General features: G+C 69.0%; 47 protein-coding genes (1 of these 47 running past the window's edge). 33 read left to right on the plus strand and 14 right to left on the minus strand.

Annotation, left to right across the window (positions count from 1 at the left end):
- From HL658_RS22870 to HL658_RS22895, 6 genes are all read right to left on the minus strand, one after another.
- On the minus strand, window positions 1-1,172 hold a 1,172-nt coding region (locus HL658_RS22870; RefSeq protein ID WP_281378854.1), incomplete at its 3' end, for a carbohydrate-binding domain-containing protein.
- 227 nt (window positions 1,173-1,399) lie between these two features.
- Window positions 1,400-2,317 carry a methyltransferase domain-containing protein gene (locus HL658_RS22875; RefSeq protein ID WP_180284197.1) on the minus strand — a complete coding sequence of 306 codons (918 nt, stop codon included), beginning with the start codon at window positions 2,315-2,317 and terminating at the stop codon, window positions 1,400-1,402.
- A gap of 146 nt (window positions 2,318-2,463) precedes the next feature.
- Window positions 2,464-3,696 carry an endo-1,4-beta-xylanase gene (locus HL658_RS22880; RefSeq protein WP_180284198.1) on the minus strand — a complete coding sequence of 411 codons (1,233 nt, stop codon included), beginning with the start codon at window positions 3,694-3,696 and terminating at the stop codon, window positions 2,464-2,466.
- A 28-nt stretch (window positions 3,697-3,724) separates the two neighbouring features.
- Window positions 3,725-5,002, minus strand: coding sequence for a lipopolysaccharide biosynthesis protein (locus tag HL658_RS22885; RefSeq protein WP_180284199.1), 1,278 nt, complete (start codon window positions 5,000-5,002; stop codon window positions 3,725-3,727).
- Window positions 5,003-5,078: 76 nt separating this feature from the next.
- Window positions 5,079-7,436, minus strand: coding sequence for a Wzz/FepE/Etk N-terminal domain-containing protein (locus tag HL658_RS22890; RefSeq protein WP_180284200.1), 2,358 nt, complete (start codon window positions 7,434-7,436; stop codon window positions 5,079-5,081).
- 3 nt (window positions 7,437-7,439) lie between these two features.
- Complete coding sequence (locus tag HL658_RS22895) at window positions 7,440-8,213, minus strand: WecB/TagA/CpsF family glycosyltransferase (protein WP_211109818.1); 774 nt, start codon at window positions 8,211-8,213, stop codon at window positions 7,440-7,442.
- Between the two features lie 351 nt (window positions 8,214-8,564).
- Between HL658_RS22895 and HL658_RS22900 the strand changes: the two genes are divergently transcribed.
- From HL658_RS22900 to HL658_RS22915, 4 genes are all read left to right on the plus strand, one after another.
- Window positions 8,565-9,236, plus strand: coding sequence for a TetR/AcrR family transcriptional regulator C-terminal domain-containing protein (locus HL658_RS22900; RefSeq protein WP_180284201.1), 672 nt, complete (start codon window positions 8,565-8,567; stop codon window positions 9,234-9,236).
- A 135-nt stretch (window positions 9,237-9,371) separates the two neighbouring features.
- Window positions 9,372-11,576 carry a helicase-related protein gene (locus HL658_RS22905; RefSeq protein WP_180284202.1) on the plus strand — a complete coding sequence of 735 codons (2,205 nt, stop codon included), beginning with the start codon at window positions 9,372-9,374 and terminating at the stop codon, window positions 11,574-11,576.
- Between the two features lie 88 nt (window positions 11,577-11,664).
- Window positions 11,665-12,033 (plus strand): antitoxin Xre/MbcA/ParS toxin-binding domain-containing protein, encoded by a 369-nt coding sequence (locus HL658_RS22910; RefSeq protein ID WP_180284203.1) that lies wholly within the window; start codon window positions 11,665-11,667, stop codon window positions 12,031-12,033.
- Complete coding sequence (locus HL658_RS22915) at window positions 12,030-12,548, plus strand: RES family NAD+ phosphorylase (protein ID WP_180284204.1); 519 nt, start codon at window positions 12,030-12,032, stop codon at window positions 12,546-12,548. Before HL658_RS22910 ends, HL658_RS22915 begins: the two co-directional genes overlap by 4 nt.
- Window positions 12,549-12,558: 10 nt before the next feature.
- On the opposite strand, the gene gpmA is transcribed toward HL658_RS22915, so the two are convergent.
- Entirely contained in the window at window positions 12,559-13,287 is a 729-nt protein-coding gene (gpmA, locus tag HL658_RS22920) for a 2,3-diphosphoglycerate-dependent phosphoglycerate mutase (protein ID WP_180284205.1), read from the minus strand.
- A 320-nt stretch (window positions 13,288-13,607) separates the two neighbouring features.
- Between gpmA and HL658_RS22925 the strand changes: the two genes are divergently transcribed.
- Together HL658_RS22925 and HL658_RS22930 are read left to right on the plus strand one after the other, a co-directional pair.
- Window positions 13,608-13,883 (plus strand): MarR family transcriptional regulator, encoded by a 276-nt coding sequence (locus HL658_RS22925; RefSeq protein ID WP_246337806.1) that lies wholly within the window; start codon window positions 13,608-13,610, stop codon window positions 13,881-13,883.
- Window positions 13,884-13,895: 12 nt separating this feature from the next.
- Window positions 13,896-14,240, plus strand: a complete 345-nt coding sequence (locus HL658_RS22930; RefSeq protein ID WP_180284207.1) for a hypothetical protein — start codon at window positions 13,896-13,898, stop codon at window positions 14,238-14,240.
- Between the two features lie 178 nt (window positions 14,241-14,418).
- Here the strand turns inward: HL658_RS22930 and HL658_RS22935 are convergent, their stop codons facing one another.
- The 4 genes from HL658_RS22935 to glgX form a co-directional block, all read right to left on the minus strand.
- Entirely contained in the window at window positions 14,419-15,792 is a 1,374-nt protein-coding gene (locus tag HL658_RS22935) for a hypothetical protein (protein WP_180284208.1), read from the minus strand.
- Window positions 15,789-16,895 carry a hypothetical protein gene (locus tag HL658_RS22940; protein WP_180284209.1) on the minus strand — a complete coding sequence of 369 codons (1,107 nt, stop codon included), beginning with the start codon at window positions 16,893-16,895 and terminating at the stop codon, window positions 15,789-15,791. Before HL658_RS22940 ends, HL658_RS22935 begins: the two co-directional genes overlap by 4 nt.
- A gap of 93 nt (window positions 16,896-16,988) precedes the next feature.
- Window positions 16,989-17,192, minus strand: coding sequence for a Nif11 family protein (locus HL658_RS22945; RefSeq protein WP_180284210.1), 204 nt, complete (start codon window positions 17,190-17,192; stop codon window positions 16,989-16,991).
- A 113-nt stretch (window positions 17,193-17,305) separates the two neighbouring features.
- Window positions 17,306-19,474 (minus strand): glycogen debranching protein GlgX, encoded by a 2,169-nt coding sequence (glgX, locus tag HL658_RS22950; protein WP_180284211.1) that lies wholly within the window; start codon window positions 19,472-19,474, stop codon window positions 17,306-17,308.
- 10 nt (window positions 19,475-19,484) lie between these two features.
- Between glgX and HL658_RS22955 the strand changes: the two genes are divergently transcribed.
- From HL658_RS22955 to HL658_RS22990, 8 genes are all read left to right on the plus strand, one after another.
- Entirely contained in the window at window positions 19,485-20,672 is a 1,188-nt protein-coding gene (locus HL658_RS22955; RefSeq protein WP_246337807.1) for an FkbM family methyltransferase, read from the plus strand.
- 358 nt (window positions 20,673-21,030) lie between these two features.
- Complete coding sequence (locus tag HL658_RS22960; RefSeq protein WP_180284213.1) at window positions 21,031-22,776, plus strand: cation:proton antiporter domain-containing protein; 1,746 nt, start codon at window positions 21,031-21,033, stop codon at window positions 22,774-22,776.
- 169 nt (window positions 22,777-22,945) lie between these two features.
- On the plus strand, window positions 22,946-23,791 hold the full coding sequence (locus tag HL658_RS22965; RefSeq protein ID WP_180284214.1) for a P-loop NTPase family protein: 846 nt from the start codon (window positions 22,946-22,948) through the stop codon (window positions 23,789-23,791).
- 16 nt (window positions 23,792-23,807) lie between these two features.
- Window positions 23,808-24,722 carry a hypothetical protein gene (locus HL658_RS22970; protein ID WP_180284215.1) on the plus strand — a complete coding sequence of 305 codons (915 nt, stop codon included), beginning with the start codon at window positions 23,808-23,810 and terminating at the stop codon, window positions 24,720-24,722.
- 33 nt (window positions 24,723-24,755) lie between these two features.
- On the plus strand, window positions 24,756-26,927 hold the full coding sequence (locus HL658_RS22975; protein WP_211109819.1) for a peptidase domain-containing ABC transporter: 2,172 nt from the start codon (window positions 24,756-24,758) through the stop codon (window positions 26,925-26,927).
- Window positions 26,924-28,285, plus strand: coding sequence for an HlyD family type I secretion periplasmic adaptor subunit (locus tag HL658_RS22980; RefSeq protein ID WP_180284216.1), 1,362 nt, complete (start codon window positions 26,924-26,926; stop codon window positions 28,283-28,285). The genes HL658_RS22975 and HL658_RS22980 overlap by 4 nt, the downstream gene beginning before the upstream one ends.
- Window positions 28,286-28,460: 175 nt before the next feature.
- On the plus strand, window positions 28,461-28,967 hold the full coding sequence (locus tag HL658_RS22985; RefSeq protein ID WP_180287667.1) for a hypothetical protein: 507 nt from the start codon (window positions 28,461-28,463) through the stop codon (window positions 28,965-28,967).
- A 30-nt stretch (window positions 28,968-28,997) separates the two neighbouring features.
- Window positions 28,998-32,528 (plus strand): M10 family metallopeptidase C-terminal domain-containing protein, encoded by a 3,531-nt coding sequence (locus HL658_RS22990; RefSeq protein ID WP_180287668.1) that lies wholly within the window; start codon window positions 28,998-29,000, stop codon window positions 32,526-32,528.
- Here HL658_RS22990 and HL658_RS22995 read toward each other — a convergent pair.
- Window positions 32,518-33,225 carry an MT-A70 family methyltransferase gene (locus HL658_RS22995; RefSeq protein ID WP_180284223.1) on the minus strand — a complete coding sequence of 236 codons (708 nt, stop codon included), beginning with the start codon at window positions 33,223-33,225 and terminating at the stop codon, window positions 32,518-32,520. The two genes, HL658_RS22990 and HL658_RS22995, sit on opposite strands and share 11 nt — an antisense overlap.
- Before the next feature lie 106 nt (window positions 33,226-33,331).
- Here HL658_RS22995 and HL658_RS23000 point away from each other — a divergent pair, with 106 nt between their 5' ends.
- The 5 genes from HL658_RS23000 to HL658_RS23025 all read left to right on the plus strand — a co-directional run bounded on the left by HL658_RS23000 (window position 33,332) and on the right by HL658_RS23025 (window position 43,392).
- Complete coding sequence (locus tag HL658_RS23000; protein WP_180284224.1) at window positions 33,332-34,624, plus strand: pentapeptide repeat-containing protein; 1,293 nt, start codon at window positions 33,332-33,334, stop codon at window positions 34,622-34,624.
- Window positions 34,625-34,631: 7 nt separating this feature from the next.
- Complete coding sequence (locus HL658_RS37300) at window positions 34,632-38,714, plus strand: tetratricopeptide repeat protein (protein ID WP_246337808.1); 4,083 nt, start codon at window positions 34,632-34,634, stop codon at window positions 38,712-38,714.
- Window positions 38,711-40,939, plus strand: coding sequence for a tetratricopeptide repeat protein (locus HL658_RS23015; RefSeq protein WP_180284225.1), 2,229 nt, complete (start codon window positions 38,711-38,713; stop codon window positions 40,937-40,939). Before HL658_RS37300 ends, HL658_RS23015 begins: the two co-directional genes overlap by 4 nt.
- 64 nt (window positions 40,940-41,003) lie before the next feature.
- A complete protein-coding gene (locus HL658_RS23020; protein WP_180284226.1) occupies window positions 41,004-41,702 on the plus strand; it encodes a hypothetical protein in 699 nt (232 codons plus the stop codon).
- Between the two features lie 523 nt (window positions 41,703-42,225).
- On the plus strand, window positions 42,226-43,392 hold the full coding sequence (locus HL658_RS23025; RefSeq protein WP_180284227.1) for a methyltransferase domain-containing protein: 1,167 nt from the start codon (window positions 42,226-42,228) through the stop codon (window positions 43,390-43,392).
- Here HL658_RS23025 and HL658_RS23030 read toward each other — a convergent pair.
- Window positions 43,379-44,149 (minus strand): SDR family NAD(P)-dependent oxidoreductase, encoded by a 771-nt coding sequence (locus HL658_RS23030; protein ID WP_180284228.1) that lies wholly within the window; start codon window positions 44,147-44,149, stop codon window positions 43,379-43,381. The two genes, HL658_RS23025 and HL658_RS23030, sit on opposite strands and share 14 nt — an antisense overlap.
- Entirely contained in the window at window positions 44,149-45,231 is a 1,083-nt protein-coding gene (locus HL658_RS23035) for a ketoacyl-ACP synthase III (protein WP_180284229.1), read from the minus strand. The genes HL658_RS23030 and HL658_RS23035 overlap by 1 nt, the downstream gene beginning before the upstream one ends.
- A gap of 125 nt (window positions 45,232-45,356) precedes the next feature.
- Here HL658_RS23035 and HL658_RS23040 point away from each other — a divergent pair, with 125 nt between their 5' ends.
- The 14 genes from HL658_RS23040 to HL658_RS23105 all read left to right on the plus strand — a co-directional run.
- Complete coding sequence (locus HL658_RS23040; protein WP_180284230.1) at window positions 45,357-46,469, plus strand: aromatic ring-hydroxylating oxygenase subunit alpha; 1,113 nt, start codon at window positions 45,357-45,359, stop codon at window positions 46,467-46,469.
- Window positions 46,466-47,230 carry an SDR family NAD(P)-dependent oxidoreductase gene (locus tag HL658_RS23045; protein ID WP_180284231.1) on the plus strand — a complete coding sequence of 255 codons (765 nt, stop codon included), beginning with the start codon at window positions 46,466-46,468 and terminating at the stop codon, window positions 47,228-47,230. Before HL658_RS23040 ends, HL658_RS23045 begins: the two co-directional genes overlap by 4 nt.
- A gap of 2 nt (window positions 47,231-47,232) precedes the next feature.
- A complete protein-coding gene (locus HL658_RS23050; RefSeq protein WP_180284232.1) occupies window positions 47,233-47,973 on the plus strand; it encodes a nucleotidyltransferase family protein in 741 nt (246 codons plus the stop codon).
- Window positions 47,970-49,031: a UDP-2,4-diacetamido-2,4,6-trideoxy-beta-L-altropyranose hydrolase gene (gene pseG, locus HL658_RS23055; protein ID WP_180284233.1), complete on the plus strand. Its 1,062-nt coding sequence runs from the start codon at window positions 47,970-47,972 to the stop codon at window positions 49,029-49,031. Before HL658_RS23050 ends, pseG begins: the two co-directional genes overlap by 4 nt.
- Window positions 49,032-49,039: 8 nt before the next feature.
- The gene (locus tag HL658_RS23060; RefSeq protein WP_180284234.1) at window positions 49,040-49,594 is read left to right on the plus strand and encodes a GNAT family N-acetyltransferase; all 555 of its coding nucleotides are present in this window, start codon (window positions 49,040-49,042) and stop codon (window positions 49,592-49,594) included.
- A 105-nt stretch (window positions 49,595-49,699) separates the two neighbouring features.
- On the plus strand, window positions 49,700-50,758 hold the full coding sequence (gene pseI / locus HL658_RS23065) for a pseudaminic acid synthase (RefSeq protein ID WP_180284235.1): 1,059 nt from the start codon (window positions 49,700-49,702) through the stop codon (window positions 50,756-50,758).
- Window positions 50,755-51,510: a cytidylyltransferase domain-containing protein gene (locus HL658_RS23070; protein ID WP_180284236.1), complete on the plus strand. Its 756-nt coding sequence runs from the start codon at window positions 50,755-50,757 to the stop codon at window positions 51,508-51,510. Before pseI ends, HL658_RS23070 begins: the two co-directional genes overlap by 4 nt.
- A gap of 33 nt (window positions 51,511-51,543) precedes the next feature.
- Window positions 51,544-51,777: a phosphopantetheine-binding protein gene (locus HL658_RS23075; RefSeq protein WP_180284237.1), complete on the plus strand. Its 234-nt coding sequence runs from the start codon at window positions 51,544-51,546 to the stop codon at window positions 51,775-51,777.
- A 17-nt stretch (window positions 51,778-51,794) separates the two neighbouring features.
- Window positions 51,795-52,037, plus strand: a complete 243-nt coding sequence (locus tag HL658_RS23080; protein ID WP_180284238.1) for an acyl carrier protein — start codon at window positions 51,795-51,797, stop codon at window positions 52,035-52,037.
- A 10-nt stretch (window positions 52,038-52,047) separates the two neighbouring features.
- On the plus strand, window positions 52,048-53,214 hold the full coding sequence (locus HL658_RS23085) for an ANL family adenylate-forming protein (protein ID WP_343055292.1): 1,167 nt from the start codon (window positions 52,048-52,050) through the stop codon (window positions 53,212-53,214).
- Window positions 53,211-53,975 (plus strand): SDR family NAD(P)-dependent oxidoreductase, encoded by a 765-nt coding sequence (locus HL658_RS23090; RefSeq protein WP_343055293.1) that lies wholly within the window; start codon window positions 53,211-53,213, stop codon window positions 53,973-53,975. The genes HL658_RS23085 and HL658_RS23090 overlap by 4 nt, the downstream gene beginning before the upstream one ends.
- A gap of 134 nt (window positions 53,976-54,109) precedes the next feature.
- Window positions 54,110-55,210 carry a ketoacyl-ACP synthase III gene (locus HL658_RS23095; protein ID WP_180284239.1) on the plus strand — a complete coding sequence of 367 codons (1,101 nt, stop codon included), beginning with the start codon at window positions 54,110-54,112 and terminating at the stop codon, window positions 55,208-55,210.
- Window positions 55,211-55,357: 147 nt separating this feature from the next.
- A complete protein-coding gene (locus HL658_RS23100) occupies window positions 55,358-57,220 on the plus strand; it encodes a flagellin N-terminal helical domain-containing protein (protein WP_180284240.1) in 1,863 nt (620 codons plus the stop codon).
- 132 nt (window positions 57,221-57,352) lie between these two features.
- Window positions 57,353-57,671: the 5' portion of a flagellar biosynthesis repressor FlbT gene (locus HL658_RS23105; protein WP_180284241.1), read on the plus strand. Its footprint extends 95 nt past the window's final position; only the first 319 of its 414 coding nucleotides appear in the window; it begins with the start codon at window positions 57,353-57,355; its stop codon lies beyond the right edge, outside the window.

Here is a 57,671-nt window from a genome sequence, read left to right on the forward strand (position 1 = left end):
TCGGAGTAGGGCAGGCGGATCAGGTTGAAGCCCAGATCCTTCATCTTGTCCATGTGACCCTGGTAGCTGTCGGCCCACAGACCGTTCGGCACGAAGGCGTAGCCCTCGCCGCCGAACCAGTTGACGCCGGTCAGCTTCACCGCCTTGCCCGACGAGTCGATGATCTGGTTGCCGCGGGTGGACAGCGGGCCGTCGGCGATGCCGCCCGCCACGGTGCGGCTTGCCGGCTCGGCGATGGCGGCGTCGGCGATCGTCACGGTCGGGTTGGCCCCGGTGGACGGGGCCGACGGTGCGGGCGGATTGGCGGGGGTGGGCGGGGTGTCGGGGGTGCCGCCCTTGCCGTTCAGGTCGAAGGCCAGCGTGCCGTTCCAGTACATGGCGCCGGTGGCGTCGGCCATGTCCTTGCCGTCCAGCTCGTACCGGTCGTAGCTGGCGGTACCGGCGGTCGGGGTGATGACCTTGCCGTCCACTTCGACGGAGCGGACATACAGGTTGCGGTCGGTGCCGTTGCCGACCTCGTCGTTGTCGAACTGGATCTGCAGCTTGGCGGGATCGGCCGCGGCACCGTCGGCGGTGAAGCTGTAAGCCTTGGCCGTGGTGGAGGCGGTCGCCTCGCCGATCGTCTTGCCGTCCAGCAGGACCTTGAAGTGCGCGCCTTCGCCGTTCAGCAGGTCGGCGGTGGCGTTGACCTTGACGGTCAGGCCATCGGTGCCCGGCACCGGGCCGGAGGGCGGGTTGGCGGGCGCGGACGGCGCCGGAGGGGCGGTTGAGCCGGGGAAGTCGGACGCCGGCACGTCGAAGCTCAGCGCGCCGTTCCACCACAGGCCTTCACGGCCGGGCAGGGTGCCCTGCCCCTCGGTCTCGTAGCTCGCCAGGGAACTGGTGGAGGCGATGGTCTTGCCACCGACCTCGATGGATCTGACGAACAGGTCGCGGCCGGCGCCGCCGACCGTTCCGTCGTTGTCGTAGACCACCTCGACCTTGTGCGCCTCGCCGGCCGCCACCTTGGCTTTGAAGGTGAAGCGCGACTGGTCCGCCGAGGCGACGGTCGCCTGACCGATGTCCTTGCCATCCACCCGCAGGGTGAACCGCGGCGCCACGCCTCCGGCCGAATTGCCCCAGGCGTTGACGGCGAAGGTGACCTCGGTCAGGGCCGTGTCGGTCGTTGCCATTGGTCGATCCTCAATTCCGGTTTCGGGTGCCGGAAGGGTGGTCGGCCATGGTTAACGAGATATTACCAAATCCCCGCAAACATGAGTCAAAACCCGGCCATGGTGTGATGTTAATGAGGTCAGTTCCTGATGATCCCTGATGTCCTACCCCATACGCATAGATGATCTATGACATCGGTAACTCTCATTGGGAAAGCATCGGCGATTATTGGCCAAAGTGGCACCCATTATGCTTTGTGAGCCACCATCAAAATCTCTGGGCGGAAGAAAGCGAGTTGACCGAGTTTGGTGATCCGCTGTCGCGACCGATCCGGCAACAGGCCGAGCGCACGCTCCATCACGCGCACATAGCCGAGATAGAGCCCGCTGGAGAAGCTCACCGGCAGCCGGCGGCGCACCGCCCGCGGCACGACGTAGGCGGCCTCGACACGGGCGAAGCCGGCGTCCTTCATTGCCGTCACCAGCTCGCTCCACGTGTATTCCTTCAGGTGCATGCAGATGGGCTTGGGCAGCCCGAACACCTCGGACAGGTCCATCGGGCCGGCGTGGGCGTGCGGGGTGGCCATGACGTAGCGGCCGCCCGGCTTCAGGATGGCGTGCACATTCTCCAGATGCGCGCCCAGATCCTCCGGGTGCATGTGCTCGATCACATGGGTGGAGATGACCGTGTCGTAGCGGTCGGCGGGCTCGAAGTTGCGCAGGTTGATGCCGTCGGACGTGCGCCAGGTCACCGCGGCGTCGCGGTCCAGCCAGCGCTCGCCGCGCTCGCGGGTGATCTCGGTGGCGACGCAGCGGAAGCCGTGGCGGGCCAGATAGCCGAGCAGCCGCGCCTTGCCGGAGCCGACCTCGTAGACGTCCTGCGGCTCGCCCAGCAGGCGACGGATGTGGCCGAACTCCAGCTCGTCATCCTGTTTGGCCGTGTCCACCCCCTCGTTCAGCCAGGGGCACTCGCTGTACAGGGTGGTGTAGGCCTTCTCGAACACCTCCCAGCGGTCCTCGCGCGGGGTGGAGAGCAGGTCGCGCGCGAGCTGGCGCTCCAGCTCCCAATGGCCCATCACCATGCTCTCGTCGAGCGGACAGGACGGGGAAAGGCCGAATTTACGGCGATATCGCTCGACGAGCGGGGAGGCGGTCGCTGCGGTCACGGTCGTTCTCCTGCGTGGATGGGTCGGGCGCCGATCAGTCTAGCGTCGGTACCTCCGTCAGGCGGCGGTGCGGTGGGGGTGGCGGGCGACGCGATCGAAGGTGGTGGTCCCGGCGGATGGGGTAACCAGCGGCCGGGCGGACGGGGTCAGCCGCTCCGCCCTTCCCCCAGCGCCTCCACCGCCGCCTGATAGAGCGGCAGGCGTTGCGAGCGCGCGTCGTAGGGCGACGGCTGCGGCCGGGCCTGCGGGTCGCGCCGCGCGATGTAGTTGAGGTCGGAGCGCAGATGCCACCACGTCACCTCCGCCAGCCGGGAATGCTGCACGAGGTCGCGCAGATATTGGGCGGCGGTCCAGGCGATGGCGCCGTCCTTCTGGGCGCGGCTCCAGGAGGCGGGCAGGTGCTGCTCATCGACGTCGAGCTCGGTGACGTGCACCGGCAGCCCCAGCCGGTCGACCGCCTTCAGGAAACGGACCATGCCCTGATGGTCATAGGGCTTGCCGGCCATCAGATGGCTTTGCAACCCCAAGCCGTCGACCGGCACGCCGCGCGCGACGGCACCCTCCAGCCAGCGCAGCATGTAGGCGCGCTTGCGCTGCTGCCAGCCCTCCGCGATCTCCAGGCCGAAATCGTTGATCACCAGCTTGGCGGACGGAAAGACGGTGCGGACATGGCGGAAGAAGGGGTCGAGCCATTCCGGCCCCTTCGCCCCGCCCGCCACCTGCCACCACATGCCCTTGCGGAAGCCGTGCTCGTCCTGTTCGTGCGGGTGGCTGGACGGGGTCTCCCAGAAGAAGGCCTCGTTCATCACGTCGATGCGGTAGAAGCGGTCGCCGTAGCGGCGCTTCACCGCGTCCACCAGCCCGGTGAAGCGGGCCCAGTGGTTCTCCGCCGACAGGGTGCCCCGCGGTGAGAAATATTCCGTCTCGGTGACGCCCAGCTCCGCTTGGCGGCGGGCCGGCAGCTTCATGTAGTCGGGCATGCCCATGTGCTGCCACAGCACGCAGTGCCAGACCGGCCGCGCGCCGATGCGCTCGGCCTCCGCCACCGCGGCGTCGAAGCGGCGCCAGTCGAAACGCCCCTCCTGCGGCTGGAAGACGGCCCATTTGCCGCCGTTCTCCGGCACCAGCAGGTCGCATTCGGCGGCCATCAGCCGGTCGAGCGCCGGGTCCTCCGGATCGACGATGTGGTCGCGGGCGGCGCCGTGCAGGATGCCGCGGCGGCGGCACGCCTCGCGCAGGCTGCCGGCAGCCGGTCGCGCCGCGGATCCGCCGGCCGCCGCGGGGCGCACCGCCGGATCGAGGGTGGCCCCGCAGCCGGCGAGCGCCGCGGCGGCGGCCGTGCGCAGCAGCACGGCCCGGCGGGTGATCGGGTTCGTCATCGCATGCCCTTTCGCGGTTTTCCGGCGGTCAGTCGCGCAAGGACCCGAGCGCGCCGTGGAAGGCGGCGGCGATCAGGATCAGGTTCAGCGTCTCGCCCGCCAGCACGCCGGCCAGCGCCCAGGTCCAGCCGAAGGCGACGGTGCAGGCGACGGTGGCGCCGAAGCTGACGCCGGCGCATAGCAGAGTGAGCTGCCCCAGGCTCTTGAAGCGGTGGAAGGCCTGGAGCGCGTAGTTCAGCGCGCCCCGCCACGCCTGCACCGCGGTGATGGCGCCGACCAGCGCGAAGGGGATGGCGATGTCCGGGTACTTGCCGGCGAAGACGACGTTCTCGATCAGCGACCAGCCGAACCATGCCGCCAGGAACAGCGACGCCAGCAGCGTCGTCATCACCAGCTCCACGCCCCAAACCAGCCGGACGATGCGGGCGCGGTCGCGGCGCGCCACGAGGCGGGCCAGCTCCGGCCGCAGCACCAGCCCGATCGCCATGATCGCCAGCCGCACCGGCCCGAGCAGCGTGTCGGCGGCGGCCAGGGTGGCGTAGGCGGCGGGTGACATCATGGTCGGCACGACTGCCGTGTGGCTCTGCCGCTGCGCCAGCACCGACCCGACGCCCAGCAGCGACCAGCGCACCTCCGGCCAGAAGGCGCGGAAGCGGTGCAGAACGCCGGGCGCCGGCCGCACCAGGGCACCCGACGTGAAGCCGGACAACAGGAGCGGCAGCAGGTTGGCGGCCGCCAGCGCCAGCAGCAGCACGTCCAGCCGGGTGACGTGGAAGACCTGCGCCGCCACCAGCGCCAGCGCGGCGAGCGCCAGGAAGGGCGCGTCCAGCGCCAGCGCGTCGATCTCCCGCTGCCGGGCGTAGGCGACGGAGCGGACGTAGCTGCGCAGCGTGAACGAGGCGACGAAGCACGCCGCCGCCCCTCCCAGCATCCAGTCGCCGTCGTCGAGCAGCGTGACGCTGCCGGCCACCACCAGCCACAGCCCGATGGTGTAGGCGTAGGTGACGTTGCCGAGCACCGTCAGCAGCCAGCGCCGCCGCTCCTCATGCCCGTAGGTGGTGTAGCGGATGCTCAGCGGTGTCGAGCTCAGCGCCTCCTGGAAACCGACGGCGGCGTGGCTCACCGCCATCAGGATGGTGAAGACGCCGAAGGTGGTCTGGTCCAGGAGCCGCAGCAGCCAGATCGCCACGCCGAAGTTGAAGACGCTGAGGATCGCCTGATCGGCGATCGCCACCACATACTTCCCGTGCGAGGTCCAGCCCACGCCACGCGCGGCGGCGAAGGATCCCAGAATGAGCGTTCTCATCGGTGTCCGCTCTTGCGGTGTCGGGGTCGGCGGAAACGCGGGGGGAGGGTGCGCGGCACCCTCCCCCGGCTGCCGGTCAGCGGGCGGCCCAGGCGCGCGGCGGCTCGTTGTAGTACTTCTTGGTCGCGACGTAGTTGCGGTAGGGGCCGCTGTAGCCGCGGGCGGCCGCCTTCTTCAGATCCACGTCGGTCATCACGCAGACGAACTTCGAATGGTCGATGGGGCCGAGGTCGGCGATGCCCTGCAGGTCGCCGGCCGTGGTGTGGCCCCAGCGGGTGACGAACAGCACCTTGGAGGCGGCGGCGCAGACGATCCGCGCGTCCGACACCGCCAGCGCCGGGGCGGTGTCGAACACCACCAGATCGTAGCGGGTGGACAGCCCGGCCATGAGCTGCTGCATCGCGTCGAGGTTGAAGCGGTCCAGCGTCTCCGGGCTCAGCGTGCCGGCGGGGACCAGGGCGAAGGGCACCTCGTCGGCACCGTAGACGATCTCGTCCAGCGTCGCCTTGCCGGCCAGCCAGTCGGCCAACCCGGCCTGACCCGACAGGTTGAACAGGTGGTCGACCCGCGAGCGGCGGAAGTCGGTGTCCACCACCACCACCCGGCGGCCGGCCTGGCTCGCCACCTGCGCCACGGCGAGGCTGAGCGAGGTCTTGCCGTCCTGCGGCCGGGCCGAGGTGACGGCGATCGCGCCGACCGGGCCCAGGTCGGTGAAGTAATTGCGGAACAGCGCCCGCATGGACTCGGCGAACAGCGAGAAGGGATGGCGCTGGAACACGTCGTAGAGACGGCCGGTGCGGCGCTTGACCGCGTGGTGCGGCACGATGTGCACGGCGCCGACGCCCAGGATGCGGCGGATCGTGTCGGGCGCCCGCACCCGGCGCTGCAGCAGCTCCAGCGCGAAGACCAGGAACACCGAAACGCAGATCGACGCGATGAAGCCGGCCGCGATCAGCAGGATCCGCTGCGGGCCGGACGGCTCGAACGGCACCTGCGCGCCCGACACCATCTTCACGCCGGCCGGGGCGTTGTGGTCGTCCTGCACGGCCTGCACCTCGTGCAGTCGGCGCAGCAGCCCTTCCATCAGCGTGCGCTTGGCCTGGGCGTCGGCCTCCAGCGTGCGCAGCTTCACGCCCTCGTCGCTGAGATTGCTGGCGTAGCTGCCCTCCAGCCGGGTGATCTGCTCCTTCAGGGCCTTCTCCTGATCCACGGCGACGTTGGCCGCCTCGCGGATGCCGGCGATCTCGCGCTGGATCTCGCTGTTCAGCGCGGCGTTGGCTTGGTCGATGCGGGCGCGCTGTTCGACCACCCGCGGGTGCAGGTTGCCGTACTGCTTGTTGAATTGCGCCATCTCCGACTGGAGCGTGGCGAGGTTGGCGCGGAGCTGGCCAACCACGGGCGAGGTGATGGAGCCACCGATGGTGGCCCAGTTGCCGCCGCGCAGGGCGCGTTCCAGCGCTTCGGCCTGGGCGACCAGACGGGCGCGGCCAGCCGACGCCTCGCTCATGCGCTGGCGGGCCTGCTCCAGCTCCTGCGCGGCCAGCGGGCCGACGATGCCGCGGGTCAGGCCGGAGCGGAAGCGCACCTGCTCGACCTCCTGCTCGGCGGCGACGACCTCCTGGCGGAGCTGGTCGCTGCGCTGGCGCAGCAGTTCGATGGCCTTGTCGGCCATCTCGCGGTCCATCTGGTGGCGCATGTCCATGTAGCGCCCGACGATCGCGCCGACGATGCCGGCGGCCAGCTCCGGGCTCTTTGCGGTGTAGCGCACCTGGATGACCCGCGAGCGCCCGGCGACGCCGACGGTCAGCCCGCGGTGCATCTTCTTCAGGATGGCCTCGCGTTCCGGCGGCTTGCGCTCGGCGGCGGTGCGGGCGTCGGCGGCGATGCGGTCGCCCTCGGTCAGCAGCGTGCCGACGAAGGCCGGCGGCGAGTCGCCCCAGATGCTCCTGGAGAGGTCGCGGCCGAGGCCGACGGCCTGCGCCACCAGCGGTTCGGAGGTTCCGGCCTCGTCCTCGGTGCGGGCGAATTCGGGGTTTTCGGCGAGCTTCAGGTCGGCGATGACCTGGGTCAGCACCTCGTTCGACTTGATGATCTCGACCTCGCTCAACAGCTCGCTGTCGTCGCCCGGCATGCGCGGGGCGACCGGGTCGGGATCACGCACGATGCTGATGCGCTTGTCGTCCACCAGCAGCAGCGCCTCGGAGGTGAACTTGTCGCTGAGCATCGACACGCCGACCGCCGACAGTGCCGTGATCGTCACGACCATGAAACCGATCAGCCACTTGCGGCCGGCGAGCACCCGCAGGAAGTAACCGAGATCGGCACCGGCGGCGGGACCCGCCTGTTCGAAGTCGGTGCGCGAGACGTGGCCGGGATGCGGTGGCTGTGCCGGCGGCCGGTGCCCGCCGTGTGGGACCTGCGGCAGATGTTCCACGTCTCAAAGCTCCTTGTAAGCGTGGGCGGCGGTGGCGCCGGGGCGGGGGGCGATTCGGCGGAGGGTGAGGATGGTGTGGGCGAACAGGACGCCGCCGATCACGTAGCGGCCGAACAGCCGGCGCGGCTCTCGCGCCAGCCGGTACAGCCATTCCAGTCCGATCCGCTGGATCGGCAGGGGCGCGCGTTCCACCCGCCCGGCGAGGAAATCGACGATGGCCCCGCCATTGATGATCAGGGCCGGCCGCTCGATGGCGGTCTTCAGCGTGTTGGCGACCACTTCCTGGCGCGGCATGCCCATGGCCAGAAGGATCACGTCCGGGCGGCAGCGCCGGGCGCTCTCCACATAGGCGTCGATCGGCTGGAAGCCGTCCATCCGCTCCACGACGGTGTGTCCGCCGGCCAGCGCGATGCGCTCGGCGCCCCGCGACAGCCAGGGTTCGGAGGTGCCGAACACCGCAACGCGCTTCGGCGCCATCGCCGTCAGCAGCGCCGGTATGAAGTCGGTGCCGTTCATGTTCCAACCCGGTTCGCGGCCCAGTGCCGTGAACGCCGCCTTCACGCCGATGCCGTCGCGCAGGATCACGTCGGCACCCCGGAAGGCCGTCAGCACCTCGTCCGAACCCGAGCAGAGGTTGACGGCGTGCGCGTTCACGAAGGACAGAATGCTGGTCCTTTCGATCGATACCAACGAGTCGACCAGCGAATTGCGCTCTTCTTCAGTCGTAATACACCGTATCCTATCCAGCAGCGACAGGATGTCAGGTGGATTTGGCATGAATATCCCCCAGTCAGCCGCGCAGGCCGGCAGCGAATTTGGCGGTCTGGTAAGGAATGATGGCGCAGCGTCGCTTGCTTTTTTAGACGAAATTGGTCGCTAACACCTCCGATGGGAGGTGTAAGGGGAAAAGCGCAGAAAGTATACTACCACGGTTCGGTATCTATGACCGGTACCGACCGCGGTAGCAAGAACGCTACGGTCATTCATCCGTTCGGGTGGATGCGGGCTTAATGGTTGGTGAGACAAACATTTCTATCCGCAATTGTGTTGCAAACTTAGCTTGCGATCGCCTGTCCAGCCGCCTTATAAATGTATCAACACTGATAATTATATTTCAAAGGAATTGGGGTGAGCGACAAGGAGACCGGGGGGGACGTGCCGGCCGGGCACGTTCGGCACGAACAGACCTCGCCAGGCTCCGCGCAGCGGCGGGAGGAGATCCTGGCCGCCGCCTTCCAGGTGCTCGAGGAGCACGGATACCGCGGTGCCAGCACACTGGCCATTGCGCGCCGCGCCCGAACATCGAAGGAAACCCTGTACAACTGGTTCGGCTCCAAGCACGGGCTGTTCACGGCGCTGGTGTCATCCTGCGCGGAATCGATGGACGCCGAACTGGCGCGGGCGGCCGGGCGCCCCGATCTGCCACCTTACGAGGTGCTGCAAGGGCTGGCCACGGCGCTGCTTCACGCCGCCACGGGCGGACGCGCTGTCACCGTCACCCAGGTGGCGATCAGCGAATCGTGCAGTTCGCCGGAATTCGGCCGTATCCTGTTCGACGAGACACGGTGCAAACTGTGGCAGCGCTTCGCCGGGCACCTGGAGCGCTGGCAGGATGCCGGGCTGGTGGCGGTGGACGACACCGACGCCGCCAGCGAGACCTTCTTCGGGCTGGTCGTCGGCGACCTGTTGTTGCGCCGTCTGCTGGGGATCGAGCAGCCGACCACGCCGGACGAGATCGAGCGGCGCGCGCAACGTGCCTCCACCCAGTTCCTGACGCTGTTCGCGCCCGCGTCGCGGTGAATTCCGGAACCCCGTTGTCGCAAGGGGGTTGTCGGGGAGCCGCACTCCGCCGATTGTTGCGGCGTCTGTGGGCTGCGGGCCGGCCCTGCGACGGCTGGAGCGTGGTGCCGGAAGAGTGGGGCCGGGAGAGTCGCGATGGACGATGCGGAGCGGAACAAGCCGTTGACCGGCATGGCGGACGAGCTGGACCGGCGCGAGGCGTTGCGCCAGCTCGCCGCCGCCGTGCGTGGCGACGGCATCGACATCGACACCGAGTCGACTCCGGCCCGCTTCTCCGTGGCGGTCGAGCATCCGGTGGTGGTGCCCGGCACCGACCGCCGTGTGAAGCTGCGCTTCCGCGTCGCCGTCGGGGTGCTGCCCGACGTCGAGGCGGACATCTGGGGCGCCATCACATCGCCGGACGGCTTCAGCCGGGCGCAGGCCCGCGCGCTCGGCAAGCGGGTGAAGGCCGCCTGTCTGGGTTCGCCGGCCATCGCCAAGGCGCGCGACCGGGTGGATGGTTGGCTGTCCTCCATGGCCGGACGCGCGGGCTCCTTCGGCGATTCGTGGCGGCCAAAGGCGTTCGCCGACGAGCTGGTGCGGGCCGCCGCCTTCGGTGGCCGCATCCCGCGCCTGCAGACGCTGCTGGACGCGCTGGAGGAGGCCTTCTCCACCGCCGCCGCGCGTGCCGGGCTGAAGGTGCGGCGGGAGCGGCTGGAGACGGCGTCCGGCCTGGGCGTCTATCTGGATGGCTTCGCCTCCGCCCGCGCCATGGTGCGCAAGCTGCGGCTGTTCGTCGGCCCCACCAACTCCGGCAAGACGCATGCCGCCATGGACCGGCTGGCCGAGGCAGACAGCGGCTGCTACCTCGCCCCGCTGCGCCTGCTCGCCCTGGAAGGGCAGGAGGCGTTGGAAACCCGCGGGCGGCCGTGCAGCCTCGTCACCGGTGAGGAGCGGGACGTGCGGCCGGGGGCGGCGCATGTCTCCTCCACCATCGAGATGGTGAACACCAACCGCGTCTGGGGCGCCTGCGTCATCGACGAGATCCAGATGATCGGCGACGCCGACCGCGGCTGGGCCTGGACCCAGGCGGTGGCCGGGGTGGCGGCGCCCGAGATCATCATGACGGGCTCCGCCGACGCCATCCCCTACGTCAAGCGGCTGGTCGAGGCCACCGGCGAGGATCTGGAGATCGTCGAGTTCACCCGCAAATCGCCGCTGCGCGTGCAGGAGGAGAAGGTCCCGCTGTCCGAGGTGCGCCGCGGCGATGCGGTGGTGGCCTTTTCGCGCAAGGACGTGATGGCCCTGCGGCGCGAGCTGCTGGGACGCGACCACACGGTGTCGGTCATCTACGGCGCCCTGTCGCCGGAGGTGCGGCGGGCGGAGGCGCGGCGCTTCCGCGAGGGCACGGCCGATGTGCTGGTGGCCACCGACGCCATCGGCATGGGGTTGAACCTGCCGATCGCCCGCGTCGTGCTGTCCACCACCCGCAAGTTCGACGGCCGCGAGGAGCGCGAGCTGACCGCGTCGGAGATCCGCCAGATCGGCGGCCGGGCCGGGCGCTACGGCATGCACGAGGATGGGCGGGTGGCGGTGCTGGACGGGGAGAGCATCAACCCCGTGCGCCGGGCGCTCACCTCGCCCCCAGTGCCGCCAGAGGATCCGCGCCCCTGGATTTCCCCCAACCTGACCCATGTCGAGGCCATCGCGCAGGAGCTGGACACCGACAGCCTCGTCCGCGTGCTCCGCACGGCGGGGCAGGAGCTGCTGCGCGCGCATCAGACGTTCCGCATGACCGACCTGGAAGGGCGCATCCAGGCGGCGACGGCCGTCGACCGGGCCAAGCTGCCGCTGTCCGTCCGCGACCTTCTCGCCCGCTGCCCCATCGACGTGCGTGACCAGAACCAGCTCCGCCTGCTCGGTGGCTGGGCGCTGAACCAGGGGCGCGGCATCCCCAACGCCGCCCCGGTCGGCGCCGAGCGCTTCCGGCACCATGTCGGCACCGATGTGGAGCTGGAGGCCGCCGAACGCGCGGTGAAGGAGCTGACCGCCTACGCCTGGCTCGCCTACCGCTTCCCGGAGGCGTACCCGGAAATGGACCTGTGCCAGGAACGGCGCGCCACGCTCAACGCCTTCATCGAGCGCACGCTGGCCGAGCGCTCGCTGGCCCGCGCCTGCCCGGTCTGCGGCACGCGGCTGAAGGCCAACCACCGTTTCCGGGTCTGCGATTCCTGCTACGCGTCGCGCGTCGAGCAGCGGGTGCGCCGGCCGGGCGAGTCGGCCGGGGAGGAGCGCCCCCACCACCGCCGCGTCCACCACCCCCTGCCGGGGGGGCGCGGGCGGAGCCGGGCGGGGCGGTAATCAGGATGGCTTTGGCGCCGGTTCTTGTCATCCATCCGGCCCGGTCTCATAATCTGCACGTGGTTACTGCCAAAATGTGGGGCATGCGATGCCGACCGCCCGGGATTTTCTGAGCGATGTGGTTGCCGCCGATGGCTTCATCGCCACGGATCGTCTGACGGGCGAACTGCGCATCACGAAGATCGAACTGGCGAACGCGGCCGGGCTGTCGCGGGAAGCCGTGTCGAAGTCGGCCCGTCTGAAGGCGCCGTCAACCCAGGCACGCCTGCGCGATGTGGTGGAGATCGTCAACCGCATTCTGCCCTGGGCCGGGTCCGTTCAGCAGGCCTTCGCGTGGTACCGCGCCCAGCCGATTCCCTCTTTCGGCGACCAGACGGCCGAGGATCTCGTCAAGGAAGGGCGTGCCGAAGCGGTGAAACGGTATCTCAGCCGCATCGCGGTCGGCGGCTACGCATGAGGCTGATCGGTCAGGCCTTCCGCGCCCATCATCCGCGCTGGGCGTTTTTGCCGACCTCCGGCCAAGGGGCGGCGTTGCACGGAGGGCGTTTCAATCCGCCGGGCGTGCCGGCCCTGTACACCGCCTTAAGGTTGGAGACGGCCTGGCTGGAGGCGCAGCAAGCCTTTCCCTTCAAGGCGCAGCCCATGACGATCGTCGCTTACGCGGTGGATTGCGACCCGATGGCCGATCTGACCGACGCGACGACTCTTCAACGCTTGGGAGTGCTGCCGGCAGACCTCGCCTGCGGCTGGGAGGATCTTGCCGACCGGGGAATCGACCCGCCGAGCTGGGGTGTGGCCCGCCGGCTCTTCGCGGTCGGATATGCCGGTATCCTCGTTCCGAGCTTCGCCCATGGCGCCACCGTTGATGATGTGAACCTCGTCTTCTGGCGCTGGTCCGATGCACCCCCGCATCAGGTTCGCGTTATCGACGACCAGGGCCGGCTGCCCAAGGACGACCGGTCCTGGACGTGAATCCGGTTCCCTATTCCCGTCGCCACTCCGCCGGTTCCGCCGCCCCGCCGGGGTGCAGGAAGTAGCGGCGGAGCGGGGCCAGGCCGGTGTCCAGCTCGTAGACGAGCGGGCGGCCGGTGGGGATCTCGACCTGGGGGATGACGTCGTCGGGCACGCCGTCCAGATGCTTGACGAGCCCGCGCAGGCTGTTGCCATGCGCCGCCACGATGGCCCGGGCGCCGAGCCGCAGGGCCGGCACGATCGATTCCGTCCAATAGGGCAGGACCCGCTCCATCGTGTCCTTCAGGCTCTCGCCGCGCGGGCGCTGGCTGGCCGCGAGGCCGGCGTAGCGGCGGTCGTCGAGCGCGGAGCGCGGGTCCGCCGGGTCGATGGGGGGCGGCGGCACGTCCCAGCTCCGCCGCCACAGGGCGACCATGGCGTCGCCGTGCCGCTCGGCGGTCCGGTGCTTGTCGAGCCCCTGGAGGGCGCCGTAATGCCGTTCGTTGAGGCGCCAGTGCTTGTGCACCGGCAGCCACAGCCGGTCCAGTTCGCCCAGCACGGTGTGCAGCGTGACGATGGCGCGGGTCAGCACCGAGGTGAAGGCCACATCCAGGTCGAAGCCGGCGGCTTTCAGCGCCGCCGCGGCCGACCGGCTCTCCGCCAGTCCCGCCTCCGTCAACGGAACATCCGTCCATCCGGTAAACAGATTCCTCCGGTTCCAATCGCTCTGGCCATGGCGGATCAGGACAAGCCTATGCATCGTCGCACCCCCGGCCACCCGCAGCGTGGCAATACACTTCCATCGATTAGAACGCTATCATTCCTTCGGCTGTTCCAATTCTTCCAATCCAGCATCAACAAATGCACAACTGTGACAGGGCCGAAATAAGCGCGACATACTCGGATAACAATGGCTGGTTACCGTTCTTTCCACAGCCGGTGCAAGGAAACGGTTGGAATTCCGAGGGTTGGAGCGCGGCACGGTCGCGGTGGTCTCCCGGTGGGAGACAGGTCCGGACGAAGTCGCAGGGCGTTCTCCTCGGGAGATATGTCAATTTCGACTTGCTCAACGAGGCCGCCATGCAGCATCATGACCACCTCTCCAGGGCCGTCTCCACCGATCGGGACATCACGCTGGAGGCGTTGCGTGTCTTCACCTACCTGAGCCGGCGGCTCTATTTCGATCATCCGGTTCCGGTGCTGCAGTCTGAACTGGCGGATGCGCTGGGTATGCAACGGCCCAACGTCAATCGCGCCATCAAGCTGCTGGAGATGAAGCAGATCCTGCTTCGTGACTCCAAGCTCGGCCGGGCGATCACGTTCCGCCTCAACCCGGAACTGGGCAGCCGGGCCTGAACTGGCCCTTGCATGATCTTCGAAACACGTCAGCTCGTCTTTTCCAACACCGCGCTCCGCAACGCCTTCGCCTGGTACCAGACGGTACCAAACCAGACCGAGCTGCCGCATGGGATCATCACATCGGTGGTCCCGCGCGCCGGCGGCGGTGTGACGGTGTTTGTCCAGCAGAGCGGCGCATCGAAGATGCGCGACGTGACGTTCCTGGCCAGCAAGACACTGGCCGTCCTGCTGTATTTCTGCCGCAAGCAACGCATCCCCATACCGCGCGACGCGGGCAAGGACATCGCGGCGGCGGACGACAGCATCATCCTAACCATCGACAACCGCATCAAGACGGCCGGTCCGACCGGCTGACGTTCCTTGTACCAAGTACCATTGTTCGTGACCGATCAATGGTCCCTCACACGCCGGGCGGCCCGCATCCGCGGGCCTTGGCCCCCCATCCATCTGGGCGGGCATGAGCCCGCGGGGCCTCAACGGCCCAACCAAGTCCCGATGAGTTGCACTCATCGGGACTTGGTATTACCCGGCGTCAGCCGGCCGTCGGTCCGTCCAGCGTCTCCATGGTCCGGCGCAGCAGCTCGTCCGCGTGGCCGGAGCCGGCGACCAGCTCCATCAGGCGGACGGCGTAGAACAGCGACTGCTCGACCGTGTCGCGCTCCTCGCCGCCGACGCCCGTGCGGCCGAGGGAATCGAGCACCCGTCCGACCTGCTTCTCGACGCCCTTGCCGATGGTGGCGAGCGTCTCGCTCACCGCGTGGTCGAGGCCGATGGCCCCGGCGAAGCGCTGGCAGCGCCGCAGCGCGCGCGCGTGGTCCTCCGCCTGGAGCTGCGCGCCGTCGTCGGGCGGCAGCATCGGCACGGCATCCGTGGCCGGAACCGGCAGGCTGCCGAGGATGCTGCCGGCGGCGGGGGTGAGCACGGCCTGTTCGACCATGCGGCCGACCGCGCTGCGCACGCCGCCCAGCCGCTCGTCGTATTTGGTCTCGTTGACCAGCGACATGACGGAGTGGGTGGATTCCAGGCTTTCCACCAGCTGTTCGGCCATGGTGACGGCGGCGTTGGGATCGGGCGGCGCCCGGTCGGCGCTTCCGGCCCGCTCCTCCAACCCGTCGACGACGATGCCGGACAGGGCGGCGAACACCGCCGCCTTCTCCCGCCGGGCCTTGCCGAACTCCATGCCGCCGAGGGCTGCCAGCAGCTCCGCCGGTTCGCGCAGCCGCGCGGCGGCCACGGCCAGCAGACAGGCGGGCTTGTTGGTGCCGGCCTTCGCCACCTCCACCACATGCTCCTCGATGAAGGCGACGTGTTCGGGCAGCAGTTCCAGGAAGGGCTTGGGGGACAGGACCCGCTTCACCTCGGCGATGGCGTGGCCGATCTCCAGATACTCCACCGCCTGCCGCGCCTCGGCCAGAAGTTCCTCCCCGCCACCGAGCAACGCGCGACGCTGGCGCGGGTTCTGCTCCGCCTCCTTGAGCGCCTGCCGCAGCGTGGTCGCGGCGACGTACCAGAGGCGGCAGCCCAGCGTGTGGCGCGCGTGCCCGTCCGTGGCGGCGATGCCGCGCACCTGCTGCTGCATCGCCTGCATGTGGCGCGCGTCGGCGCGCTCCTCCACCACCCGCCACAGCGGGTCGATGATGGCGCGGCTGATGTGGCCGTGCGTGGCGTCGCCCGGCGGGGCGGTGTCCAGCACATCCTCGAACGGGTCGCAGAACACGCGCTTCAGCGTCAGCCGGCGCATCGGGCGCACCCGCGCCAGCCGCGGGCGGATCGTCTCGAAGGTCTCGCGCACGCGCGGATGCTCGCCGATCTGCTCCAGCAGCCGCACGATCTCCACGAACTTGGCTTCCGGGATTTCGTTGAGGCGCCTCTCCAGCCCGGCGAGCAAATCCGGCTCCCGGCTCATGCTGCCGCCTTCGCCTTGATGGCCTCGATGCGGTGGATGAGCTCCATGTCCATCCGTCCTGTACGCCAGTCCTCGTACGCGCGTACGGACCGGCGGTGCTGGACGAGTACGCGCTTGGCGTCGTCGGCGTGGTCGTGGCGGCTTTCCGATGCCGGGATCAGCGGCAGGATGCGGAAGGCCTCGTTCACCGTCATCCGCTGTTCCTGCCGCTCGCGCTCCAACGCCTCGCGCCAGGACGCGATGACGAAGTCCCAGCCATCGACCAGCCAGGACAGACGCCACGCCAGCCGGCGGATCGGCACCATCTGGCGGTTCCAGTCGCGGATCATGCCGCCGAGCTGGCGCAGCCGCCCGTCGAAATCCACCAGAACCTTCTCGCCGATCTCCAGCGTGTGGGTGGCGACGTCGGCGCAGAAGGCGGCCACGGGGGCGGTGTCGGAGGCGTCCTCGTCCGCCCAGCTGCGGATCGAGTCCCGGAACTCCGCCAGCTCGCGCATCCGCTTGCGCAACCGCCCCGGTTCCGGCGCGTGCACCAGCCCGACCGGGCCCGCCACGTCGGCCAGATCGGCGACGCGGCGGTACAGCTCGTTCGGCTCGATCTCCAGCACGCCGGCCGCACGGTTCATGTATTCCCGTGTGATGTCCTCGCCGCGGTCGCTGCGCAGCCCTTCACGCAGCACCTCCAGCGATTCCAGCCCGGCGACCTTCAGGATTTCGACGATCAGCAGCAGGTTGGTGACGGTGCGGCATTCCTCGTCGACGGCGATCGCCTCGCGCGCGGCTTTCACCGCCTGCGGCCCGGCCAACCCGCAACGCGCCGCGCGCAACGAGGCCGACCGGATGTCCTGCGGTGAGCAGCCGGACCCCTTGACGATCTGGTCGTGCAGATAGCGGTCGTGGACGGTCATGCTGACCATCTCCGGCACCACCTTCCACGGCACCACGTAGATGCCCTTGCCCTCGGAAAAGCTGGGGATCAGCACTTCCAGCCGCTGCCGGTCGTCCATACGGACACGGGTCTGCGACAGCAGGGGCGTGGTGAAGGATACGGCGGCACCTCGCTCCTCGAAGGTCGATGGTGCGTAGATGACCGTGCCCTGCATGGCGTTCAACCGTTTGGCGTTACGGCGGACGCGCCGTTCCGATCACAATGCTAATACCGATGGGGCATTGGTCAATGCCGCTGCCCCGCTTCATCACGCCGCACGTTGCGGGCGTTGTGGAGTTTGGAGCTGACCCAGCGGAACATCCTGCGCGGTGAAGCGGAACCCGTGCTGGCTGGCGAAACGGGCGATGTCGGCCCCGGTCGTCAGCCAGGGAGCGTTCGCCATGAGCTGCGCCATGACCACCGGATTTTCCTGCGTTTCAACCAGGAACCGGATGAACTCCCCATGCGCCATAACGCCCTCCCGATCGGATGACCCCGATGGAGGTAGAGTGCTGCACCGCCGTTGAGGCATCAATTTTCAATTTGAGAGAAAATGTATCGAAAAGGGCACCTCCGACCGGGCGGTCAGCCCGTCGCGGGGTCCGCCGTTGGCGCGGCCGGGTCGCGAAGGCTGCGGCCCGTCCGCTGGGCGGCCGTCTCGGCACGGCGGTCGGGGATCAGCTCGAACAGCAGCAGCGAACGCCCGCCGACCGGAAGCTCGTCGCCGCTGCGCGCGGTGGACACCTCGATGCGGGCGTCCCCCTCCGTATCGACGAGGCGCAGCCACTGGGTGCCGCCGGCGACCTTGGGCAACCGGAACGGCACCACTTCGTGATGGGCGTTGACGATCAGCAACAGGGTGCTGTCGGTTCCCGCCTTCTTGATGCCCGTCGCCTGGGCCCGCCCGTCCAGCAGCATGCCGAGGCAGCGGGCGAAGGGGTCCCCCCACTGCTCGGTCTTCTTTTCGATGCCGGCCGGGGTGATCCAGGTGACGTCCTTGACGTCCAGCTCGGCGTTGTAGGCGCCGGTCAGGAAACGGCCCCGGCGCAGCAGACGGTGGCTGCGACGCAATGCGATCAGCCGGCGCACGAAGTCGGTCAGCGCCCGTCCGTCGTCGTCGATCGCCTCCCAGTCGAACCAGGACACGGGGTTGTCCTGGCAATAGGCGTTGTTGTTGCCGTTCTGGCTGCGCGCGAACTCGTCGCCGGCCAGCAGCATGGGCGTCCCCTGCGACAGCAGAAGCGTCGCCAGCAGGTTGCGCATCTGGCGCTGCCGCAGCGCCGCCACCTCCGGATCGTCGGTCGGCCCCTCCGCACCATGGTTCCAGGACAGGTTGTGGGAGTGGCCGTCGTTGTTGCCTTCCCCGTTCGCCTCGTTGTGCTTGTGGTTGTAGGAGACGAGGTCGGCCAGGGTGAAGCCGTCATGGGCGGTGATGAAATTCACCGAGGCCCAGGGCTTGCGGCCCCGGCGGTTGAACAGGTCGGCGGACCCGGTCAGCCGTGCCGCCAGATCCGGCAGCTTGCCCTCGTCGCCCTTCCAATAGGAGCGCACGGTGTCGCGGTAGCGGTCGTTCCACTCCGCCCAACCCGGCGGGAAGCCGCCCACCTGATAGCCGCCGGGGCCGCAGTCCCACGGTTCGGCGATCAGCTTGACCTGCGACAGCACCGGATCCTGCCGGCAGGAATGGAGGAAGCCGCCGCCCTGGTCGAAGCCGTGCGGCTCCCTCCCGAGGATGGTGGCGAGGTCGAAGCGGAACCCGTCCACATGCATCTCGGTGACCCAGTAGCGCAGGCTGTCGTTGACCATCTGCAGCACGCGCGAATGGGACAGGTTCAGCGTGTTGCCGGTGCCGGTGTCGTTGATGTAGTAGCGCGGGTCGGGCGCCAGCCGGTAGTAGGATGCGTTGTCGATGCCCTTGAACGACAGCGTCGGCCCCATCTCGTTGCCTTCGGCCGTGTGGTTGTAGACCACATCCAGGATCACCTCGATCCCGGCGTCGTGGAAGCGCGCCACCATCTCCTTGAACTCGTTGACGAAGGTGGTCGCCATGTAGCGCGGGTCGGGAGCGAAGAAACCCATGGAGTTGTAGCCCCAGTAGTTCTTCAGCCCCTTCGCCACCAGATGGCGGTCGTCGGCGAAAGCGTGGATCGGCAGCAGTTCCACCGCGGTGACGCCCAGCGAGCGGATGTAATCCACGACCGCGGCGTGCCCCAGCCCGGAGAAGGTGCCGCGTACCCGCTGCGGCACCTCCGGATGCCGCATGGTGTAGCCGCGCACATGCGTCTCGTACAGGATGGTGCTGTCCCACGGCGTGCCCAGCCGGCGGTCGGAGCCCCAGGTGAAGGCCGGGTCCACGACCATGCATTTCGGCATGCCGGCCGCGCTGTCGCGACGGTCGAAGGAGAGATCGCCGCGGGCGGCGCCAACGCGGTAGCCGAAATGCGCGTCCGACCAGCGCAGCGCCCCTACGAGCTGCTTGGCGTAGGGGTCGAGCAGCAGCTTGTTGGGGTTGAAGCGGTGGCCGGCCGCCGGATCATAAGGGCCGTGCACCCGGTAGCCGTAGACGGTGCCCGGTCGCGCGTCCGGCAGATAGCCGTGCCAAACCTCGTCGGTGTATTCCGGCAGCTCGATCCGCTCCAACTCCCGCCGGCCTTCCTGGTCGAAGAGGCACAGCTCCACCTTGGTGGCGTTGGCGGAAAACAGCGCGAAGTTGCTGCCCAGCCCGTCCCAATTGGCCCCAAGCGGATAGGGCATCCCCTCACGGATGCGCGAACGGCGGAGGATCCGCGGCGCGGACGGCGGCTTCTTCACGGACGACCTCGGCGGTGGCGGCGGCGGTGGTTGCGGCGGGGCGGTAGGAGAACGCCGCGGCCGGTGCGAATGGTCCGCCGCACTATCGGGGCTTGTGAACCGCCGCCATGTCCGCAAACCTCGCCGAAGACCGTTCTGGAGCGGCGCGAACCCTGCCACATCGCGGCCGGGGAGTCGAACGGCTCCTGGGCGCCGGCCGTTCTGCGACCGCCGTACGGTTGCCGATCCACCGCAGCGGCGCTATGAGTTGCCTGCGCAGTCGTGGCAACCTGATGTTTGGACGGATTTCCCTATGCCCGTCATTCCCATCAATTTGGATATCGGCAATAGAAATCTCCAGATCGCTCTCGATCTCGATGAATGCTACAGCAATGAAAAGATCATTATTTCCTATCTCTGCAACGGCCACTTCTACGAGCCTGATGTCTCTCTGGCCCTGACACGGCTGGTCGGGGAAGGCGATGCGGTGGTGGACGTCGGGGCGAACGCGGGATTCTTCACCACCGTCATGGGCGTGCTCGCCGGGCCGTCGGGACGGGTGCTCAGCATCGAACCGGATGCCCACAACCTGTCGCGCCTGCGCAACAACATCTCCCTCAATCAGTTCGGCCATGTGACGGTTTTCGAGCGGCCGGTCACCGACAAGGAGGGCGAGGTCACCTTCTTCATCAACAGCGACAACAGCGGCGGCAACGCCCTGTGGGATCCCGCCCGCTTTCCGGGCAATCAGAAATCCCAGGCCAACCCCATCGCCCGAACGATGGGGGCGACGACGCTGGAGCGTGCGGTGGCCGACACCGGGCTCGCACCGCCCAAGCTGATCAAGATCGACACCGAAGGGGCCGAGCAGCGGATCCTGGAGGGAGCCGGCAGCCTGATCCGGAACCGTGCGGTTCCCTTCGTGATCGCCGAGCTGCACGAATTCGGTCTGCACCAGATGGGCTGTTCGCAGGCGAGCCTGCGCGCACTGATGGAAGCGAACGGCTATTCGACCTTCCTGCTCTACCCGAACGGAGCCCTGCCCAAGCTGATCCCGCCCGGCACCATGATCCGCACGCCTTGCTTCGTGAACCTGCTGTTCAGCACGGTCGAGAAGGTCGGCGCTCATTGGCCCGAAGAACCGTACGAACTGAAGCTGTAGGCCGCAAGGTCACGCGCCCGGCGCCTACAAACACAATGCCGGCCGCCGGCACCGTATCCCGAAAGTTCGCTACACGGTGACGATCCGACCGACTTATGAGGCCGGGACGCTGGCGGTTGCCCCTCGTGCCGACGCGCTCCACGGCCGGGCCCAGCCCTTCGGCCAGAACCCATCCAACACAGCGCGGCCGGATGGGCCGGCAGCGCGCCTCGGGCTACAACGCCAGAGCCGGGGCGTAAGGAGCGATGAGCCGAGAAATAGGAAGGGCGCGGCCTTTCCGTTTTTCCTGCGAGCTTGCGGAATGCGATAGTTCGGCGCGCCCGCCCGAAGCTCCACTGCCCCGAACACGGATTCCCTGATGCCGCACGATGTTCCGCTGATCGCCACCGTCGCCGTCGCCTTTGTTCTCGCCTTCGCCTTCGGTTATGCGGCGGACCGGCTGCGGATGCCGCCGCTGGTCGGCTATCTGCTGGCGGGGGTCGCGGTCGGCCCCTTCACGCCGGGGTTCGAGGCGGACATGGCGCTCGCCGGCCAGTTGGCGGAGATGGGTGTCATCCTGCTGATGTTCGGTGTCGGCCTGCATTTCTCCGCGTCCGATCTGCTGGCGGTGAAGGGGGTCGCCATCCCCGGTGCGGTCGGGCAGATCGTTCTCGCCACGCTTCTGGGTGTCGGGCTGGCGTCCCTGTGGGGCTGGGGACTGGGGGCCGGGCTGGTGTTCGGGCTGAGCCTGTCGGTGGCGAGCACGGTGGTCCTGCTGAAGGCGCTGGAGGAGCGCAACCTGCTCAACTCCGCGGAGGGCAGGGTAGCGGTGGGCTGGCTGATCGTCGAGGATTTGGCGATGGTGCTGGCGCTCGTCCTGCTCCCCGCCTTCTCGGTTGCGCTCGGGGGGAACGCACCGGGTGCCGACGGGCATGGACATGGTGCCGGCGGGCCGATCTGGCTGACGCTCGCCCTCACGCTCGGCAAGGTGGGGGCCTTCGCCGCGCTTGCGATGATCTTCGGCCCACGGGTGGTGCCCTTCATCCTGGCGAAGGTCGCGCGCACCGGCTCGCGCGAGCTGTTCACCCTGTCGGTGCTCGCCATCGCCATCGGCATCGCCTACGGCTCCGCCGTGATCTTCGGTGTATCCTTCGCGCTTGGCGCCTTCTTCGCCGGCGTCGTGCTGAACGAATCGCGCTTCAGCCACAAGGCCGCGACCGAATCGATGCCGCTCCAGGACGCCTTCTCCGTCCTGTTCTTCGTGTCCGTCGGCATGCTGTTCGACCCGACCATCCTCGTCCGCGACCCGCTGGCGGTGTTTGCGGTGGTCCTGCTGATCGTCGTCGGCAAGTCGCTGATCGCCTTCGCCATCGTGCTGCTGCTGCGCTACCCGGTCTTCATGGGGCTGGCGGTATCGGCGAGCCTCGCGCAGATCGGCGAGTTCTCCTTCATCCTGGCCGGGCTCGGCATGTCGCTGGGGCTGCTGCCGGCCGAAGGCCGCGACCTCATCCTGGCCGGCGCCCTCCTGTCGATCACCCTGAATCCGCTCGTGTTCCTGGCGGTGGACCTCATCCGCAAGCGGATCAACGCGAGCCGCCCCGCCGGAGCGCTGCCCTACGGTGCGGAAAAGTTCGAGCAGCTCCAGGGCAGCCTGGCCGAGGCCAAGCGCCTGGGGGAGGAGCGCGAGCACGCGCACGAGCTGCGGATCCAGGCGCTGACCAGCGCCTTCCCGGTCCTGTCCATGCTCGACGCCCACGATCAGGAGCGGCTGCTCCTGCTGTTCAAACCGAAGACGGCCTCGCCCGGCGAGCGTGTGATCCGCAGGGGCGACCGGGCGACCGAAATGTATTTCATATCCTCCGGCGCTGTGGAGGTGCTGGCCGGCGGCCGGACCATCCGGCTGGAGGCGGGCTCGCTGTTCGGCGAGATGGCGCTGCTGAGCGGACGGCGGCGCAACGCCGACATCTCCGCCGTGGATTACTGCAAGTTCCTGGTGCTGGAGCGGCGCGACTTCAACCAGTTCACCGCCCGCTACCCGGCGCTCCGATCCGCCTTCATCGACATGGCCAACGAACGGCGCCGAATGAACGAAGGCAGTGCCGAGGAGGCGGCCGAATCGGTGTGACCGCACGGCGGCGGCGCTCTGGGCGCGTGGGGGCCGCCACGGATGAGGCCGTCGCGAAATCCGTGCTCCATGCACAGCCGTACGGCGGTGTCTTAACCGGTCATACACCATGCAGGTGCCATCATGGCTGCCAAGGCCGCCCTGCCGGATCAACAAGGATCGCCTGTGAATGCCCTCTATTGTTCTCCTCGTCGGTGATAAGGGTGGCATCGGGAAATCGACATGGGCGCGTGCGTTTGCCGACCTGTGCCGGGCGAGCGGCGTGAAGGTGGGGCTGTTCGACGGTGACTGGTCCTGCCGCAGCCTGTTCCGGATGTTCTGTGAATGGTCGCCGGACGGCACCGTGATCCCGCTGGAGAGACAGAATCCGCGCACCGGCTGCGTCCTTTACGACCTTCGTCACCGTGATCTCGGCCGGGACCTGCTGCTGGACAGCATGGGTCTGCGCGGAATCGACATCTTCCTGCATGACCTGCCCAGCGGTTTCCGGAGCGATCTGGTGAACGTGATGGGCATTCCCCAGGTCGGCCGCGCCATCGCCGAGTTCGTGCGCAGTTGCCAGGGCATCGGGGTGCGGCCGGTGTTCGTGGCGCCGCTCACGGCGAACTGGACCACCCATCAGACCGCGGTATGGCTGGCGGAGAACGCTCCCGCGCCGGCGGCGGTCCTTGCCGTTCGCAACGAACAGTACGGCGAGTCGGCCTTCGCCGTGTGGCGGTCCGGCGACCGCGAGCGCTTCCTGCAGGCCGGAGGCATCGAGATCGCCATGCCGAACCTGGAAGCCCAGACGTTCCTGAACAGCGACGTTCTTGCCTCCCGCTTCAGCGCGCTTGCCGGCAGCGACAAGGTCTCGATGGCCGACCGCATGCGCATCGGCTCCTGGCTGCGGCGCTTCGCGGATGAGGTGCGTCCTCTGGCGTCGGTCTTCGGTGTGGAGCGATGGCCATCCTCCGGCCCTCTGGCCGGGGGTGAGGCCCCGCCGGTGGTCGAGGTGGCCGCCGGGGGCCAGCGCTGATACCGGTGCAGGTCCGATGACGCAGGATAGCGAACCCCCTCCGCAGTTGGATGTGCGGCGCGCCTTGGACGCGAACCGGCGGGTCGACGAGGCCGTTTCCGCCCTCGAGGGGGCGCTCTGGCGAACTCCGCCGACGGTTCAGGCACAGGTTCCGACACAGGTTCCGACACAGATTCCGACAAGGACTCCGGCTTCCGCGCCGATGCGCCCGGCGTTGGCGCTGACCGGAACGATGGTCCCGTTCAGGCCGTCTCCCCGGCTGGTGCCTAAGGCGGCGCCCGTGGAAGCGCCGGCACCCGACCCCGCACCACCGGCACCCGCCACGCGACCCGAGCAACTCGCCGATATCGGCCGCGCGCTGGACGAGGAGGATGCGGACCTTCGACGGCGGCGCACCGCGCTGTTGGAGGGGGCGGTCTTCACGCTGCCCTGGGATCCGAATCCGCGGCCTGTTCTCGCTGCCGCTGGAGATGGCACCTTGCACCGTGTCGCCGACGAGGAACTCAGGGACGTCATCCAACCCCATTGGCGTGCCCTGCTTGAGCGCGCCGCAGCGGCATCGGCGGATTTGGCCGCCGCGGGAACCGCGGTGGAGCGCATGCCGGGTTGGAAGCGGCTGTGGTCCGGTCGCGCGATGTTGAGGGCCGCGGAACAGGCGGACGTGGCGGCGCGCGAGGCGGTGGAGGCTGCCGAGCTCATCTGGAACAGCGCGTCCATCCTTGACCGGCGGAACCAGATGCGGACGATCGCCGACCGGGCGGTCGCGACGGCCGCGGCCGCGGTCGACGGTGTACCGGCCATCGACCGAGCCCTGGCCGAGTTGGCCGATTGCCGCGCCCGGCTCGCCGACCTGCGCCGGCGCGGCATGTCGTCGCTGGAGCGACGCCCCGGGGAAACCCGGACGCAGGCGCTGCTTCGCACCGCCGGTTGAGCATCCTGTCCAACCTCCGGAGACGCAAGCCCCGTGACGCAGGCCGTCGGCATGATCGAGAGCGCAGCGGTACCCGGACGCACCGGGCTCTGGTGCCTCGTCGCCATCGGGCGGCACTACGGCCTGGATCTGTCGGAGGAGCGGCTGGTCCATGACCACGCCCTCGACGGATCGGAACTGGACCCCGTCCGCCTCGTCCGTCTGGCCCGGGGGGGCGGCCTGACCGCCCGTGCAACGCGCATGGACTGGGACGGGATCACCGCATTGGATGACGCACTCCCGGCCGTGCTCAGGCTGCGGGACGGCAGCTTCGTGGTCTTGGGCGGTGTCCGACGCAATGGAGACAGCGTCGAGGTGGTCGTGCGCAACCCGCTGGCACCGCTGTCCGGATTCGACTTCTGGACGCGGGAGGCGCTGGAGGGGGTCTGGGGTGGCGAGGTGGTGCTGGTCCGACGCCGGTTGCGCCTGACCGACCCGCCGCTGCGTTTCGGGCTGCGCTGGTTCGTGCCCGAGATCCTGCGGCAGTCCACGGCGTTCCGCGACGTCGTGGTCGCGGCTCTCGTTCTCCAGCTTCTTGCCTTCGCCGTGCCGATCTTCTTCCAGATCGTCATCGACAAGGTGGTCCTGCATCACAGCGAGGCGACGCTGACGGCGCTCGGCGTCGGCGTGCTGATCGCCATCGGCTTCGACTCGTTGCTGCTCTATCTGAAGACGTTGCTGCTGCTGCACGCCACGTCGAAGATCGACATCCGCATGGCGACCGCGGTCTTCGCCCACCTGCTGTCCCTGCCGCAGGAGTACTTCGAGCGCATCTCCTCGGGCGTGCTCATCAACCACGTCCAGCAAGGGCGCGTGGTCCGCGAATTCCTGACCGGGCGTCTGTTCTTCACGCTTCTCGATTCGGTGGCCCTGGTCGTCTTCGTGCCGGTGCTCGCCGTGTACAGCGGGCTGCTCACGGCTGTGGTGCTGGGATTCGCGGCGGCGATGGCGATGGTCCTGGCGGTCGCCGCGGGCGCCCTGCGAAGCCGGCTGCAGGCGCTCTACCGTGCGGAGGCCGAGCGGCAGGCGTTGCTGGTGGAGACGGTGCACGGCATTGGAACGGTCAAGGCGCTGTCCCTGGAACCGGCCCGGCGGCGGCTTTGGGATGGTGGCTCGGCGGAAGTGGTGGAGCGCTCGGTGGCCGTGGGCGGCCTGTCGGCGTCGGCGCGTTCGGTATCCGGCTTCCTGGAGAAGTCCATGGGGGTCGTGGTGCTATGGCTGGGTGTGCGCTTCGTGTTCGACGGCACTTTGACGGTGGGCGAGCTGGTGGCCTTCACCATGCTGTCCAACAGGGTGACCGGTCCGCTGATCCAGTTGGTGACGCTGGTGAGCGACTATCAGCAGGCGGCGTTGTCCGTCCGCATGCTCGGCCAAGTGATGAATGCGGCGCCGGAGTCGGGTCTTACGGGCGGCCTTCTGCCGCGCTTGAGCGGCGCGCTGTCCTTCGACGGGGTCCGCTTCTCGTATCCTGGAGCCGCCCTGCCGGCGCTCGACCGCCTGACATTCTCCATCCCGGCCGGAGCGGTGGTCGGCGTCGTCGGGCGAAGCGGGTCCGGGAAATCGACCCTGGTGCGGCTGCTCCAGGGAATCGACCTGCCGCAGGGCGGGATTTTGCGGATCGACGGGTACGACCTGCGCGAGATCGATCGGGTCCACCTTCGACGGCAGGTCGGGGTGGTCCTTCAGGAGAGCTTCCTGTTCCGCGGCTCCATCCGGGAGAACGTTGCCATCGGCCTGCCCGAGGCGGGGCTGGACGCGGTGGTGGAAGCCTGCCGTCTGTCCGGAGCCGACGAGTTCGTGCAGCGGCTTCCCCACGGCTACGACACGGTTCTCGAGGAGGCGGCGGCGAACCTGTCGGGTGGGCAGAAGCAGCGTCTGGCCATCGCCCGCGCGCTGCTGCGCCGGCCCCCGATCCTGATCCTCGACGAGGCGACCAGCGCCCTCGATCCCGAGAGCGAAGCGATCGTCCAGGCCCATCTTCCGGCGCTGACGCGCGGCCGGACCACGATCATCATTTCCCATCGCCTGACGTCCATCCGATCGGCCGACGCGATCCTGGTGCTGGATGCCGGACGGATGGTGGGGCTGGGCCGCCACGAGGAATTGTTGGGGAATTGCCCCGTTTACAAACATCTCTGGGACATGCAGACACGGGCGATGCGATGAGCGCCGGGACCAACTCCGACGGCCCCGCCCGCCCGCCCGCGGCCCCCCGGCCGCGAACGGCCACGGTGTCCGAATTCCAGTCCGATGCCGTCGCGCTGGAGGAACGGCCACCGCCGAGGGCGGCGCGGGCGATCCTGCACACCGTGGTTGCCATCGTCCTCACCTTCATGCTCTGGGCGTCGCTGGCCGAGACCGACCGGATCGTTGTGGCCACCGGCCGGGTGGTGACGACCAAGCCCCTGATCGTGGTGCAGCCCCTGGAGACGGGCGTCATCCGTTCCCTCGACGTCACGATGGGTGCCGCGGTGCGTGAAGGCGATCGGCTGGCCACACTCGATGCGACCTTCGTGCAGGCGGACGCCGCGGGACTTAGGGAACGGCTGGACAGCCTGACGGCGGAGGGTGACCGGCTGCGCACCGAAATCGACGGGGTGCCCTTTCCTGTCGCATCCGGTGATCCCATCCGCGGCTTCCAGGCGCGTCTGATGGAACAGAGACGGGCGGAGCGGCGGGCCCGGCTCTCCTCCCTCGACTCGACCATCGCCAAGCTCGAGGCCAGCATCGCATCCAACCGCGGTCTTCAGGCGAGCCTGCGCGAGCGGTTGAAGGTGTCCGAGCAAATTCTGGCGATGCGCGAGGAACTTCTGCGGCGCAGTGTCGGCTCGCAGCTCACCGTCATGGAGGCACGCCTTGCCGTTCTCGGCATCCGGGAGCAGCTCGCAGCCAAAGCGGGCGAGGAGCGCGACCTCGAACACGAGGCGCGCCGCGCCGTGCACGAGCGCGACTCGTTCCTCCAGGAATCCCGTCGCACGGACTCCGACCGTCTGCTGGCCGTCACCCGCGAGATCGACTCCGTGACCCAGGAGCTGGCGAAGGCCGACCGTCGGAGCACACTGGTCGATCTGCGCGCGCCCTCCGACGGCGTTGTGCTGGAGATCGCGCAGCGATCGGTGGGCTCGGTGGCGCGCGGTGGCGATCCCCTGATCACGCTCGTTCCCATGAACGTGCCGACCGAGGTGGAGGCGGAGGTGGAAGCGGCCGACATCGGCCGCGTCCGCAGCGGCGATCTCGCCAGGCTCAAGCTGGAAGCGTTGCCGTTCCAGCAGCACGGCCATCTTGAGGGCACGATCCGGGTGGTCACCGAGGACGTGTTTCGTCCGGAGGAGGATCGCAAGCGCACCGTGTACCGCTGCCGGATCGCCATCGAGCGCAGCGCTCTGCGCAATCTGCCCGAGGGGTTCCGGCTCATCCCGGGTATGATCGTGTCGTCGGAGATCCTGGTGGGACGGCGCACCGTCCTGTCCTACTTCCTCAACCCGGTTCTGCGGGTCTTCGACGAGAGCCTGCGCGAGCCTTGAGGCGGGCTGCCCTGCGGCGATTGTTCACCGACGAGGGCAATGGACAATCGGCAGGGATCGGAGGATTATACCACGACGATTATCGGATTATTATCATGGCGATTCTGCAATGTTCACGGCAGTTAGGGATGCGTCAATCATTCCGGGGCAGACCGGTGAGCGCCGGGCGCTTCGGATGATGGCGGTGGTCGCAGCCGGGATCGTCGCAACCGTGGGAATGACCGACGTGTCAATGGGAATGCCGGTTCCGGCCTTCATGGGTGTCGAGCGGGTGCTGCTCGTGTGCCGGGTGTCGCCCGCGGAAACGCCGGCGCTCGGTTGCCGGGACCTGCTCGAACAGGCCCGCCGGGTGCTGGTCGATGGCCTGTCGGCGAAAGGGCGGGGGACGCTGCCGGTCCAGCCCGTCGAGCCGGGGGACGAGGCGCTCGCCGATGGGGGCGGGTTGGTTGTGGCGCTGCATGCGACGGTGGCTGGTGCACCGGGCGACTCATCGATGGTCGCCATCGCGGTCGAGATCCGGCGTCCGGGTCAGGTGAGCGACGGAATCCCCTTCTTCCTGATCCCCCCGTCCGTCGTGGTCGGGAAATCAGGGGACATGCCGGGCAAAGTCCGTGCCGCACTGCGGACCGCGCTGGGCGTTGGGGTGGTCGATCCGCTGGTGTCGGTGCCAGGCCCACGCTAAGCGCGGACAGGGAAACGAGGGAGAAGTGCCATGGCGTTCCTTACCGGCAACACCAGCATCGACGCCTTGCTCGCGGGCAATGGTTACCGCTGGAACGCGGGCGCCGCCGTCGGCACTCCGGTCACGATCACCTACAGCTTTCCCAGCACGCTGCCCGGTTATTACGCGGCGAACGCGGCGGAACGCAATGGGTTCCAGGCGGTGACGGCTGGCATGAAGGCCGGCATCCGCGCGGTGCTCGATGTGTACGAGCAGGTCTGCAACGTCACGTTCGTGGAGGCCAGCAGCGGCGTTGGGCAGATGACCTTCGCGCAGTCCCGGATGGGCAGCGGGTCCGCGGCGTATGCCTATTATGGTGGAAGCACCGGTGTAAGCGGTGATGTCTTCTTCAACGTTGACTACGCTCCGAACAAGACGCTGACACCCGGAACCTACGGTTTCATGACCGCCATCCATGAGATCGGTCATGCGATGGGGCTCAAGCACCCCGGCAACTACAACGCCGGCGGCGGCGGTACAGCGGGGCCCTATCTTCCGGCGTCGACTGACAAAGTGGCGTACACGGTCATGTCCTACAACGGTGGGACGCTGAGCAACGCCAATCCGCAGACGTTGCAACTCTTCGATATCCGCGCGCTTCAGTACCTGTATGGCGCCAACATGAACTGGGCGATCGGCGACGACAGCTATTCTATTTCCAACGCCGCACCGGTGACCAAGACCATTTGGGACGCTGGCGGCACCGACACGATCGACGCCTCGAACCAGACCCGCGCGGCCACGATCCGGCTGACCGCCGGGTCTTTCAGCTCCATCGGTGTGAACGCATCGGGCGGAGCGGCTGTCAACAACTTCGCCATTGCCTACGGCGCCACCATTGAAAACGCCATCGGCGGTTCCGGAAACGACACGATCTTCGGCAACGCCGTCGACAACATCCTCACGGGCGGTGCCGGCAATGATGTCATCGACGGAGGTGCCGGGAACGACACGGCGGTGTTTTCCGGCCAGCTGTCGCAATACCGGATCTGGCGGGACGGTGCGCAGATCAAGGTCGTAGACCGTTCGGCGGGCGTTGACGGGAGCGACATTCTCACCGGCATCGAATCCCTCAGCTTTTCGGACACGACGATTCTTGCCGGTTCGGTGTCGGCGAACATAGCACCGGTCGGCGTCGGCACACCGACGGCGCTGGCGAAGGGGGCGTCGGTGGCGCTGTCGGCGCTTTATGCGGCGACCGATGCGGAGGACACGATCCAGTACTACCGGGTCACCAACCCGACCGGCGCGGGGTCGCTCGTGCTGAACGGCGCGGTGAATCTTGCCAACACCACCCAGCGGGCGCAGGGGATCTCCCAGTTCTCCGCCGCCGATTTCGCCAAGGTGACGTACACGGGCAACGGCAGCGAGACGCTGAGCTTCATGGCGCATGACGGCATTGGCTGGAGCGCGGTGACCGCAGTCGCCATCCGCAACGCGGCACCGGTCGGCGCGGGGACGCCGACGGCGGTGGCGAAGGGGGCGTCGGTGGCGCTGACGGCGCTTTATGCGGCGACCGATGCGGAGGACACGGTCCAGTATTACCGGGTCACCAACCCGACGGGTGCGGGGTCGTTGGTGCTGAACGGTGCGGTGAACCTCGCCAACGCCACCCAGCGGGCGCAGGGCATCTCCCAGTTCTCCGCCGCCGATTTCGCCAAGGTGACCTACACCGGCAACGGCAGCGAGACGCTGAGCTTCATGGCGCATGACGGCATTGGCTGGAGCGCGGTGACCGCAGTCGCCATCCGCAACGCGGCACCGGTCGGCGCGGGGACGCCGACGGCGGTGGCGAAGGGGGCGTCGGTGGCGCTGACGGCGCTTTATGCGGCGACCGATGCGGAGGACACGGTCCAGTATTACCGGGTCACCAACCCGACGGGTGCGGGGTCGTTGGTGCTGAACGGTGCGGTGAACCTCGCCAACGCCACCCAGCGGGCGCAGGGCATCTCCCAGTTCTCCGCCGCCGATTTCGCCAAGGTGACCTACACCGGCAACGGCAGCGAGACGCTGAGCTTCATGGCGCATGACGGCCTCCGCTGGAACGCCGCCACCAATGTGGCCGTCACCAACGCGGCGCCGGTCGGTGTGGGGACGCCGACGGCGGTGGCGAAGGGGGCGTCGGTGGACTTGTCCGATCTGTATTCGGCGACGGACGCGGAGGATACGGTCCAGTATTACCGGGTCACCAACCCGGCGGGTGCGGGGTCGCTGGTGTTGAACGGCGCGGTGAACATGCTGACCGCCACCCAGCAGGCGCAGGGGATCTACCAGTTCACCGCCAGTGATTTCGCCAAGGTGACCTACACCGGCAACGGCAGCGAGACGCTGAGCTTCATGGCGCATGACGGCCTCCGCTGGAACGCCGCCACCAATGTGGCCGTCACCAACGCGGCGCCGGTCGGTGTGGGGACGCCGACGGCGGTGGCGAAGGGGGCGTCGGTGGACTTGTCCGATCTGTATTCGGCGACGGACGCGGAGGATACGGTCCAGTATTACCGGGTCACCAACCCGGCGGGTGCTGGGTCGCTGGTGTTGAACGGCGCGGTGAACATGCTGACCGCCACCCAGCAGGCGCAGGGGATCTACCAGTTCACCGCCAGTGATTTCGCCAAGGTGACCTACACCGGCAACGGCAGCGAGACGCTGAGCTTCATGGCGCATGACGGCCTCCGCTGGAACGCCGCCACCAATGTCGCCATCCGCAACGCGGCGCCGGCCGGTGTGGGGACTCCGACAACGCTGGCGAAGGGGGCGTCGGTGGACTTGTCCGATCTGTATTCGGCGACGGACGCGGAGGACACGGTCCAATATTACCGGGTCACCAACCCGGCGGGTGCGGGGTCGCTGGTGTTGAACGGCGCGGTGAACATGCTGACCGCCACCCAGCAGGCGCAGGGGGTGTTCCAGTTCACCGCCAGCGACTTCGCCAAGGTGACCTACACCGGCAACGGCAGCGAGACGCTGAGCTTCATGGCGCATGACGGCCTCCGCTGGGGTGCCGCCACCAACGTGGCCGTCACCAACGCGGCGCCGGCCGGTGTGGGGATTCCGACAACGCTGGCGAAAGGGGCGTCGGTGGACTTGTCCGACCTGTATTCGGCGACGGACGCGGAGGACACGGTCCAATATTACCGGGTCACCAACCCGGCGGGTGCTGGGGCGCTGGTGTTGAACGGCGCGGTGAACCTCACCAATGCCACCCTGCAGGCGCAGGGGGTGTTCCAGTTCACCGCCAGCGATTTCGCCAAGGTGACCTACAGGGGCAATGGCAACGAGACGCTGAGCTTCATGGCCCATGATGGCATCCGCTGGGGTGCCACCACAAACGTCGCTATCCGCCTACCTGGAAGCGGACCGGTTGCGGCCGCGGGGCCCGCCCCGGTGGCCAACGCTGCACTGCTCTGGAGTGATCCGAATGCCGATCAAGGGCTTGTCGCGCTTATGCCCCTGGTGGGCGCTGGAACGCTGTCCGATGGCACGGATCTTCTGCTCGGAACCGACCAGCGACTCAGCGCCTAGACACGAATCGCCCTGTGGTTGCCAGGGAAGCGGCGTCCCCGTCACACTTCTTTTGTTCCGCGGCGGAGTTGTGGCGGTAGGTGGCCCAGGTCGGTTCGTATCCGTCGTCGGCTTGGTTGCCCCAGGAGGTCCAGCCGGGACGGCAGCCGCGGGCGAAGAGTTCCACATAGGGGCCGGGACTGCAGGCCTCGATCAGGTCGTACTGCTCGTCGGGCTTGCGGCTGTGCTCGCGTTTGCGGGTGCCGATGTAGTTCACCTGGCGGCGGCCCGGCGCCAGTGTGCGGGCGTTGCGGCCGCGCACCCCGAACAGCAGCAGCTCCGTCACGTTGCGGAAGTAGAAGCCGACGCCACGCCCGTCCGACCCCCCGTCCTTGCGCAGCTTGTGCCAGACGAGGTTGGTCTTGTAGGTGAAGCCCCAGGCTTCCAGCACGCGCACGCCGTCAGGCAGCAGCGCGTTGGGCACCCACAGATACAGATGCGCCGTCTCCGCCACCAGCGAGGACACGGGCAGGGCCGCGATCTCGTCTTCCGACATGGTGCCGTAGCGGGACAGCCGGCGGTGTTCCGGAGCCATCTTTCCGGTGCGGTTGGCGAACCGCCAGGGTGGATCGGCCAGAACGGTTGCGAAACGGCGGTCGCCCGCGAAGCGCAGGAGGTCTTGTCCGGGATTGGCGTCGTCGCTGGTCACGACGGTCATCCTGATGCCCGTCCCGGCGGTGCGTCAAGCGACACCTGTCCCGATGGGCAATGGTCTTTCGGCTGTCCATGGCTTACCCTTGCCTACCCAGAGGGAGCTGCCGTGCATGTCCCAATCGCGCCCGTTGACCCGTTTGGATCAGGTCAAGCTGGAGCTGGCCGTCCGTCGGCACGAGATGTTCCGCAACGCGCGCATGGGCGGTGCCAGGGCCAACCTGTCCTACCATGATCTGTCCGGGCTCAACCTCGCCGGGCGCGATCTCGCGCACGCGGACTTCGTCGGCGCGTCGCTGCGCGGGGCCAATCTCGCCGGGGCCAAGCTGGACTGCGCGATCATGTTCGCCTGCGACCTGCGGCAGGCGAACCTGGAGGGGGCCAGCCTGATCAAGACGGATCTGCGCGGTGCCTGCCTGCGCGGGGCGGTGCTGATCAACGCCAATCTGTTCGAGTCGGACCTGCGCGACGGCACGCTGGCGGAGAAGGAGCGTGACGGCACCCTGCGCGTCGTTCACATCGACACCCAACCCACCGAGGCGTCGGGCGCCGATCTCAGCGGCGCCAACCTGACCAACGCCAGGCTGTCCGGCGCCATGGCGGTGCACACCGACTTCACCGACGCGGTGATGCGCGGCTGCAAGCTGGTGCGCGCCACCATGCGCGGCGCCAATTTCAGCGGCTCGATCCTGGAGGGCGCCGACCTGTCCGGTGCCGACCTGCGCGGGGCGAACCTGCGCGGGGCGGTGCTGACCGGTGCGGCGATGACCATGACCGACCTGACCGACGCGGTGGTCGAGGACACGCTGACCGACAACCCGTCCGGCAAGCCCTTCGCCGATCTTGGCCGGCCCCTTCAGGACCTGATGTTCGAGCACATGCAGTGGGTCGGCAGCGGCGGCGCGGAGGGACGGGCGCTCGACCTTGCCGGCTTCGACATGCGCGGGGCGGGTTCGCTGGCGCACGCCTGTCTGACCATGCTGCGCGCGGTGGGCGCCACCTTCTACGGGATGGACATGACCGGCGCGCAACTCCAGGCGGCGGTGCTGGAGAGGTCGGACCTGCGCACGGCGTCGCTGCCCGGTGCCGACCTGCGCGGCATCAACCTGAAGGGCGCCAAGCTCAACAACGCCGATCTCGGCGCGGTCAACCTGCGGCCCCTGGTGTTCGACGAGAAGCGTTCCATGCGCGCCGACCTGACGGAAGCGCGGCTGCGCTACGTGAACCTGTCCGGGGCCAACCTGCGGGGTGCGGTGCTGTGCGGGGCCGACCTGTCCTTCGCGAACCTGACGGGCTGCGACATGGTCGGGGCGGACCTCAGCCACGCCAAGCTGTTCGGCGCCAGGATCCAGCGCAAGGCGCTGGAGGGCGTGACGCTGGACGGCGTCGCCGGCCTCAAGCTATAGATGGCGGATGGACACCGATCGCCGCCTCGCCGCGGCGCTGGCCGAGCATCGCGCCGGGCATCATGCCGACGCCGAGCGACTGTACCGCGGTCTGTTGAACGACAATCCGCTGCATGCGGGCGCCCTGCACTTGCTGGGTGTGCTCACCTATCAGCGCGGCCAACCCCGTGAGGCTCGGGATCTGATCGAGCAGGCGCTGGCGCTCGATCCCGCCGTTGCGGAACATCATGGCAATCATGGGCTGGCGCTGCAGGCGCTCGGATCCGTGCGGGACGCCATCGCGACCTATCGCCGGGCGCTGGCGCTGTGGCCGGCCTATCCCGAGGCGCACAGCAATCTGGGAACGGCGTTCCAGGATTTCGGGCGGGTGGAGGAGGCCGTCGCGGCCTATCGCCGCGCGATCGTGTTGCGCGACGGTTACGCGGAAGCGCTGGTCAACCTCGGCACGGCGCTGCGGGCGCTCGACCGCCATGCGGAGGCGGAGTCGGCGTTGCACGCCGCACTCCGGTGCGATCCCGCCAACCACGAGGCGTACGGCAATCTCGGTGTCGTTCTGAAGGAGACGGGCCGCATCCGGGCGGCCGAGGCGGCCTATGACGAGGCGCTGCGCCTTGCTCTGGACGATGCCGGGACCTTGACCAATCTCGCTCTGCTGCGCGAGGCGCAGGGCCGCCCGGCGGAAGCGGAGGCGCTCTACCGCCGTGTTCTCGACCGCGATCACGGGCACCGGCTGGCCCAATGGAACCTCGCTCTGCTGCTGTTGCGCCGCGGGGCCCTGGCGGAGGGCTACGCGCTGGCGGAAGCGCGCTTCGCGCTTGGCCGGCTGTCCGCGGCGCGCGCCCTGCCGATGCCGCGCTGGCGCGGCGAGCCGCTGGCCGGGCGCCGCATCCTGGTTTGGCGCGAGCAGGGGCTGGGCGACGAGCTGCTGCACGGCGGTTGCCTGCCCGCGTTGGTGGAGCGGGCCGGCCGTGTGGTGGTGGAGTGCGACCGCCGCCTTGTCGGGCTGCTCGCCCGCTCGCTGCCGGGCGCGGAGGTGCGGGCGGAGACGGTGGAACCGGACGGTGCCGAGACACTGACCGCCGCGGACGCCGACTTTCAGCTTCCCGTTGCGTCGCTTCCGCGCGCGCTGCGGCCGTCCCTGGCGGATTATCCGACGCGGGCGGGCTGGCTGCGGCCCCATCCGGGGCTTGTGGGCTTCTGGCGGTCGCGGCTGGCGGCGCTGGGGCCGGGGCTCACCGTCGGCGTCTGCTGGCGGAGCCGGGTGATGACCGGCGAGCGGCGGAGCGCCTACACCACGCTCGACCAGTGGTCCTCGGTGTTCGCCGTGCCCGGATTGCGGTTCATCAACCTGCAATACGACGCCGACGAGGCGGAACTGGCCGGCACCCCGCTGCACCGTTGGCCCGACACCGACCTGATGAACGACCTGGAGGCCGCGGCGGCGCTGACCGCGGGGCTGGATCTGGTGATCACCGTGGCTACGTCGGTGGGGGAAATGGCGGGCGCGCTGGGTGTTCCGGTCTGGCGCATCGGCGGAGCGCAGGACTGGTCGATGCTGGGCACCGGCTGCCGGCCGGCCTTCCCGTCCATGCGTGTGTGGCGGGCGGCTCCGGGACAGGGTGCCGGCGACTCGCTTCCGCGCATCGCGGCGGCACTCCGCCGGCTCGCGACCCCGTCCCCCCCGGCCGCGACACGGCTGGAACAGGCGCGGCGCCTGCATGCGGACGGTCGCTGGCCGGAGGCGGAGGCCGGCTATCGCGCGGTGCTGGAAGCCGATCCCGGCAACACCGCGGCCCTGTGCGCCTATGGCCGGTTGGGGCGCGAGGCCGGCCGGGACGATCTTGCCGCCGAGCTGTTCGGTCTCGCCGCCGTCACGGCGGATGTCGGACCGGAGCTCCGCACCGACCTCGCCCAGGCGCATCGCGCCCTGGCGGCCGGACGTGCCGCGGCCGGTGATGCGGATGCCGCCGCGCTCGCGTGGTGGCGGTTGGTTCAGCTCGATCCAGCCGCCGCCGATGCCTTCGACGGGCTGGCGGAGCTGCGCGAGGCGCAGGGACGGACGGCGGCGTCGGCCCGCGCCCGCGCCCGGGCTTTGGTTCTGCGCGCCGATCCACCGCGTCCCGTCCTGGTTCCGGCGGGGGTGGTGCCGGCGGAGGCGTTGCCGCGGGCGGTGGCGCTGCATGAGGCGGGCCGGCTGGCCGACGCCGACGCCCTCTACGCGGCCATTCTCGACGCCGACCCGCGCAACGCCGACGCTCTGCACCTGCGTGGCCTCATCGCCTGCCAGACCGGACGATTCGAAGTCGCGGCCGACCTGATCGGGCGTGCGATCCGGGCCGGCGGCCGGGTGGCCGACCATCACGCCAACCACGCCTACGCGCTTCAGGCGCTGGGCCGCTGGGCCGAGGCGGAGGCCGCGGCCCGCCGGGCGCTGCGGCTGAACCCGGCATTGCCGGAGGCGGCGAACACTCTGGGCAACGCGCTGACGTTGCAGGGCCGGCATGAGGAGGCCCTGCGCGCCTACCGGGAGGCGCTGCGCCGGCGGCCCGGCTATGCGGAGGCGGAAGGCAACCTCGGCATCGCGCTCCAGGCGCTTGGCCGGGCGGTGGAGGCGGAACCGCATCTGCGGCGCGCGCTGGCCGCCAGTCCGGGTATGGCCGAGGCGGAGCTGGCGCTCGGCAACGCCCTGCTGGCTCTGCAGCGCGCGGATGAGGCCGTACCCCTGTTGCGCGACGCGGTGCGCCGTCGCCCGGCCCACGCGCCGGCCTGGGCGGCGCTCGCCCGGACCGGTGGAGCGAGGACCGTTGAGCGCTGGCGGCGGGCGTTGGCGCTGGCGCCGGCGGATGCCGAGGCCTGGAACGCCGCCGGGCTTGCCTTCCAGGCACAGGATCGCCTCGCCGACGCCGGACGGGCTTTCGTTCGTGCGCTTGCCACCGAGCCCGGAACGATCGACGCCCTGACGAACCTCGGCAGCCTGCGGCGGCTTCAGGCTCGTCCGGCCGAGGCGGCCGACCTTCAGCGCGCCGCTCTGGCCCGCCGCCCGCGCGACGCCACCGCCCGGACCAATCTGGCGCTCGCGCTTCAGGATCAGGGAGCGGAAGCGGAGGCGGAGTCCCAGTTCACCCGCGCCCTGAAGGATGACCCCACGCAGGCGCTGGCCCGCTTCAACCGCGGCGTCCTCCGGCTGATGCAGGGCCGGTTGGAGGAGGGGTGGGCGGATTACGACGCCCGCTTCGAGTCGTCCCAGCTCTTCGCACCACGCCGGATCGCACTGCCACCATGGGCCGGAGACGATCTCACCGGCCGGCGCATCCTGGTGTGGCGGGAACAGGGATTGGGCGACGAACTGATGTTCTCCTCCTGCTACCCCGATCTGATCGCACGGGCGGGCGGGGTCGTGCTGGAGTGCGACCGCCGGCTGGTGCCGCTTTTCGCTCGTTCCTTTCCCGGAACGATTGTCCGCGCGCCGACGGCCGACCCGCGCGACGCCGATGTGCAGGCGCCGGCCGGCAGCCTGCCGCGCCACCTCCGCCCGCGCATCGCGGCGTTCCGACGTGCCGGCGGCTGGCTGATTCCGGATCCGGATCGGGTCCGGCCGCTGCGGGCACGGGTGGCGGCTCTCGGTCCCGGCCTGAAGGTGGGGATCGCCTGGACAAGCCGGCGGGCGGACACGGCACGGCGTGCAGCCTACACGAGCCTTGACGAGTGGGCCCCTCTCTTCGGCCTTGCGGGCATCCAGCTCGTCAGCCTTCAATACGATGGCCGTGACGATGACGTCGTTGCGGCGGAGCGGCGATCGGGCGTCCGCATCCATCGCATTGCGGATTTGGACCTGATGAACGACCTGGACGGTGCCGCAGCACTCACCAGCACCCTCGATCTCGTGCTGACCGTCGCCAGTTCGGTCGGCGAGATGGCCGGGGCCTTGGGCGTGCCGACCTGGCGGCTGGGTGGGCGCGACTGGACGCAACTCGGCACACCGGCCCGGCCCTGGTTCCCGGCGCAGCGGGTGATCCGGCCCGTGGCCGGGACCGGCATGGCGGGCGCCGTCGCCCGTGCCGCCGCCCTCCTTGAGAGTCTCACGCGATGAGCGGCGGGACGAAGCGCGACCGGCTGGCCGAGGCTCTGACGCTCCACCGGGGCGGTGACCTCCGCGGGGCGGAACGGCTGTACCGCGGCATCCTGGACCGTGCACCGAAGGACGCCGACCCGCTGCATCTGCTCGGTGTGCTCTGTCACCAGACCGGCCGCGGCGCGGACGCCGTGGCGTTGATCGGCAAGGCGATCAGGGCGAAACCGGGAGTCGCCGAATTCCATTCGAACCTGGCGCTCGCTCTTCAGGGCCTCGGCCGGGTGACGGAGGCCGCGGGACATTTCGCCGAGGCGGTGCGGCTCCGCGCGGATTATTGGGAGGCGCATTACAACCTCGGCCTCCTCCAGCAAGGGCTGGGGCGACTGGACGTGGCGATGACGCATCTGCGTCTTGCCGTCGACCTGCGTCCGCCCGATCCGGCGCCCTACGGTGCGCTGGCGACCCTGCTGGGAGCGGTGGGCCGCGTCGCGGAGTGTGTCGCCTATCATCAGGCGGCGCTCGCCCTGCGACCCGAGGATCCCGGCCTGATCGGCAATGTCGCCGCGGCTCTTCGCGAAGCCGGAATGATGAGGCACGCCGCCGACGCCTACGCGGAGGCGCTGCGCCGCGACCCGCAGAACCCGCGTTTCCTCAATGATTTCGGCCTCGTCATGCAGTCTTTGGGACGGGCCGACGACGCCGCCAATTGCTTCGAGGCGGCACTCGGCATCGATCCCGGTTTCGCCGAGGCGGAGGACAATCTGGGCAGTCTGGCGATGCTGCGGGGGCAGGCCGATGAGGCCGCGGCGCGTCACCGTGCCGCCCTGCGCCACCGGCCGACCCTGTCCGCGGCCTGGAACAATCTGGGCAACGCCCTGAAGGCGCAAGGACGGCTGAGCGCTGCGACCGGTGCCTGGCGGACGGCGCTCGCCCTGTTCCCGAACGCCGCGGAGGTGTGGACCAACCTGGGCAACGGGCTGCGGGCGGCCGAGCGCTTCGTCGAATCGGAAGCCGCCCACCGCCGCGCCCTGCGCCTGCGTCCCGGCAGTGCCATCGCCCACAACAACCTGGGCGATGCGGTGCAGATGCGCGGTGGCGACGCGGTTGGCGCCGCTGCCTACCGGCGGGCACTGGCGATCGATCCCGCCTACGCCGAGGCGGCAAGCAATCTCGGCCTTGCTCTTCAGCGCCTTCAGCGCACGGCGGAGGCGGCGGCATGGTTCGACCGCGCGCTGGCGCTGGTTCCCGATCTGGCGCTGGCGCGTTTCAACCGCGGCCTGATGCGACTCGAAGCGGGCGACGTCGCGCGGGGCTGGCCGGATTACGCATGGCGGTTCGGGTCCGGCCGCGTCGGGCGCGGCCGGCAGCCGGCTCTGCCGGCCTGGCGTGGCGAGGATCTGGCGGGCAGGCGCCTTCTGGTCTGGCGGGAGCAGGGGGTGGGGGACGAGTTGCTGTTCGCCTCCTGCTACGCGGAGGCCATCGCCCGGGCACGCCATGTGGTGATCGAAAGCGATGTCCGGCTCGTTTCGTTGTTTCAACGATCCTTTCCGTCGGCGACCGTGCGGGCGCAGACGATCGATGGCGAGGGGCGCGAGGCCGGGTTGACCACGGATTGCGACCTGCACACGCCGGCGGGATCGCTGGCCCGCGTTTTCCGTGGACGGCTTGCCGATTTTCACTCTTATCGTCCGTGGATCGTTCCGGACCCGGTTCGAATTCTGGAGTGGCGGGATCGGCTCGCCCGGCTGCCTCATGGGCTGCGGGTCGGCATCGCGTGGCGCAGCCAGTTGCTGACGGCGGAGCGGCGCGGTGCCTACACCACGCTCGACCAATGGGCACCGGTCTTCGCCGTGCCCGGCGTCACGCTGATCAATCTCCAGTACGGGGAGGTGGACGCCGAACTGTCGGCGGCTGAGCGGTCGCATGGCGTGACCATCCACCGCTGGCCCGATCTCGATCTGCGCGACGATTTCGAGAGTGCGGCAGCCCTTACCGCGGCGCTCGATCTGGTGATCGCGCCGGCGGTTTCGGCGGGCGAACTGGCGGGCGCCGTCGGCACGCCCGTGTGGCGGATCGGCGGGCGCGACTGGACGTGGCTTGGCACCGGTGTCCGCCCATGGTTCCCCGTCATGAGGGTTTTCCAGCCCCCGCCCGAAGGCGGTCTTGGGGATGCGTTGGAGCTGGCTGCACGGGCGCTGCGAGAATTAAGCGGGGCTTTACTCTTTCGGGGCAGTGTAGTGTGATAGGAGAAGGGGTTGCCGGGATCCGCGCATCGGGTGTCGGCTCCACGGTCTTTGGAGGTGTGCGATGTCGGACAGTCTTGCTGGCGTCAACCAGATGGTGTCGGACCTCACCAAGTCCATCGACGCGGCCGTCAAGCGGGTGCAGGCGCAGTCGCAGGCGCAGACGCCCGAGAACGTGAAGGAGTTCCAGAAGGAAGTCCGCAAGTCGTCGGGCACCAGCGCGGCCTTCGCGACCGACATCGGCATTCTTGCCCGCGGCACCACCCGGTTGAACGTGGTCAGCAGCCTCGCCGCCAAGGACACGGTCGATTTCTACAAGTTCAAGGTGACCTCCAAGGGCGAGGCGACGCTCGGCCAGATCGGCGACGAGGGCGTGCGGGTGCAGCTCCAGACCAAGCTGGGCGTCGTCGTTGCCGACAGCAACAAGGAAGCCGGCAAGAACTACGACAACTATCTCAAGCTGGCATCCGGCGAACTGGAGCTGGATCGTGGCGACTACACCCTGCGCGTCACCCGCGACAAGGGCGTGGACGTCAAGGACTCCAAGAATTATGCGCTCCAGTTGAGCATGGGCAGCTATTCCCAGGATTACGACACCGTCGCCAAGCAGCCCAAGGCGGGCGACAGCCCGTTCCAGCTTTCGGCGTCCCAGCAGGCCATGCTGGACGGATTGAACAATGCCGCAGCCAATTTGAAGTCGATCCCCTTCGGTCAGACGGGGACACAGAAGCTGCTGGGCAGCGTGTTCAGCGGCACCTTCTGACGCCGATCGAAACGCGCACCCTTTCGGGGCCGGCGGTGGCAGGAGCCACCGCGGGCCTCAACGCCAGACGTTCCCGTGCACGGTGTCGCGCACCATCCGGCAACCCTTGACCAGTTCCGCCGCAGCCCGCCATCGTGGGGGCAGGCCTTGTCAGGATGGCGCGCACCAGATCGACCATATGCTGACGATATTCCGGCGGATAAGGGGGCGGGCTTTCGGCATCGGTCAACACCGCCGGCGCAAGACAGATCCGGCGCAAGTCAGATGGTGTCCACCGCGCCGGGGAAACTTCAGCACGCTGCGACGCTCAAACCGGGGACATCGCCTCGGCGGCGACGCTCATGACAAAATAAGCTCCGGGAAACCCGGCGTGGATTGTCCCCACTTCCGGCTGATCCGGGATTGCCGTCGAAGGCGGAAATCATGATTGTCACCCGTTCCGCAGGTGTTCGACGAAAGCTTGCGCGAGCCCTGAACCGTTCCGGCGCTGTGGTTGCGGAACTCCCTGAAGTAGGAGCCAACGGTGGCTGTCTGCCCCATCTGCCTCGACCAGCGCTTCGCCCCCCTCGCGTCGATCGACTTCGGCCGGTGGGAGGCGGATGAGACCGGCGATCTGCACCGGGCGACGGAGCTGTTCGATCTCGCTCGCTGCCGGACATGCGGGCACGTCATGATCGTGACCCCCTACGACGATTCGACCTTCCGGCGCATCTATCTGGACACCCCGCAGGATCCCGTCTTCTGGGACGAGATGCACGTCGGATCAACGGCCCCCTATGCGGATATGGTGGAGTTCTGCCTCGGGGGGGCGGGCCCGGTCGAAGGGTTTCTTGTCGATGTCGGCTGCGGCCCCGGTCTGCTGCTGAAGCTGCTGCATGAGGAGCGTGGTCATGCCCTCGACCGGCTGGTCGGCATCGACTTCAACCGACGGCTTCCCGATCCATACCGGTTCGTCCGGGCCGACCTGAACCGGCTCGACGCCGACGACATACCGGGTCCGGTCGCACTTGCTTTCGCGTCGCACCTGCTGGAGCATCTGGTCGATCCGCGCGCCTTCCTGCGGACCCTTGCCGGTCGGCTGGCCAAGGGGGGTGCCATCTACGTCGAGGTGCCGGACAATGGGCATTTCGATCCGGCCATCGTCGGCCCGACCAATCTGATCAACCAGCAGCACATCCATTATTTCTGCGAGGCGAGCCTGACCAGCCTTGCCGTGAGCTGCGGATTGGCGGTGGAACGGTGCGAGCGGTCGGTGCTCGGCTATGTGCCCAGGCTGCGCATGTTGCTCCGCCCGGCCGAGACGACCTCGGCGGGCGATACGGTTCTGCGATCGCTCGCCCATCTTTCCGGACAGCGGACCCGACTGGCGGAGCGCCTGCGTACGCTGATCGGTTCCGGCCGGCCGGCCGGCCTGTGGGGGATCGGGGCCGACTTCCACCGCCTGTCGGTCGAGCATCCGGACATCGCGGCTCTGGTGGAAGGCGGCCGCATCGCCTTGTTCGATCTCGGCCTGGCTGGCCGCCGCTACGCCGGCCGGACGATCCGCCCGCCGACAGACATCGCGAAGTTCGACGGCACGGTCTTCCTGATGCCGTTGCTTGGTGACGTCCGTCTCAAGATGCGCCGCTTCGCCGAGTCGCAGGGTTTCCCGGCCGGCCGGGTCATCGACCCGTGGCTCACCCCGCGGTGAAGCCGCCGTCCACCGGCAGAGTCACGCCGGTGATCCAGCGCCCCGTCGATGCCAGCAGGAAGGCGACCGTGTCGGCGACGTCCTGCGGGGTGCCGTAGCCGAGCGGGTGGGCGGCGGCCAGCGCCGCGTTCTGCTCCGCCGGCAGCATGGCGAACTGTTCGGCCGCCTTGGAGCCCATCACCACGGCGGGTGCCACCACGTTGACGCGGATGCGGCGGTCGGCCAGCTCCAGCGCCAGCGAGCGGGCGACCGCCACCAGCGCCGCCTTGGAGGCGGCGTAGAGCGAACGGCCCTTCTGCCCCTTCAGCCCGGCGACCGACCCGATCAGCGCCAGCGAGCCGCCGTTCGCCGCGTGCACGCCCTTCTGCGCGAAGCCGCGGGCGAGCATCAGGGCGGCGCCGACGTTGAGCGTGAGGTAGCGGTCGATCTGGGCGCGGCTCATTTGCCGCAGCACGGTGTAGCCCTGGACGGAGGCGGAATGGACCACCCCGTCCAACGGCCCGCCGTCCGCCGCCAACCCCTTCATCCAGCCGGGCAGGGTGTCCAGGTCCGCCAAGTCGAACGGCGCGACGCTGTGACGCCCCGGCTCGTCCAGAGCCGCGCGGGTCTCCTCCAACGGTTCCGGGCGGCGCCCGGTCAGCACCAGGGCGGCGCCAAGGTCGGCCAGGGTCACGCACAGCGTCCGGCCGATGTCGCTGTCGGACGACGCGCCGGTCACCAGGACGCGCCGGCCGCTCAGATCCAGCGGGTTGCGCATCAGGGTTGCAGGACCGGGAAGTCGTCCGGCAGTTCGAACAGGTCCGGGACCGGGATCGGGCCGACCTCGGCGACCACGGCGCCCCACGACCACCCGACGCCGAACCCGGCCAGCAGCAGGCGGTGGCGGCCGGTGGACAGCGGCTCGCCCAGCCGGTGGCTGACCGCCAGCGGGATCGACGCGGAGCTGGTGTTGCCGAAATCATGCATGTCGATGATGAAGCGTTCGGCCGGGATTTTGATCTTCTTGCGCAGATGCTCCAGCATGAAGGCGTTGGCCTGATGCATCACGCACAGGTCGATGTCCTCCACCCCCACGCCGGCGTGGGCGAGCGCCTCGCGAACCAGGGGGGGGACCGCGCGCAGGGTGAAAGCGAACACCTCCGCGCCGTTCAGGGCGAGGCGGGACTCGGTGAACAGGCGCGCGTGCTCCTCGGCGCTCCAGGGTTCGGCACGGGGGACCAAGCTGTTGCGCCGCCCGCCGGCCTTCACCCAGATGTTCTTGGCTCCCGCCCCGTCGGTGCCGACGACCACATGGATGGGTGGCGCCTCGGGGTCGCATTCCAGCGCCGCCGCACCGCCGGCGTCGCCGAACAGCGGCAGGGTGGAGCGGTCGCCGGGCACCAGATGGCGCGTGCTGGTGTCACCGCACAGCACCAGAGCCCGGCCACCCGGCTGGCCGGACATCAGACGCCCGGCGGTCCACAGCGCGTAGACGAATCCGGAGCAGCCGAGATTGACGTCGAAGCAGGCGGCGGTCGGCGGCAGCCCCAGCCGTTTCTGCATGATGCAGGAGGTGGCGGGCACGTTGTAATCCGCGTCCTGCGACACGAAGATCAGGACGTCGACCGTCGCCGGATCCCAGTCCAGCCGTTGCAGCAGCCGTTCGGCTGCGGCCACGCAGAGATCGGAGGCGCAGATGTGCGGCGGAGCGACGCGGCGCTCGTGCACACCGGTGGTGGCGTAGAGCTTCTCCGTCTCCTCGGCGGAGAAGAGGGAGCGGTCTTCCATGAAGGAATGACGCTGCCGTGGGACCGCAGCACCGAATCCCGCGATGCGCACGCCTTCGACGATCGACTTCACCGGTCCACCCTCCGCGGCGCCGGAAACCGTTGCGTCCCGGCGCTATTCGGGAAACATTAACCGATCGAACGCTAGGGTCGAAGCCATTAACGAACCGATAAAAGAGTCCGCCCATGGACGTCGCGATGCCCACGCGCACAACCGCGCCGCTGCCGACCCGGGTGATCCCGCCGCACCACTATTCCGATCCGGCGATCTTCGAGCAGGAAAAGGCGCGGATTTTCAGGCGCTCCTGGATGTTCGTTGGATTTGCGGACGATCTGGGCGGAAACAACGATTTCATCACCGCCGAAATCGCCGGAACATCGGTTCTGGTGCAGAACTTCGATGGCCAACTGCGCGCCTTCCACAATGTGTGCACCCACAGGGGGTCGCTGATCCATCTGAAACCTTGCGGGAACGGCAAGCCGGTGTGCCCCTATCATGGCTGGGTGTTCAACCGCGACGGTGTGCCGGTCGGCATCCCCGGCAATAGGGAGTTCTTCGGATTCGACGATGAGGCCAGACGGCGGCTGGCGCTGCCGCGGTTCGAGGTGGCGACCCGTGGCCGCTTCGTGTTCGTCCGGTTGGAACCCGGCGGTCCGGGGTTGGACGAGCAGCTCGGCGCCTATGGCGCGTTGCTGGACCATCTCTCCGCCCTGTTCGTCGAGAAGATCGACGAGAACCGGCTACCCTGGGCGGCGAACTGGAAGACCGGTGTGGAGAGCGTGCTGGAGGTCTACCACGTCGATGCCACGCATCCCGAGACCTTCAAGCAGTTCACCAAGAAGGTCTGGAACTGCGCCTACGAGAAGGAGCACAGCCGCGGCACGACCCACCTGTCGGACGGCAGCGTCAAATGGTGGGACGGGGTGGTGGCGCGGCTCGGGCTGCCGCGCAGTGAGCTTTACCGGAACTACGACCACTTCTTCATCTTCCCCAATCTGGCGATCGGCCTCACCCATGGCGGGCTGATGAGCGTCCAGACCTACGATCCGCTCGATGCGGAGCGCTGCAGCCTGCATTTCCGCCTGTTCCTCGGCGCGACGTCCAAGCCGCAGACACGCGGCGGCCCCGTCCGCCGGGCCGTCGAGGACAACCTGCGCGGCTTCAACGCCCGCGTGCTCGACGAGGACCGCATCGTGTCGGAGGCTGCGCATCATGGCATGAAGCAGATGCGACAACCGGCCGTCCCCGGCTGGTGCGAGGAGCGCATCCACGCCTTCCACGACGCCTATCTCACGCGGATGGGGGAATGAGGCCGGAGCATCCCTTCGCGCTCACCGATCGGCATGTGCTGGTTACGGGGGCCTCGGCGGGGATCGGGCGGGCCACCGCGGTCATACTCGCCGGGCTGGGCGCGCGCATCACGCTGACCGGCCGCAACGAGGAACGGCTTGGTGCTGCCTGCGCGGCCTTGCCGGGTGAGGGGCACCGGGCGGTGTCGCACGACCTCGCGGATACCGACGCCATTCCCCCCTGGATCAAGGCGATGGCCGAGGCGCACGGCGCTTTCGACGGGATCGTCCATTGCGCCGGCGTGCAGACCGGCAAGCCCGTGCGCGGCGTGGACCGGGCCTACTTCGACACGGTCCTGCACGTCAATCTGTTGAGCGCGCTGGCGCTGGCCCGTGCGTTCCGGCAGAAGGGGTGCAACCCGGGTTCCGGTGCCATGGTGCTTCTTTCCTCGGTGGCCGCGGCGATCGGGCAGCCGGGCAACGTCGTGTATTCGGCCAGCAAGGGCGGGCTGGAAGCCGCGATGCGGGGCTTGGCGATGGAACTGCTGCGCGACCGCATCCGGGTCAACGCGGTGGCTCCGGCCATGGTGGAGACGGAGATGATGGACCGCTTCCGGCTGACCACGACCGCCGACCAGTTCGACGCCATCCGTGCCGCCCATCCCATGGGCTTCGGCCGGCCGGAGGATGTGGCGGGGGCGATCGCCTTCCTGCTGTCCGACGCGGCGCGCTGGATCACCGGTGTCACGCTGCCCGTCGACGGCGGCTATCTGGCGCGCTGACCATGGACACCCCGAAGACCGGAGCCGGGCTTGCCGGTGTGGACATCGCGGTGCTCGCCGGCGGCCTCGGCACCCGCATCCGTGGGGTTCTGGGCGACACGCCCAAGGTTTTGGCGCCGGTGGGCGGGCGGGCCTTCCTGGGCCACCTGCTCGACCGGCTGGCCGCCGCCGGGGCGCAACGGGTGGTGCTGTGTCTCGGCCATCTTGCCGATCGGGTGACCGGCTGGCTGGACGCGAACCCCGCTCCGCCCGGCCTGACGGTCGTCTGCGGGATCGAGCCGCGGCCGTTGGGGACGGCGGGCGCTCTGGCCCATCTCCGGAGTTCCTTCCACTCCGATCCGGTGCTGGTCCTGAACGGCGACACCTTCGTGGACGCCGATCTTGCCGCCTTCCGCGCGGCGCACGGACGCTCGGGCGCGGAGGCGTCAGTGCTCTGCGTCGCGGTGGAGGACGCGGCGCGGTACGGCCGGGTGGAGATCGGCGCGGACGGTCGGATCCAACGCTTCGCCGAGAAGCAGCCGGGCAGCGGCACCATCAACGCCGGCGTCTACCTGTTCTCCGCAGCGCTTCTCGACCGGATCGTCGCCGACGGCGCGGTGTCGCTGGAACGTGACGTGCTCGAGCGCGCACCACCCGGCACCCTGAACGCCCATGTGACGACCGGGCGCTTCATCGACATCGGAACGCCCGAAAGTCTGGCCGCAGCCGCGGACGTGATCGCTCCGGCGGACGGGTCGTCATGAGCCGTGTTCTCGTCCGGGCCGACGCGGCGCCCGACATCGGCACCGGCCATGTCATGCGGTGCCTTGCCGTGGCGGAGGCCCTGGCCGACCTGGGTCACGACGCCGTGTTCGCCATGGCCCGCTCGACGCCGGCCATCGACCGGCGGCTGGACAGCTCCGGCTTTCGGCGGCTGGCCCTTCCCGGCCCGCCAGCCGGCGCGGCGGATTGCGAGGCCACCGTGGCCGCTGCCCGTGGCGCGCTGGCCGTGATCCTGGACGGGTATGGTTTCGACGAGACCTACCGGGCGGGGCTGCGGCGCTCCGGCGCCAGGGTGGCGGCGTTTGATGACCTTGCCGACCGGACGGCGCTGCACGCCGACGTGGTCGTCAACCCCGCGCCGCAAGCCGGCGCCTTGCCGTACGCCACCATCGCGCACGGTGCCGTCCTTCTGCTTGGCCCGGCCTACGCCGCCCTGCGGCGGGAAGTGCGGGAGGCGGCGTCGGCACCCCGGTGTCCGTTGCAGGAACGGCGGGCCGTCCTGGTGACCTTCGGCGGCTCGGACCCGCTCGGGCTGACGCTTCCCTGCGTGGAAAGGCTCGCCGCGGCATTGCCGGGCGATGTGCGCCTCCTTGTCGCGGTCGGCGGCAGCACGCCGGATGCTGCTGCGATCCTGCGCTCGGTGGCCGGATTCGGCGCGCGGGTCGAGCCGCTTCTCGACACGCCGGCCATGGGAAACCTGATGGCACGCGCCGGCCTCGCCGTTTCCGCGGCCGGCGGCACGACGGCTGAGCTGTGCGCGCTCGGGGTGCCGACCGTGCTGGTCACGGTGGCGGACAACCAGGCGCCCGCCGCGGCCGAAGTGGGTGCCGCCGGTTGGTGCCTGTCCGTGGACGGGCGTTCGGCCGATGCGGCCGGGCGGATCACCGGGGCGGCGGTTCGCCTGTGGCATGATTTCCCGGAGCGGCTGCGCATGACCGAGGCGACCCGGCGGCTGGTGGACGGTCAGGGCGCCATGCGCATCGCACGGGCCATCCTGTCGTCTGCGGCGTCCATGGATGCCCGGATCCTTGCCGGGTGAGGTGACCAATGCTCTTCCGATTCCGCCGCCCGACCGTCGATGACGCGGCCATGCTGCTGGAATGGCGCACCGATCCGGTCATCACCCGATTCATGTTCACCGACCTGGAACATCCGGACGTCGAGCGGCAGCGCGGCTGGATCGCCGCCATGGAGACCCGCGAGGATTTCCGGCATTTCGTGATCGAGCACGAGGGCCGGCCGGTCGGCTATCTGTCCTATTCGGAGATCGACCGGCTGCACCGGCGCTGTTCCACCGGCTCCTACATGGTCACCGAACGCGACCGACGCATGCTTGCCGGCTATCTGCACAGCTTCATCATGGACTACGCGTTCCATACGCTCGGCATGAACAAGGTGGTCAACTATTTCATGGAAGGCAACGATCAGGTCATCCGGATCCAGAGCGTGCTGAAATGCCGCTTCGTCGGCGTGTTGGAGCAGCATGTCTTCAAACACGGGCGGTTTCAAGACGTGCATGTCTTCGAGACATTGCGCAGAGACTACGAGTCCCACCCGCACCCGTTCGACCGCGAAACCACGCTCGCCGCCTTCGATCCGTGACGGTGCGGAACGCGGTCGACCCGGATATCAAATCCCGTTAACCATCGTCATGCGACGATCCGGCGGATCGTCCATGAACAAGCCGCCGCCATCGGGAGCAGGGCCGTGCCGCGTCCGTTCGCCATCCAAGGCTGTCCCATCGGGCCGGGCCATCCGCCCTACCTGATCGCCGAGCTGTCGGGCAACCACAAGGGCGAGCTGGCCCGTGCGCTGGCTCTGATCGACGCCGCAGCCGATGCCGGGGCGGACGCGGTGAAGCTCCAGACCTACACCGCCGACACGATCACCATCGACCATGACGGCCCTGGATTTCTGCTGACCGGCGGGCTGTGGGCCGGGCGCACGCTGCACGACCTGTACCGGGAGGCGCACACCCCCTGGGACTGGCACCCGGCCCTGTTCGCGCGGGCGCGCGAGCGGGGCATCGCCATCTTCAGCTCCCCCTTCGACGAGACCGCGGTCGAGCTGCTGGAGGGGCTGGACGCGCCGGCCTTCAAGATCGCGTCGTTCGAGCTGAACGATCTGCCGCTGATCCGCCGTGCCGCCCGGTCCGGCCGGCCGCTGATCGTCTCCACCGGTCTGGCAACGCTGGGCGAGATCGCCGAGGCTGTGGAGGCGGCGGGGGAGGCACCGCTGGCGCTGCTCCACTGCGTCAGCGGCTACCCGACCCCGCCGGAGGATTGCAACCTCCGCACCATCCCGCATCTGGCCGCGGCCTTCGGCGTGCCGGCCGGGCTGTCCGACCACACGCACGGCATCGCCGTCCCGGTCGCCGCCACGGCGCTGGGGGCCGCGGTGATCGAGAAGCACATCACCCTCTCGCGCGCCGAGGGCGGGGTGGACGCCGCCTTCTCCCTGGAACCGGCGGAGTTCAAGGCGATGGTCGGGGCGGTGCGCGCGGCCCACGCCGCGCTGGGGTGCGTGCATTACGGGGTGGAGCCGAGCGAGGCGGGCGGGCGCGATTACCGCCGCTCCCTCTATGTGGTCGCCGACGTGGCGGCGGGGGAGGCGCTGAGCGCCGCGACCGTCCGCTCCATCCGCCCCGGCTTCGGGCTGGCGCCGAAGCATCTCCCCGCCGTGCTCGGCCGGCGCGCCGCCCGCGGCCTCCGGCGCGGCGAGCCGCTGGCCTGGGACATGCTGCTGCCGGAGGAGCCTGCCCGATGAGCGCCCATCCCCGCATCGTCTGCATCTCGCAGGCGCGCATGACCTCGTCCCGCCTGCCCGGCAAGGTGCTGATGGAGGCGGCGGGTGCGCCGCTGCTGGCCCACCATCTGGGGCGGCTCCGGCGGGCGCGGCTGATCGACACGGTGGTGCTGGCGACCACCATCAACGCCACGGACGATCCGGTCGCCGAGCTGGCGGAACGGCTGGGGATCGGGGTCTTCCGTGGCGACGAGCAGGATGTGCTCGGGCGCTTCGCCGGTGCGGCGCAGGCGTTCGGGGCGGACGTGGTGGTGCGGGTCACCGCCGATTGCCCGCTGATCGATCCCGCGCTGATCGACGAGGCCGTCGGTCGCTTCCTCGCCGGGCAGACCGATACCCCGCCGATGGATTACGTGAACATCGACACCGGCCGCTTTCCGCGCGGGCTGGACGCCGAGGTGTTCACCCGCCGCGCGCTGGACGAGGCGGCGCGCGAGGCCGTCGCTCCGGACGAGCGGGAGCATGTGACGCCCTTCCTCTACCGGCGCCCGCAGCGTTTCCGCCTGGGGCCGCCGGTGCAGCCTCGCTGTCCTTTGCCGTCTTACCGCTGGTGTGTGGACGAACCGGACGACCTCGCGCTCATCCGCCGCATGCTGGAGGCGCTTTTGCCGGGCCGGGCGGCGTTCGGGTGGCAGGATTGTTGCACCCTTCTTGAGGCAAACCCGGCGTGGTCGGAAATCAACCGTGGCGTGGCGCAGCGCAAGCTCGTATGACCCTTCCCGCGCCATCCGCATTGGGAGCAGCCCATGGACACCAAAGACTTCCTCCTGGCCCTCGACGAGATGCTCGAACTCGACCCCGGCACGTTGACCGGCACCGAGGAACTGGAAAGCCTGGACAACTGGGACTCGCTGGCGGTCATCAGCTTCATCGCGCTGGTGGACGAGAAGCTGGGGCTGGTGGTGGAGGGTGAGAAGCTGGCCAAGGCGAAGACGGTCGCCGACCTGCTGGCCCTGGCCGGCGTCGCTGTCCCGGCCTGAGGCGGCGGACTCCGCGCATGCTGGACGTGATCGCCGAGGAGCTGGGCCACATCCTGGCCGAGAAGGGGGAGCCGATGCCGGTCATCGGGCCCGACACCGTGTTCCTGGGCGGCCCGCTTCCCATCGACTCGCTGGATCTCGCGACCCTGCTGTTGGTGCTGGAGCAGCGCACGGGGCAGGACCCGTTCCGCGCCGGATTCCGGCAATTCACCACCGTGGGCGAACTGGCGGCGCTGTACCAGCCTGCCGCCGCGTCTTGACGGTGCGGCCGTGAACGCGCCGCCGGCCTGGATCGATCCCCGCTTCCGCCTGATCGAGGGCGGGCAGTGCCATGATGCGCCGGCGCTTATCGAGATGGCCGCCGACGGGGTGCATGGTCCCGTGGTCGATGCGCACACGGCCGCCGCCGTTGTGATGGCGCTGGTTGCCGCCGAGACCGCGGGACGCCCGGTCGCCCTCCTGCGCCGGCCCGATCCCGACGCGGCCGAGGCTGCTGCCGGCACCGGCTTTGCCGTTCTGCTGCAAACCTCCGGCACCACCGGCGCACCGAAGCTGGTGCGGCATGACATCGCACGGCTGCGCGTGCGGCTGCGCGGCACCGGCGACGCCACGGCGCGCTGGCTGTTGACCTACGAGCCGGCCTCCTTCGCCGGCTTGCAGGTGATCCTGACCGCGCTCGCCGCCGGTGCCACGCTCATCGCCCGGCCGGGCGAGGGGGTGGCCGGGCTGGTCGCCGCGGCGCTGGAGCATGGCGCCACCCACATCAGCGGCACACCCAGCTTCTGGCGCGGATTCCTGATGGCGTCCGGCGACCGCGACCCGCCGTTGCGGTCGATCACGCTGGGCGGGGAGGCGGCGGACCAGCCGTTGCTCGACCGTCTGGCGGAGCGTTTCCCCGATGCCCGGCTCCGCCACATCTACGCCTCGACCGAGGCCGGTGTGCTGTTCGCCGTGGCGGATGGCCGCGCGGGCTTCCCGGCACATTGGCTGGAGACCGGCGTGGACGGTGTGGACCTTCGCCTTGTTGGTGGGGAGCTGGAGGTGCGGAGCCCCCGCGCCGCGCCCGGCCGGGAAGGCTGGCAGCCCACCGGCGACCTGATCGAGCTGGCCGGGGACCGCGCCCTGTTCGCCGGGCGCGCCGACGGGCGCGTGAAGGTGGGCGGGGCGATGGTCTCGCCCGAAGCGGTGGAGCGGCACCTGCTCGCCGTGCCCGGCGTCGCAGACGCGGAGGTGCGGGCGGTGCCCAACCCGCTGACCGGCCACATCCTCACCGCCACCGTGGTGCCCGCACCCGGAACCGATCCCGACGCGCTGCGCGCCGCCCTGCGCGATGCCGCCGCCGGGCTGGAGCCGGCCGCCCGGCCGCGCGTCGTCGCGCTGGCCGACTCGATCCCGCTGGGTCCGGCCGGCAAGAAACGACGAGAGGTCACGGCGTGACCAATCCCGAGTGCCACGATCCCAAGCGCCACATGCCCAAGCGCCACATCATCGTCACCGGTGGCAGCCGCGGCCTCGGCCTTGCCATTGTCGAGGCGTTGCTGGCTGACGGTCACCGCGTGTCCGCCTGCAGCCGCTCGGGGTCGGAGGCGCTGGAGCGGCTGGCCGGGCCCGACCTGTTCTGGCAGCCCTGCCGGATCGGCGAGGAGGGGGCGGCGCAGGCCTTCGTCGAGGCCGCCTGTGCCTGGGCGGGCGACTCGCCGCTGTGGGCGCTGGTCAACAACGCCGGCATCGCGCGCGAGGGGGTGCTGGCGACCTTCCCCGACGCTGACACCGCCGCCATCCTGGAGACCAACCTGCTGGGTGCCATCCACGCCGCGCGCGGCTTCCTGCGCGCCAAGCTGCTGCGCCGCGGGCCGGGACGCATCGTCAACATCTCGTCCATCATCGGCCAGCGCGGCTATGTCGGGCTTGCCGCCTACTCGGCGTCGAAGGCGGGGCTGGACGGGCTGACCCGCTCCCTAGCGCGGGAGGTCGGGCGGCTCGGCGTGACGGTGAATTCCATCGCGCCCGGCTATCTCGACACCGAAATGTCCGGTACGCTGTCGGCGGATCAGCGGGGGCAGATCGTCCGCCGGACACCGCTGGGCCGGCTCGGCACCGCCGCGGACGTGGTGCCGGTGCTGCGTTTCCTGCTGGGCGACGGCGGCGGCTTCATCACCGGACAGACCATCGTGGTCGACGGCGGCATCGGCTGCTGACGTAAGCAGGATTTCCGAACTCCGCCCATCGATGAGTGGGCTCGGAAACTCTGCAAAACCATAGAGTCCGCGGGTTTGCCCAGGCCAGATCATCGGTGGCCCGATCTGGGCAAACCTGCTTGGGGGAGGGACCCATGGTCGCCAGCGTCGTGCACGGGGTTACCATCGCGGGCGTGACGGCCTGTCTGCCGGAACGGCGGGAGACGGTTGCGGACCTCGCCGCCCGTTTCGGGGCCGAGGCGGCGGAACGCATCGCCAAGGCCACGGGGATCGAGGCGCGGCACCTGGTGCCGCCGCACCAATGCACCAGCGATCTGGCGGAGGCGGCGGCGCGGGCGTTGCTCGACGGGCTCGGCTGGGATGCGGCCGGCATCGATCTGCTGGTCAATGTGTCGCAGACCCACGACCACATCCTGCCGTCGAGCGGCTTCCTGCTGCACCGGCGGCTCGGGCTCGGCAAGCAGGCGGCGGTGCTCGACCTGGGGCTCGGCTGCTCGGGCTACGTCTACGGCCTGTGGACGGCGGCGGCGATGCTGCGCGCCTGCAATGGCCGCCGCGCGCTGCTGATCGCCGGCGACACCACCTCGCGCGTGCTCGATCCGAACGACCGCAGCGTGGCGCCGCTGTTCGGCGATGCCGCGGCGGCCACCGCCCTGGTCGCCGACCCGGATGCGCCGCTGATGGCCTTCACGCTCGGGAGCGACGGGGCGGGGGCGCCCTATCTGGCGGTGCCCGGCGGCGGTCTGCGCCGGCCGGACGAGCCGCCGCACCTGTTCATGGACGGCACGCAGGTCTTCGCCTTCACCCTGCGGGAGGTGCCGGGCAGCATCCGCGCCGCACTCGATCTCGCCGGCTGGACGATGGCCGGCGTCGATCGTCTGGTGCTGCATCAGGCGAACGCGCAGATGGTCCGCCACCTCGCCCGGAAGCTCGGTGCCGCGCCCGGACAGACCGTGCTGGCCTTGGCCGGCCACGGCAACACCAGTTCCGCCTCCATCCCCCTGGCGCTCGCCAGCGCCTTGCCGGAGGAGTTGGCGGCGGAGCGCCGGCGGCTGCTGCTGTCCGGCTTCGGTGTCGGCTGGTCGTGGGGGAGTGCCGCGGTGGAGATCGGGCCGCTGGCGGTGTGCGGGACCACCCTGCTGAGTGCGGATGGCCGCCCGGCAATTCCTGCCGGGGCGGCAAGGGATGCCGGGCTGTCGGCAAATTCTGCCGGGGATGCGGAAAATTCTGCCTAGTCCGAATTTGCCGGTCGGCGCTTTTTCCCCACAAACCGGCAATTTCTATCTGGCCCGGAACTTGCCTACCACTTCCGCGGGGGAATTAGTCCCCTGCCCACCGGGAAACCCCGGTCGCGGCGATGGATCTCCAAAGGAGTGCCTTCAATGGCTGGCGACATCCAACTCACCGCCGCAATGCGGACCAACCTGCTTCAGCTGCAGAAGACCAACACGCAGATCGAATCGAAGCAGAACATCCTTTCGACCGGCAACAAGATCAATTCGGCCCTCGACGGCCCGACCTCCTTCTTCGCAGCCAAGGGGCTCTCCCAGCGCGCGGGCGACCTGTCGTCGCTGAAGGACGCCATGGGTCAGGCGGTGTCGACCATCAAGGCGGCCGACAAGGGTCTGACCAGCATCGAGAACCTCATCGAGCAGGCCCGCGGTCTGACGACCGCCGCCTACAGCGCGCTGGGCAGCGACGCCGGCTCGATCGCGACCCGCAAGTCGCTCGCCGCGCAGTTCAACACGCTGAAGGAGCAGATCGACAAGCTGGCCGGCGACAGCGGCTATGGTGGCAAGAACCTGCTGGCCGGCAACGGCCTGCGCCTGGACAGCACCAGCGACAGCCGCACGAAGGTCAACTCCATCTCCGGCATCGAGAACGCCCGCGTCACCAACATGACGGCCACGGACGCCTACACGGTGCGTGTGTCCGGTGACGGCTCGATCGAAGGCCAGTCCGACGACATCGGTGACGCCGAGCTCGCGCATGGTCTGACCGGGCTGAAGGTCTCCGGCACGGTGTCCTCGTCGTTCGGCAGCTTCAGCGACGTGCAGATCGAGGTCCGCGGCGCCTCCGGCCGCGAGCGCACCTTCATCGTTTCGGATGGCAACGAGTCGCGCACCGTCAAGTTCTTCGACAACAGCCAGGCGGTCGAAGCCAACCTGACCACCGCCGCCACCACCGGCGTCGCGCAGGCCAGCACGGTGGACATCAAGGGCACCGTCGAGGCCGGCGACAGCTTCACGATCAAGGTGGAAGGCCAGGTCTTCAAGTACACCGCGACCGACGGCGACGTTTCCATCGGCCAGGACGCCAAGGCCAACGTCGCGGCGGCGCTGCGCACCTCGATCAGCACCGCGATCTCGTCGGGCCGCCTGAGCGGATCCAGCATCGACGTGGCGAGCGCCGGTGGCACCGGAAGCCAGATCACCCTGACCGGCAAGACCGACACGACCACCAAGCGCGAGTTCAGCCTGTCGGCGGAAACCGAGAACGCGCTGAGCAAGACCATCTCCGAAAGCTTCGCGTCGGGCACCGTGGTGTCCTTCACGGTCGACCGCAAGCTGATGGAGCAGGCGGCCAATGCTGGCGCGGGTGTGTCGAGCATCGAGAAGAAGGTGGACATCCAGGTCGAGGTGACGAACCTCACCGGCACCACCGTCACCCGTGACGGCAACAACAAGCGCGGCGAAGGCAAGCTGTCGGATGGCGAGAACGCCTTCGCGTTCGACACCGGCACGGTGCGCTTCAGCGTCGATCAGAAGTCGATCAAGGCAGCGGCCTCGACCAGCGCGGCGGCGAACATCGTCACCACGCAGGTCACCGACGCCAACACGCAGAACGACCTGACCGTCCAGTTGAACGAGCGCAACACCAACGCGCTCAGCGTGCAGGCCCAGAACCTGACGACCAGCGGCCAGGGTCTGAAGCTCGACTACGCGCAGAACGATTGGTCGGATCGCTCGGACATCGACAACGCGGTGGCGGCGATCGACGGGGCCAAGCAGGTCCTGCGCTCGGCATCGCAGAACCTGTCCACCAACCTGAACATCATCACAACCCGCGAGAACTTCACCAAGGAGTTCTCCGACGTGCTGGTCGAGGGTGCGAACAAGCTGACTCTGGCCGACCAGAACGAGGAAGGTGCGAACCTGCTCGCCCTGCAGACCCGCCAGCAGCTCGGTACCATCGCGCTGTCGCTGGCCAACCAGTCGCAGCAGTCGATCCTCCGGCTGTTCTAACGCCGGGAGTTCGGGTAAGCTCCGTGCCCGCGGGCGGCGGCGAAAGCCGCCGCCCGTTTTCTTTGGCCGGCGCACACAGGATGTCCTTCCCGCTCGCGCCGTCGCCGCTCGTCCGGAGCCGGGTTCCCGTTCATGCCTCTCAAGTTCGTGTTGCGTCCCAATGAAAAGGTCATCATCAACGGCGCCGTCATCGGCGCCGGTGACCGGCCGGGTTCTTTCTACCTCTACAACACCGCCAACTTCCTGCGCGGGCGCGAGGTGCTGAAGGAAGAGCAGATCGACAGCCTCGAAAAGAAGCTCTACTTCGTCATCCAGCTCATCTACATCTTCCCGGAAGACGGCGCCGTCAATCTGGAACGCTTTGCCGCCATCCTCGAGGAAACGCGTCTGGCGCGGCCGGATTGCGCAAGAGAGCTGGACCAGATCGTGGAACTGGTCGATGCGAAGAACT

It is taken from the genome of Azospirillum oleiclasticum (assembly GCF_013423485.1).
Classification (GTDB): domain Bacteria; phylum Pseudomonadota; class Alphaproteobacteria; order Azospirillales; family Azospirillaceae; genus Azospirillum; species Azospirillum oleiclasticum.

Excerpts from the sequence above, each read along its gene's own strand:
- HL658_RS22930 (WP_180284207.1), top strand. The coding sequence starts at position 13,896 with ATGATCTTCGAAACACGTCAGCTCGTCTTTTCCAACACCGCGCTCCGC.
- glgX (WP_180284211.1), bottom strand. The coding sequence starts at position 19,474 with ATGCCCTATCCGCTTGGGGCCAATTGGGACGGGCTGGGCAGCAACTTC.
- HL658_RS22995 (WP_180284223.1), bottom strand. The coding sequence starts at position 33,225 with ATGACCGTCGTGACCAGCGACGACGCCAATCCCGGACAAGACCTCCTG.
- HL658_RS22990 (WP_180287668.1), top strand. The coding sequence starts at position 28,998 with ATGGCGTTCCTTACCGGCAACACCAGCATCGACGCCTTGCTCGCGGGC.
- HL658_RS23100 (WP_180284240.1), top strand. The coding sequence starts at position 55,358 with ATGGCTGGCGACATCCAACTCACCGCCGCAATGCGGACCAACCTGCTT.
- HL658_RS22970 (WP_180284215.1), top strand. The coding sequence starts at position 23,808 with ATGACGCAGGATAGCGAACCCCCTCCGCAGTTGGATGTGCGGCGCGCC.
- HL658_RS22905 (WP_180284202.1), top strand. The coding sequence starts at position 9,372 with ATGGACGATGCGGAGCGGAACAAGCCGTTGACCGGCATGGCGGACGAG.
- HL658_RS22885 (WP_180284199.1), bottom strand. The coding sequence starts at position 5,002 with ATGAGAACGCTCATTCTGGGATCCTTCGCCGCCGCGCGTGGCGTGGGC.
- HL658_RS22945 (WP_180284210.1), bottom strand. The coding sequence starts at position 17,192 with ATGGCGCATGGGGAGTTCATCCGGTTCCTGGTTGAAACGCAGGAAAAT.
- HL658_RS22895 (WP_211109818.1), bottom strand. The coding sequence starts at position 8,213 with ATGCCAAATCCACCTGACATCCTGTCGCTGCTGGATAGGATACGGTGT.
- pseG (WP_180284233.1), top strand. The coding sequence starts at position 47,970 with ATGAGCCGTGTTCTCGTCCGGGCCGACGCGGCGCCCGACATCGGCACC.
- HL658_RS23050 (WP_180284232.1), top strand. The coding sequence starts at position 47,233 with ATGGACACCCCGAAGACCGGAGCCGGGCTTGCCGGTGTGGACATCGCG.
- HL658_RS22980 (WP_180284216.1), top strand. The coding sequence starts at position 26,924 with ATGAGCGCCGGGACCAACTCCGACGGCCCCGCCCGCCCGCCCGCGGCC.
- HL658_RS23045 (WP_180284231.1), top strand. The coding sequence starts at position 46,466 with ATGAGGCCGGAGCATCCCTTCGCGCTCACCGATCGGCATGTGCTGGTT.
- HL658_RS23095 (WP_180284239.1), top strand. The coding sequence starts at position 54,110 with ATGGTCGCCAGCGTCGTGCACGGGGTTACCATCGCGGGCGTGACGGCC.
- HL658_RS23000 (WP_180284224.1), top strand. The coding sequence starts at position 33,332 with ATGTCCCAATCGCGCCCGTTGACCCGTTTGGATCAGGTCAAGCTGGAG.
- HL658_RS22935 (WP_180284208.1), bottom strand. The coding sequence starts at position 15,792 with ATGAGCCGGGAGCCGGATTTGCTCGCCGGGCTGGAGAGGCGCCTCAAC.
- HL658_RS22880 (WP_180284198.1), bottom strand. The coding sequence starts at position 3,696 with ATGACGAACCCGATCACCCGCCGGGCCGTGCTGCTGCGCACGGCCGCC.
- HL658_RS22955 (WP_246337807.1), top strand. The coding sequence starts at position 19,485 with ATGCGCGAACGGCGGAGGATCCGCGGCGCGGACGGCGGCTTCTTCACG.
- HL658_RS23015 (WP_180284225.1), top strand. The coding sequence starts at position 38,711 with ATGAGCGGCGGGACGAAGCGCGACCGGCTGGCCGAGGCTCTGACGCTC.
- HL658_RS22940 (WP_180284209.1), bottom strand. The coding sequence starts at position 16,895 with ATGCAGGGCACGGTCATCTACGCACCATCGACCTTCGAGGAGCGAGGT.
- HL658_RS23060 (WP_180284234.1), top strand. The coding sequence starts at position 49,040 with ATGCTCTTCCGATTCCGCCGCCCGACCGTCGATGACGCGGCCATGCTG.
- HL658_RS22915 (WP_180284204.1), top strand. The coding sequence starts at position 12,030 with ATGAGGCTGATCGGTCAGGCCTTCCGCGCCCATCATCCGCGCTGGGCG.
- HL658_RS22985 (WP_180287667.1), top strand. The coding sequence starts at position 28,461 with ATGATGGCGGTGGTCGCAGCCGGGATCGTCGCAACCGTGGGAATGACC.
- gpmA (WP_180284205.1), bottom strand. The coding sequence starts at position 13,287 with ATGCATAGGCTTGTCCTGATCCGCCATGGCCAGAGCGATTGGAACCGG.
- HL658_RS22925 (WP_246337806.1), top strand. The coding sequence starts at position 13,608 with ATGCAGCATCATGACCACCTCTCCAGGGCCGTCTCCACCGATCGGGAC.
- HL658_RS22965 (WP_180284214.1), top strand. The coding sequence starts at position 22,946 with ATGCCCTCTATTGTTCTCCTCGTCGGTGATAAGGGTGGCATCGGGAAA.
- HL658_RS23030 (WP_180284228.1), bottom strand. The coding sequence starts at position 44,149 with ATGCGCAACCCGCTGGATCTGAGCGGCCGGCGCGTCCTGGTGACCGGC.
- HL658_RS23020 (WP_180284226.1), top strand. The coding sequence starts at position 41,004 with ATGTCGGACAGTCTTGCTGGCGTCAACCAGATGGTGTCGGACCTCACC.
- HL658_RS23040 (WP_180284230.1), top strand. The coding sequence starts at position 45,357 with ATGCCCACGCGCACAACCGCGCCGCTGCCGACCCGGGTGATCCCGCCG.
- HL658_RS22960 (WP_180284213.1), top strand. The coding sequence starts at position 21,031 with ATGCCGCACGATGTTCCGCTGATCGCCACCGTCGCCGTCGCCTTTGTT.
- HL658_RS23070 (WP_180284236.1), top strand. The coding sequence starts at position 50,755 with ATGAGCGCCCATCCCCGCATCGTCTGCATCTCGCAGGCGCGCATGACC.
- HL658_RS37300 (WP_246337808.1), top strand. The coding sequence starts at position 34,632 with ATGGACACCGATCGCCGCCTCGCCGCGGCGCTGGCCGAGCATCGCGCC.
- HL658_RS22910 (WP_180284203.1), top strand. The coding sequence starts at position 11,665 with ATGCCGACCGCCCGGGATTTTCTGAGCGATGTGGTTGCCGCCGATGGC.
- HL658_RS23075 (WP_180284237.1), top strand. The coding sequence starts at position 51,544 with ATGGACACCAAAGACTTCCTCCTGGCCCTCGACGAGATGCTCGAACTC.
- HL658_RS23080 (WP_180284238.1), top strand. The coding sequence starts at position 51,795 with ATGCTGGACGTGATCGCCGAGGAGCTGGGCCACATCCTGGCCGAGAAG.